Annotated in this window: 48 protein-coding genes and 2 pseudogenes (1 of these 50 only partly in view); 26 read left to right on the top strand and 24 right to left on the bottom strand. The window is 73.2% G+C overall.

The window, feature by feature from the left end; genetic code table 11:
* Positions 1-1842, bottom strand: the 5' portion of a protein-coding gene (locus AB0L89_RS39035) for a nitrate- and nitrite sensing domain-containing protein (RefSeq protein ID WP_365152354.1). The gene continues 1182 nt to the left of window position 1, outside the view; 1842 of the gene's 3024 nt are visible here — the first part of the coding sequence; the start codon lies at positions 1840-1842; the stop codon falls past the left edge of the window.
* A 441-nt stretch (positions 1843-2283) separates the two neighbouring features.
* Between AB0L89_RS39035 and AB0L89_RS39030 the strand changes: the two genes are divergently transcribed.
* From AB0L89_RS39030 to AB0L89_RS39020, 3 genes are all read left to right on the top strand, one after another.
* Positions 2284-2835, top strand: a complete 552-nt coding sequence (locus AB0L89_RS39030; RefSeq protein WP_365152352.1) for a hypothetical protein — start codon at positions 2284-2286, stop codon at positions 2833-2835.
* A gap of 197 nt (positions 2836-3032) precedes the next feature.
* Complete coding sequence (locus AB0L89_RS39025; protein WP_365152350.1) at positions 3033-4025, top strand: hypothetical protein; 993 nt, start codon at positions 3033-3035, stop codon at positions 4023-4025.
* Between the two features lie 276 nt (positions 4026-4301).
* Complete coding sequence (locus AB0L89_RS39020; protein WP_365152348.1) at positions 4302-4652, top strand: SsgA family sporulation/cell division regulator; 351 nt, start codon at positions 4302-4304, stop codon at positions 4650-4652.
* On the opposite strand, the gene AB0L89_RS39015 is transcribed toward AB0L89_RS39020, so the two are convergent.
* The 4 genes from AB0L89_RS39015 to AB0L89_RS39000 form a co-directional block, all read right to left on the bottom strand.
* The gene (locus AB0L89_RS39015; RefSeq protein ID WP_365152346.1) at positions 4649-5041 is read right to left on the bottom strand and encodes a DUF2267 domain-containing protein; all 393 of its coding nucleotides are present in this window, start codon (positions 5039-5041) and stop codon (positions 4649-4651) included. The genes AB0L89_RS39020 and AB0L89_RS39015 overlap by 4 nt on opposite strands.
* A gap of 179 nt (positions 5042-5220) precedes the next feature.
* Positions 5221-5652 carry a DUF6003 family protein gene (locus tag AB0L89_RS39010; RefSeq protein WP_365152344.1) on the bottom strand — a complete coding sequence of 144 codons (432 nt, stop codon included), beginning with the start codon at positions 5650-5652 and terminating at the stop codon, positions 5221-5223.
* 93 nt (positions 5653-5745) lie between these two features.
* The gene (locus AB0L89_RS39005) at positions 5746-6981 is read right to left on the bottom strand and encodes an FAD-dependent oxidoreductase (RefSeq protein ID WP_365152386.1); all 1236 of its coding nucleotides are present in this window, start codon (positions 6979-6981) and stop codon (positions 5746-5748) included.
* Positions 6982-7001: 20 nt separating this feature from the next.
* Positions 7002-7325: a bifunctional 3-phenylpropionate/cinnamic acid dioxygenase ferredoxin subunit gene (locus tag AB0L89_RS39000; protein WP_365152342.1), complete on the bottom strand. Its 324-nt coding sequence runs from the start codon at positions 7323-7325 to the stop codon at positions 7002-7004.
* Positions 7326-7515: 190 nt separating this feature from the next.
* Here AB0L89_RS39000 and AB0L89_RS38995 point away from each other — a divergent pair, with 190 nt between their 5' ends.
* The 5 genes from AB0L89_RS38995 (at position 7516) to AB0L89_RS38975 (ending at position 14482) form a co-directional block, all read left to right on the top strand.
* Entirely contained in the window at positions 7516-8346 is an 831-nt protein-coding gene (locus AB0L89_RS38995; protein WP_365152340.1) for an IclR family transcriptional regulator, read from the top strand.
* A gap of 272 nt (positions 8347-8618) precedes the next feature.
* On the top strand, positions 8619-9704 hold the full coding sequence (locus AB0L89_RS38990) for an S-(hydroxymethyl)mycothiol dehydrogenase (RefSeq protein WP_365152338.1): 1086 nt from the start codon (positions 8619-8621) through the stop codon (positions 9702-9704).
* Positions 9701-12175, top strand: a complete 2475-nt coding sequence (locus AB0L89_RS38985; RefSeq protein ID WP_365152336.1) for an FAD-dependent oxidoreductase — start codon at positions 9701-9703, stop codon at positions 12173-12175. Before AB0L89_RS38990 ends, AB0L89_RS38985 begins: the two co-directional genes overlap by 4 nt.
* 19 nt (positions 12176-12194) lie before the next feature.
* The gene (gene solA / locus AB0L89_RS38980) at positions 12195-13349 is read left to right on the top strand and encodes an N-methyl-L-tryptophan oxidase (protein WP_365152334.1); all 1155 of its coding nucleotides are present in this window, start codon (positions 12195-12197) and stop codon (positions 13347-13349) included.
* Complete coding sequence (locus AB0L89_RS38975; RefSeq protein ID WP_365152332.1) at positions 13346-14482, top strand: aromatic ring-hydroxylating dioxygenase subunit alpha; 1137 nt, start codon at positions 13346-13348, stop codon at positions 14480-14482. The genes solA and AB0L89_RS38975 overlap by 4 nt, the downstream gene beginning before the upstream one ends.
* Positions 14483-14505: 23 nt before the next feature.
* Here AB0L89_RS38975 and AB0L89_RS38970 read toward each other — a convergent pair whose 3' ends face one another.
* From AB0L89_RS38970 to AB0L89_RS38955, 4 genes are all read right to left on the bottom strand, one after another.
* Positions 14506-19161, bottom strand: coding sequence for a hypothetical protein (locus AB0L89_RS38970; protein WP_365152330.1), 4656 nt, complete (start codon positions 19159-19161; stop codon positions 14506-14508).
* 66 nt (positions 19162-19227) lie between these two features.
* Entirely contained in the window at positions 19228-20121 is an 894-nt protein-coding gene (locus tag AB0L89_RS38965) for a hypothetical protein (RefSeq protein WP_365152329.1), read from the bottom strand.
* A 46-nt stretch (positions 20122-20167) separates the two neighbouring features.
* On the bottom strand, positions 20168-21694 hold the full coding sequence (locus tag AB0L89_RS38960; protein ID WP_365152328.1) for a hypothetical protein: 1527 nt from the start codon (positions 21692-21694) through the stop codon (positions 20168-20170).
* Between the two features lie 59 nt (positions 21695-21753).
* Positions 21754-22458, bottom strand: a complete 705-nt coding sequence (locus tag AB0L89_RS38955) for a GntR family transcriptional regulator (protein ID WP_365152326.1) — start codon at positions 22456-22458, stop codon at positions 21754-21756.
* A 160-nt stretch (positions 22459-22618) separates the two neighbouring features.
* Here AB0L89_RS38955 and AB0L89_RS38950 point away from each other — a divergent pair, with 160 nt between their 5' ends.
* The 5 genes and pseudogenes from AB0L89_RS38950 to AB0L89_RS38930 all read left to right on the top strand — a co-directional run bounded on the left by AB0L89_RS38950 (position 22619) and on the right by AB0L89_RS38930 (position 26995).
* On the top strand, positions 22619-23920 hold the full coding sequence (locus AB0L89_RS38950) for an MFS transporter (RefSeq protein ID WP_365152324.1): 1302 nt from the start codon (positions 22619-22621) through the stop codon (positions 23918-23920).
* Between the two features lie 11 nt (positions 23921-23931).
* Positions 23932-24690, top strand: a pseudogene (locus tag AB0L89_RS38945) (putative hydro-lyase); the annotation flags it as partial.
* Positions 24691-24741: 51 nt separating this feature from the next.
* A complete protein-coding gene (locus tag AB0L89_RS38940) occupies positions 24742-25506 on the top strand; it encodes a 5-oxoprolinase subunit PxpA (protein WP_365152322.1) in 765 nt (254 codons plus the stop codon).
* Positions 25503-26129, top strand: a complete 627-nt coding sequence (locus AB0L89_RS38935) for an allophanate hydrolase subunit 1 (RefSeq protein ID WP_365152320.1) — start codon at positions 25503-25505, stop codon at positions 26127-26129. Before AB0L89_RS38940 ends, AB0L89_RS38935 begins: the two co-directional genes overlap by 4 nt.
* Positions 26126-26995, top strand: coding sequence for a biotin-dependent carboxyltransferase family protein (locus AB0L89_RS38930; RefSeq protein WP_365152318.1), 870 nt, complete (start codon positions 26126-26128; stop codon positions 26993-26995). The genes AB0L89_RS38935 and AB0L89_RS38930 overlap by 4 nt, the downstream gene beginning before the upstream one ends.
* Positions 26996-27083: 88 nt before the next feature.
* Here the strand turns inward: AB0L89_RS38930 and AB0L89_RS38925 are convergent, their stop codons facing one another.
* The 5 genes and pseudogenes from AB0L89_RS38925 to AB0L89_RS38905 form a co-directional block, all read right to left on the bottom strand.
* On the bottom strand, positions 27084-27953 hold the full coding sequence (locus AB0L89_RS38925) for an SGNH/GDSL hydrolase family protein (RefSeq protein ID WP_365152316.1): 870 nt from the start codon (positions 27951-27953) through the stop codon (positions 27084-27086).
* Positions 27954-27991: 38 nt separating this feature from the next.
* A pseudogene (locus AB0L89_RS38920) lies at positions 27992-29100 on the bottom strand (glycosyltransferase); the annotation flags it as partial.
* A gap of 146 nt (positions 29101-29246) precedes the next feature.
* Positions 29247-30371 carry a glycosyltransferase family 1 protein gene (locus tag AB0L89_RS38915; RefSeq protein WP_365152384.1) on the bottom strand — a complete coding sequence of 375 codons (1125 nt, stop codon included), beginning with the start codon at positions 30369-30371 and terminating at the stop codon, positions 29247-29249.
* Between the two features lie 187 nt (positions 30372-30558).
* A complete protein-coding gene (locus AB0L89_RS38910; protein WP_365152314.1) occupies positions 30559-31977 on the bottom strand; it encodes a HEAT repeat domain-containing protein in 1419 nt (472 codons plus the stop codon).
* Between the two features lie 301 nt (positions 31978-32278).
* Complete coding sequence (locus AB0L89_RS38905) at positions 32279-32671, bottom strand: ankyrin repeat domain-containing protein (RefSeq protein WP_365152312.1); 393 nt, start codon at positions 32669-32671, stop codon at positions 32279-32281.
* 274 nt (positions 32672-32945) lie between these two features.
* Here AB0L89_RS38905 and AB0L89_RS38900 point away from each other — a divergent pair, with 274 nt between their 5' ends.
* Both AB0L89_RS38900 and AB0L89_RS38895 read left to right on the top strand, forming a co-directional pair.
* Positions 32946-33140 (top strand): hypothetical protein, encoded by a 195-nt coding sequence (locus tag AB0L89_RS38900; RefSeq protein WP_018534760.1) that lies wholly within the window; start codon positions 32946-32948, stop codon positions 33138-33140.
* A 37-nt stretch (positions 33141-33177) separates the two neighbouring features.
* The gene (locus tag AB0L89_RS38895; RefSeq protein ID WP_365152310.1) at positions 33178-34749 is read left to right on the top strand and encodes a hypothetical protein; all 1572 of its coding nucleotides are present in this window, start codon (positions 33178-33180) and stop codon (positions 34747-34749) included.
* 40 nt (positions 34750-34789) lie between these two features.
* Here the strand turns inward: AB0L89_RS38895 and AB0L89_RS38890 are convergent, their stop codons facing one another.
* Positions 34790-36289 (bottom strand): PLP-dependent aminotransferase family protein, encoded by a 1500-nt coding sequence (locus AB0L89_RS38890; RefSeq protein ID WP_365152308.1) that lies wholly within the window; start codon positions 36287-36289, stop codon positions 34790-34792.
* On the opposite strand from AB0L89_RS38890, the gene AB0L89_RS38885 reads away from it, so the two are divergent.
* The 4 genes from AB0L89_RS38885 to AB0L89_RS38870 all read left to right on the top strand — a co-directional run bounded on the left by AB0L89_RS38885 (position 36288) and on the right by AB0L89_RS38870 (position 39858).
* Positions 36288-37064: a hypothetical protein gene (locus tag AB0L89_RS38885; RefSeq protein WP_365152306.1), complete on the top strand. Its 777-nt coding sequence runs from the start codon at positions 36288-36290 to the stop codon at positions 37062-37064. The genes AB0L89_RS38890 and AB0L89_RS38885 overlap by 2 nt on opposite strands.
* Positions 37061-37828: a glycerophosphodiester phosphodiesterase gene (locus tag AB0L89_RS38880; protein WP_365152304.1), complete on the top strand. Its 768-nt coding sequence runs from the start codon at positions 37061-37063 to the stop codon at positions 37826-37828. Before AB0L89_RS38885 ends, AB0L89_RS38880 begins: the two co-directional genes overlap by 4 nt.
* A gap of 46 nt (positions 37829-37874) precedes the next feature.
* Positions 37875-39227: an MFS transporter gene (locus AB0L89_RS38875; RefSeq protein WP_365152302.1), complete on the top strand. Its 1353-nt coding sequence runs from the start codon at positions 37875-37877 to the stop codon at positions 39225-39227.
* Between the two features lie 256 nt (positions 39228-39483).
* Positions 39484-39858 (top strand): RNA polymerase-binding protein RbpA, encoded by a 375-nt coding sequence (locus AB0L89_RS38870; protein WP_030360404.1) that lies wholly within the window; start codon positions 39484-39486, stop codon positions 39856-39858.
* 217 nt (positions 39859-40075) lie between these two features.
* Here the strand turns inward: AB0L89_RS38870 and fxsA are convergent, their stop codons facing one another.
* From fxsA to AB0L89_RS38850, 4 genes are all read right to left on the bottom strand, one after another.
* Positions 40076-40651, bottom strand: coding sequence for an FxsA family membrane protein (gene fxsA / locus AB0L89_RS38865; RefSeq protein ID WP_365152299.1), 576 nt, complete (start codon positions 40649-40651; stop codon positions 40076-40078).
* Positions 40652-40746: 95 nt separating this feature from the next.
* Positions 40747-41538: a polyprenol monophosphomannose synthase gene (locus AB0L89_RS38860; protein ID WP_055697904.1), complete on the bottom strand. Its 792-nt coding sequence runs from the start codon at positions 41536-41538 to the stop codon at positions 40747-40749.
* 534 nt (positions 41539-42072) lie between these two features.
* On the bottom strand, positions 42073-43737 hold the full coding sequence (locus AB0L89_RS38855) for an amidohydrolase (protein ID WP_365152297.1): 1665 nt from the start codon (positions 43735-43737) through the stop codon (positions 42073-42075).
* 88 nt (positions 43738-43825) lie between these two features.
* Positions 43826-44266 (bottom strand): Lrp/AsnC family transcriptional regulator, encoded by a 441-nt coding sequence (locus AB0L89_RS38850; protein ID WP_030789227.1) that lies wholly within the window; start codon positions 44264-44266, stop codon positions 43826-43828.
* Positions 44267-44728: 462 nt separating this feature from the next.
* Between AB0L89_RS38850 and AB0L89_RS38845 the strand changes: the two genes are divergently transcribed.
* Positions 44729-45157: a hypothetical protein gene (locus AB0L89_RS38845; protein WP_365152295.1), complete on the top strand. Its 429-nt coding sequence runs from the start codon at positions 44729-44731 to the stop codon at positions 45155-45157.
* 1 nt (position 45158) lies between these two features.
* On the opposite strand, the gene AB0L89_RS38840 is transcribed toward AB0L89_RS38845, so the two are convergent.
* The gene (locus AB0L89_RS38840) at positions 45159-46259 is read right to left on the bottom strand and encodes a phosphotransferase family protein (protein ID WP_365152293.1); all 1101 of its coding nucleotides are present in this window, start codon (positions 46257-46259) and stop codon (positions 45159-45161) included.
* A 29-nt stretch (positions 46260-46288) separates the two neighbouring features.
* Positions 46289-47416 (bottom strand): hypothetical protein, encoded by a 1128-nt coding sequence (locus AB0L89_RS38835; RefSeq protein WP_365152291.1) that lies wholly within the window; start codon positions 47414-47416, stop codon positions 46289-46291.
* 383 nt (positions 47417-47799) lie between these two features.
* On the opposite strand from AB0L89_RS38835, the gene AB0L89_RS38830 reads away from it, so the two are divergent.
* Positions 47800-48261 (top strand): hypothetical protein, encoded by a 462-nt coding sequence (locus AB0L89_RS38830; protein ID WP_365152388.1) that lies wholly within the window; start codon positions 47800-47802, stop codon positions 48259-48261.
* Here the strand turns inward: AB0L89_RS38830 and AB0L89_RS38825 are convergent.
* Positions 48224-49390, bottom strand: coding sequence for an acyl-CoA dehydrogenase family protein (locus tag AB0L89_RS38825; protein WP_365152289.1), 1167 nt, complete (start codon positions 49388-49390; stop codon positions 48224-48226). The genes AB0L89_RS38830 and AB0L89_RS38825 overlap by 38 nt on opposite strands.
* A gap of 347 nt (positions 49391-49737) precedes the next feature.
* Between AB0L89_RS38825 and AB0L89_RS38820 the strand changes: the two genes are divergently transcribed.
* Entirely contained in the window at positions 49738-50994 is a 1257-nt protein-coding gene (locus tag AB0L89_RS38820; RefSeq protein WP_365152287.1) for a glycoside hydrolase family 18 protein, read from the top strand.
* A gap of 54 nt (positions 50995-51048) precedes the next feature.
* Here the strand turns inward: AB0L89_RS38820 and AB0L89_RS38815 are convergent, their stop codons facing one another.
* On the bottom strand, positions 51049-51672 hold the full coding sequence (locus AB0L89_RS38815) for a TetR/AcrR family transcriptional regulator (RefSeq protein WP_365152285.1): 624 nt from the start codon (positions 51670-51672) through the stop codon (positions 51049-51051).
* Between the two features lie 142 nt (positions 51673-51814).
* On the opposite strand from AB0L89_RS38815, the gene AB0L89_RS38810 reads away from it, so the two are divergent.
* The 3 genes from AB0L89_RS38810 to AB0L89_RS38800 all read left to right on the top strand — a co-directional run bounded on the left by AB0L89_RS38810 (position 51815) and on the right by AB0L89_RS38800 (position 54341).
* The gene (locus AB0L89_RS38810) at positions 51815-52429 is read left to right on the top strand and encodes a DUF6230 family protein (protein WP_365152284.1); all 615 of its coding nucleotides are present in this window, start codon (positions 51815-51817) and stop codon (positions 52427-52429) included.
* A gap of 65 nt (positions 52430-52494) precedes the next feature.
* Positions 52495-53400, top strand: a complete 906-nt coding sequence (locus AB0L89_RS38805; protein WP_365152382.1) for a DUF6114 domain-containing protein — start codon at positions 52495-52497, stop codon at positions 53398-53400.
* Positions 53397-54341, top strand: coding sequence for a hypothetical protein (locus AB0L89_RS38800; RefSeq protein WP_365152282.1), 945 nt, complete (start codon positions 53397-53399; stop codon positions 54339-54341). Before AB0L89_RS38805 ends, AB0L89_RS38800 begins: the two co-directional genes overlap by 4 nt.
* Here the strand turns inward: AB0L89_RS38800 and AB0L89_RS38795 are convergent.
* Complete coding sequence (locus tag AB0L89_RS38795) at positions 54319-54471, bottom strand: SCO1431 family membrane protein (RefSeq protein WP_365152280.1); 153 nt, start codon at positions 54469-54471, stop codon at positions 54319-54321. The genes AB0L89_RS38800 and AB0L89_RS38795 overlap by 23 nt on opposite strands.
* 221 nt (positions 54472-54692) lie before the next feature.
* Between AB0L89_RS38795 and AB0L89_RS38790 the strand changes: the two genes are divergently transcribed.
* On the top strand, positions 54693-56171 hold the full coding sequence (locus AB0L89_RS38790) for a M1 family metallopeptidase (RefSeq protein ID WP_365152278.1): 1479 nt from the start codon (positions 54693-54695) through the stop codon (positions 56169-56171).
* The last annotated feature ends 157 nt before the right edge of the window (positions 56172-56328 follow it).

Genomic DNA, 56328 nt, shown 5'->3' with positions numbered 1-56328 from the left:
AGAGGGCTGCAGCGAGACGCGGACGCGCTGGCGCTGGGCGAGCCGGCTGACCACGAAGAGGCCGAGCCGGTCGGTGTCGGACAGCTCGAACTCGGGGGTCTCCGCGAGCCGCAGGTTGGCGTCCAGGAGCGCGTCGGCGGTCATGCCGAGGCCCCGGTCGTGGATCTCCAGGGTGAAGCCGTTCGCGACGTGCTCGCCGAGGACCTGCACCGCGGTGTGCGGGGGCGAGAACACCGTGGCGTTCTCCAGGAGTTCGGCCATGAGGTGCGTGAGGTCGGCGACGGCGGGCCCGGTGACCGCGATGCGGGGCAGGCGGCGCACCTCGATGCGTTCGTAGTCCTCGACCTCGGCGACGGCGGCGCGGACGACGTCCATGAGCTGGACGGGCTTGCGCCACTGCCGCGACGGGGCGGCGCCGGAGAGGATCACCAGACCCTCGGCGTGGCGGCGCATGCGGGTGGTGAGGTGGTCGAGGCGGAAGAGGTCGGCGAGCTCGTCGGTGTCCTCGGTCCTGCGCTCCATGGTGTCCAGGAGGGTGAGCTGCTTGTGCAGCAGGACCTGGCTGCGGCGGGCGAGGTTCACGAAGACCTCGGAGACCCCGTGGCGCAGGTCGGCCTGTTTGACGGTGGCCTCGACGGCGGCGCGCTGGAGGGTGTTGAGGGCCTGCCCGACCTGCCCGATCTCGTCCTTGCCGTACGTCAGCCGGGGCGCCTCGGTCTCCACGTCGACCTGCTCACCGGCCGCAAGGCGACGCAGCACGCCCGGCAGGCGGACGCCGGAGGCCTCGTGGGCCTCCAGTCGCAGGCGGCGCAGGTCGCGGATGAGGCTGCGGCCGATGCGCACGGACATGAAGAGCGAGAGCAGCACGGCGACCAGACCGAGCACACCGGCGACGATCACGCGCAGGATCACGTCGAAGGCCTCGGGCTCGACGCGCTCGCGGAAGCGGTCGCTCGCCTCGACGTCGCGCTCGGACAGCTCCTTGAGTACGCGGCCCGAGGTGTTGTCCCAGTGCGTGGACGTCACCGCGCGCGGGGTGCCGGGCTCGGACTCGATGACCTCCTTCTCCGCCTTGCGGAGCTGGGCGGTCTCGGCGCCGTTCCAGTAGCGCTCGTAGCGGCCGCGGTCGTCCTCGGGCAGCTGCGCGAGGTTGACCTCGTACAAGAGTGTGCGCTGGGCGCGGAGTTCGGCGATCTGCCGGATCTCGGGGCCCGTCACGCGCCGCGCGACGAGGGCCGAGCCGAGCAGCGCGTCCTCGCGGGAGAGCAGCTCACGCGCGCGGGTGACGCCCACGATCGCGCGGCCCTGCTGGTCGAAGCTCACGTCGTCGAGGCCCGCGAAGCCGTTGAGGGTGTTGAGCAGGCTGAAGCAGGGGTCGACCAGCTTGGTGTACATCTTCAGGGCGCCGGCGCGGCTGATCGTGCCCTCTTCGACGCTGCGGCGCAGCGACTCGATGCCGTCGAAGGCTTCCAGGAGCGTGGTGAGCCGGCTGCGCGAGCTGCCGTCGATGCTGTCGCGGACGCTCGAGTCCTGCGCGTTCGTCCGGACGTCGGCGATCACCTCGTCCGTCGCGTCGCGGCTGCGGCGCAGCCCGGCGAGCGCGTCGGAGGCGCGCGGATCGGCGAGGTACACGACGGTCTGGCGGCGTTCCTGCTGGATCACCCGGATCGTGTCCTCGATCGGGTAACCGACCTTGTCGACGACCTTGGCGGTGTCGAGCAGTCGGGCCGCCTCACGGCCGGTGATGACCGTGGCGAATCCCCAGATCGCGGTCAGGGAGAGCAGCGGCACGAGCAGCAGTGCCACGATCTTCCGGCGGATGGACTTCCCGCGAAAGCGCATGGCCTCCCCTAGATCGGCCCCCTGCGGCCGTTGCACGGGCCAGGGGCACACATGTGCGTCAACAAACGGCGCGAGCCTACTACCGACTTACGAGCAACTCGAAGGCACTTCCGGGCACTTTTCAGCCGTGACGCGAAAGGGACATCCCTAGTTGTCCCTCCATTACGGGAGATTGCGTCCCAGCATGTGGGGCATGCCGCCCGCCCTCATTCTCCTTTGGGCGCACGCCAGTTGGCCGGATTTCTTCGCTGTGCGGAAGCGGAACGGGAATCTTTCCGATCTCTCGATCGTCGAACAGGAAGAGAGCGGCAGGTCGAGGACCGGCCACGGGGTGCGCCCCGGGGCGGGCGGAATATAGCGCAGCAAAACGGGCAGTCACTGGTGAGTTGATCCGGAGGGTGCTCCATGAACGGCCGCAAGGCATCCGGGGGGAGTGACGACATGATGGGCACGGCAGAGCGCCATGGAGCGTCCGAAAGCGGAGTATCAAGCTCCGTCGACGCGGGACGGGCGACCGGGAGCGCGAGCAGCGCGATCGAGGAGGTCGCCGAGGCGTGGGGCGCGGTGCGCACGGTGCCGCGGGAGCGTGAACACACCGCTCAGCGGCGGCCGTTGTGGGTCGAGGAGCCCGCCCGCCGCAGGCGTCTGCCCGATCCGGTGCGGACGGCGGCCGTCCGGGCCGTGATCATCGTGGCGCTCACCCTCGTCCAGGCGATGGTCGCCTTCCTGGCCGCCCTGGCCGGGTCCTGGCTCTCCTTCCCCATGGTCCTGAGCAGCGTGGCCAGCACGGTCGTGGCCACCTGGGGCGTCCTCGACGTCTGGGTGACGCGCCAGGTGTGGAACCAGCGGTACGGAGTCGTCTCGGTGCCGAGCAGCACGGCGCGACGGCTGCGGCGCGAGCGGCGCAGGGCCCGCCGTCAGGCACGGGCGGCGGCGCGCGGCAAGGAGCGGATACGGAACCGGGGCGGGGCAGGGCAGTTGTCGCACTCGTGAGCCGGTGGTGGAGCACGTCGCCCGGCACCTGATCCGCCCCCTCCGCTCCCCTCTCACTCCCTCCGCGGCCTGCCCTTCACTGCCGACAGAGTCATAGATGTCGCTTATGGGCGCATTAGCCGGACACCTCTACTTCGGTGATCCACTCGACCCCAAGCTGAGTCTCGGATCACCACAGCGCGTAGAGGGATGACGTAGTGAAGTCGAAACACCTGGCCGCGCTCGCCACTGCCGCCGCGCCGGCTCCCACGGTTCTCGGGGCCGCGCCCGCGGCGGCGGGCGAAGTCCTCGACACGGCCGTGACCACCGAGGGCGCGGCGCCTGCCGAGGCCGAGGAAGAGGCGGAGGGCGAGAAGGAGATAGAGACGCAGGAAGGCCGCGAGGCCACGGCCCCGGGCCTCACGCTGGAGGGCGTCCCGGATGCACTCGTGGCGGGTGACGACTGGGCGGAATTCTCCGTCGTTGTGGACAGCTGTCAGGGCGAGGAGCGGGACTGGACGCTCGACCTGGCCCTCAACACGGACGGCCTCCTCCTGTACGGGGACGATCTACAGGTCCAGGTGTACGTCGACGGCGGGTGGCGTGACGCCGTCGTCCTCAGCCCTCCCGACCTCGGGAACGTGGACCTCTGCCTCTTGGAGACGTTCTCGATGCCGGAGGGGCAACTCACCCTCCCTGTCCGCATACGCGCCGGGGCGGACGCCCCGCTCGTCGACTTCTTCATGGGCCCGCGGCTGTTCGACGAGGAGGTCCAGTCGGATCCCTCCTACTGGGTGTGGTCGAAAATCATCGCCCCTGAAGGGAGCGGTGAGGAACCTGGGAGCGGCGGGGAGCCCGGGGGCGAGAACGGGAGCGGGGAGGAGCCTGGGGGCGGGAGCGCGGGCGGGGAGCCCGGGGGTGGGAGCGGTGAGACGCCCGGTACCGGCGTCGTCACGCCCACCACTCCCCCCGCCCCCGCACCTCCCGCGCCCGGGAGCGGTGTCGTCGCGCCGGCCGCCGAGCTCCCCAGCGGGGGCGACCGGGCCGACGGGGCCGGCGAAGACAGCGGACGCGCCGACGCCCGCGCCTCGCCGGCCGCGACCGGCAGCGACGCCGCGGCGCGCTGGGCGCTCGGCACCGGCGGCGTATCCATCGTCCTGGGCACGGCGTTGGCCGTCGCCGCGGGCCGACGGCGCCGTCCCTACCCCTGAGCCGCGACGGCGTCCGCTCCTCTACGGGAACCTCGGCGAACCGGCCTCACGGAGTCTGGGCGTGGTGGTCTGCGCGCGGCGGGCGGGCGACCGTCTGCTCACGCGGCCCGTGTTCCTCCCCGCCGAGGCCATGGCCGATCCCTTGCGCCGCCTCCCCGCGGAGGCGTGGGCGGCGCACTGACCCCGGCCGGAAGAACCGTCGGCGGGACGCCCGCCCCTCGCCGCGCCCGACCACCGGCGGGACATCCGTTCCTCGTCGCGAAAGGGAGAGCCGTCATGCCCGCCCCACCCACGCAGGCCATCTTCACCGGCCATCGCACGGTTCATGGACAGGATCCGGTGCCGGTCCTGGTGACCGCCTCCTGCTCTCCCGAGCGCCCCTGGTTCATCCGCCTGTGCTGCGTCGACGAGCAGGCGCACGAGATCGCGACGTGGAGCTTCTCCCTCGGCGCGCTGTTCGACGGCCTGACCGCCCCCGTCACCAGCCAGGGCGTGACCGTCCAGCCCATGGCGTTCGCCCTGTTGTTCTCCCTGAGCGGCGGCACCCGTCGCTCTCTGGTCCAGCTCGACCGGGCGGAGGTCGGCGCGTTCCTCGTCCGGCTCTTCCTCTCCGAGAGCCTGCTCTAGTGCGGGTCCGTGCGCCCGAACAACCCCGCGTGTCCGGGCGGAAGCTGCGTGATGATGCGCCGGAGCAGGGCGTCGTCCACGGCGTCCGACAGCGCGCCGAGGACGGCGACCACCGCTCGCCTGGCCTCTGTCGGATCACCCGACTCCCGTTCCGCCACCGCGTCGATGAACGCGTCCGGAGTCAACGGTTCGCTGGCAGGGACCGCTTCGGCAAGGAGCGGGGCGCACTGCTGGGGCAGCAGCGCGGCGAGGTCCATGCGGTCGTCACCCACCAGGTGTCCGCCCAGGACTTCCAGCACGGCGCGCAGAGCCGTCGCCGCCTCGCCCTGCGCCTCGTACCCCCCGCGCTGCGCGACCGTGCCGAGGAAACCTTCCAAAGAGCTGTTCATGGACGCAGTATGGGCCCGGGCAGGTGGCGAGCCGCGCTTCTGCGAGGGTGATTCGCCGCCCGGCGGCAGGGGGTCCCGGTGCCGGTTCCGGTGCCTCGCCGTCAAGTCCGCGGAAGCCGTCGCGTCTCTGGGCAAGCTGCCGATTCTCCGCGGAAACTGTCACGTCTCCGCGGAAGCCGTCACATCTCCGGGGACTCGGTCAGGGCGATGTCCTTCGGATCCAGGCCGGTCAGCTGCGCGATGCGCGGCGCGGGGATGCCGGCGGTCAGGGCGCGGTGCACCAGAGCCTGCCAGTCCCGGGTGGTCTCCCGGAACGTCAGGAGTTCGCTCTCCATGTCGGTGACGGACTGCGGCGAACAGGCCTGCTGCACGCGCAGCGTCTCCTCCTCGCTCAGCGGCACGGGCAGCTGCTCGGCGTCCTCCGGGACGAAGGACTCCGCGCCGGCGGGCAGGATCCTCACCCGCTCCGACTCGGCGGGAACACCGTGCGCCTGGAGCCAGCCGTGCACCGCCGGTGTCCCGGCACACTCCAGTTCCCCTACTGCGGCAAGGGCGGCGCCCAAGCGGGGGTGACGTTCCGGAAGTACGAAAAGCAGGGCATCGTCAGCCATGGTCACGGCTCTCTCGAAGAGGACGGCATAGGACCCGAGGATCGCCCGATGTTAGCGCCCAGGAACCCCCTTGCCGGTCATCCTGCTCAACGATCAAGCGGCGAAACCGCCCCCTTCGGCCTCCGCCGCCCACGCGGCGGCGAGGCTCCTGCGTACCTTCATGAAGGGGCGGGCCCGGTCGATCGAGAGGGCAGCCGTGGTGCGGCCCGCACGTTCGTAGACCGCCAGGAGACCGCCCTCGTCGAGCGCGCCGGGCGAGCCCTCCACCATCCGTACGGTGTCGGCCTCGGCGCGCCGTCCGGCGAACTGCACGCGCGAGCCGTACTGGTCGGACCAGAAGTACGGCAGGGGACGCGACGTCTCGACCGTGCGTCCGGCGAGCAGGTTCCGCACCCCGACGCGGGGTTGCTCCGTCGCGCTCGTCCAGTGTTCGGCGCGGACCCCGCCGACGCGGGCCACATCGCCCACCGCGACGACCTGGGGCAGCGCGGTCACGCAGCCGTCGTCGCAGAGGACCCCGTCGGCCACCGCGAGCGGCGAGCCCGTGAGCCAGCCGGTGTTGGGGGTCGCGCCGATGCCGACGACGACCACGTCGGCGGGCAGCAGCCGGCCGTCGGCCAGCTCCACGCCGGTGACAGCGGCCTCCGGGCCCCGCGAGGAGCCCCGCAGGGCCGCCACCCCCACTCCCGTGAACAGTCGCGTGCCGCCCCGCGCGTGCAGTCCCGCGCACACCGAGGCCATCTCCGCGCCGAGTTGGGCGGCGAGCGGGAGCGGGGCCGCCTCGACGACCGTGACGTCGTGGCCGAGCGCCGCGCACGAGGACGCGGTCTCCGCACCGATGAAGCCGCCGCCGATCACCACCACGCGACGCGGCCCGCGGATCAGGTCGGCCCGCAGCGCGCGGGCGTCGTCCAGGGTCCGCAGGACGTGGACGCCCGCGAACGACGGACCGGGCAGGCGCCGCGCGGACGCCCCGGTGGCGATCACCACGCCGTCGGCCGCCAGGGCGCGGCCGTCGTCGAGGACGACGGCGCGACCGCGCGCGTCGAGCGCGCACGCGTGCGTGCCGAGGATCCAGTCGGCGGCGATCTCGCTGATCTCTTCCGGGTCGGTCAGGGCGAGTCGCCGCTCGCCCTGACCGCCGTCGTCAGCAGCGTCGTCGTCAGCAGCGCCGTCCGTGAGGAAGTCCTTGGACAGCGGCGGCCGGTCGTACGGCTCGTGCGGCTCCGCGCCGACGACGACGAGGCGGCCGTCGAAGCCCTGGGCGCGCAGCTCCCGGGCCGCGTACAGACCGGCGAGCGAGGCGCCGACCACGACGACGGTCCGCATGCGCCCCACGGTGACGGCACTCATGCGGCGGATCCCTCCTCGGCGCCGGCCAGCCGTACGTGGATCATGCCGTCCCGTACGTACACCTGATGGGTGCGCACGGCCCTGCGCGCGGGCAGGCACATGGGCCGCCCCGTGCGCAGATCGAATGAGGCGGCGTGCAGCGGGCATTCGACCAGACAGCCCTCCAGCCATCCCTCGGACAGGGACGCGTCCTGGTGGCTGCACGTGTCGTCGATGGCGAAGAGCTCGCCGTCGGCGTTGAACACCGCGACGGGCGGCGTGGTGTCGAGGCGGACGGACTCGCCCGCGGGGAGGTCTTCGAGGCGGCATACGGGAATCATGGGCCCCCCTCTTCGTGTCGTTCGGCCCGGTCCTGGGCCCTTCTGGGACCAAGACCCTTCGGTAACATGATGTTTCGCATGGCGCACGAGGGAGCGCTATGCGCAACAGAATCCGGTCGGGGTGCCCACCGCGTCAAGGGCTTCCCGCAGACGCGGCTTCAACGGGCCGCCAGGTGGTGAGAGTTCAGATATGACGGGCACGCGGAAACAGGCTGATCAGGACAGGGCGACGCGCGGAGAGTCGCGCGAGCGGAACGCGAAGGGATCAGCCGCGTCCGTCCAGTCCGTGGACCGCGCGGTGAGCGTGCTGGAGATCCTCGCGCGGCTCGGGGAGGCCGGAGTCACCGAGATCGCCGATGAGTTGGGGGTGCACAAGTCGACGGCGTTCCGGCTCGTCGGCGTGCTGGAGAACCGCGGCCTGGTGGGGCAGGCGAAGGACCGCGGCAAGTACTTCCTGGGTGCGGGCGTACTCCGCCTCGCGGGGGCGGCGGCAGTGCGCATGGACATCTCCCAGGAGGGCGGCCCCGTCTGCCGCGAGCTCGCGGACGAGCTGGGCGAGACGGTCAACATCGCGGTCCTGGACGACGATGCCGCGGTCAACATCATGCAGGCGCGCGGCCCGGCCTCGGTGACGGCCCAGAACTGGCTCGGCCGGCGCACCCCCCTGCACGCCACGTCCAGCGGCAAGGTGCTCCTCGCGCACCTGCCGACGACGCTGCGCGAGGGGCTGATGGCCCGCACGCTGCCGCGCCTGACCGAGCACACGGTGACGGGCACGGCGGCGCTGCGCGGCGAGCTGGAGTCCGTGATCGAGCAGGGATTCGCCGTCGCCGTCGAGGAGTTGGAGGTGGGCCTCGCGGCCGTCGCCGCGCCGGTGCGCGCGCACGACGGCAAGGTGATCGGCGCGCTCAGCGCGTCCGGGCCCGTCTACCGCCTGACCGAGGACCGGCTGACCGAGCTCGCCAAGCGCACCGTTGCGGCCGCCGTCGAGCTCTCCCGGCGGATGGGGTACGGCTTCTGACGGACGGCCCGGGGCGGCGGCCACGAGGGCGGAACCGGGAACTCCTGGTCCCGCCCTCGTGCGTGTCCGCCGTGTTTCGCGGCTCCCCGCGGATTTGCCAAGGCTTAACTCCGCCCTCTTGACGGCCTCTTGATGGCGTTCCCACTATGTCTCTCATAGCGCAACCGATCGTGCACAGCGCAACAACACCTTCCTGCCGTACGCGACAGGGGCCATCCCCGCCGTACCCACCCACGCCGTCCCGACGTGCGCAACAGCAGAGGAGTCTGGCCGTGCCCCACGAGGTCCGTGCCGTCGTCGCCGTGAAGAAAGGCGCACCCGTAGAGGTGCAGACGATCGTCGTGCCAGATCCCGGCCCGGGTGAGGTACTCGTCTCCGTGCAGGCCTGCGGGGTCTGTCACACCGATCTGCACTACCGGGAGGGCGCGATCAACGACGACTTCCCGTTCCTGCTCGGCCACGAGGCGGCCGGCACCGTCGAGGCGGTCGGCGCGGACGTCGCCGATCTCGCGCCCGGCGACTGTGTGGTGATCGCCTGGCGCGCGCCCTGCGGGGCCTGCCGCTCCTGTCTGCGCGGCCGCCCCTGGTACTGCTTCGACTCGCGCAACGCCGCACAGCCCATGACGCTCCTGGACGGCACACCGCTCTCCCCCGCCCTCGGCATCGGCGCCTTCGCCGAGAAGACCCTGGTGGCCGCGGGGCAGGCCGTGAAGGTCGACCCGGCGGCCCGCCCCGAGGCCGTGGCGCTCATCGGCTGCGGCGTGATGGCGGGGTACGGGGCCGCCGTGAACACCGGCGGAGTCGGACGCGGCGACACCGTCGCGGTCATCGGCTGCGGAGGCGTCGGCAACGCGGCGATCGCCGGGGCGTCGCTGGCCGGGGCACGCCGTGTCATCGCCGTCGACATCGACGACGCGAAGCTGGACGGCGCGACCCGGTTCGGCGCCACGCACACCGTCAACTCCCGTGGCACGGATCCGGTCGCCGCGGTCCGCGAACTGACCTCGGGCCACGGCGTCGACGTGGCGATCGACGCGGTCGGCACCCCGTCGACGTACCGGCAGGCCTTCTTCATGCGCGACCACGCGGGCGTGCTCGTGCAGGTCGGGGTGCCCGATCCGGAGATGACCGTCGACCTGCCGCTGATCGAGCTGTTCTCGCGCGGCGGCGCCCTCAAGTCGTCCTGGTACGGCGACTGCCTGCCCACCCGGGACTTCCCGATCCTGGTCGACCAGTACCTCAGCCGCCGGCTCGACCTGGGCGCCTTCGTCTCGGAGACCATCTCCCTGGAGCAGGTGGAGGAGGCCTTCGCCCGGATGCACCGGGGCGAGGTGCTGCGTTCGGTGGTGGTCCTGTGAGCGGCCCCCGGACCCAAGAACCCCGCGTCGTCGTCATCGGCGCCGGTGTCGTCGGCTGCTCCCTCGCCGACGAGCTGACCGCCCGCGGCTGGACCGACGTCACCGTCCTCGACCAGGGGCCGCTGCCCGCGCCGGGCGGCTCCACCTCGCACGCGCCGGGGCTGGTCTTCCGGACGAGCCCGTCCAGGACGCTGACCGCGTTCGCCGCGTACACCGTGGAGAAGTTCGGCGCGCTGGAGGCGGACGGGCTGCCCTGCTTCCACGCCGTCGGCGGCCTGGAACTCGCCACCACGCCCGAGCGCTGGGCCGATCTGCACCGCAAGGCCGGTCTCGCCGCGTCCTGGGGCATCCGGGCCGAACTCGTCGGCCCCGCACGGTGCGAGGAGCTGTGGCCGCTCGTCGACGCGACCAAGGTGTACGGCGGGCTGCACACGCCCGACGACGGCCTGGCCCGCGCCGTGCCCGCCTGTCGCGCCCAACTGGAGCGGGCACGCGCGCGTGGCGCACGATTTCTCGACCGGCACACCGTGACGGGCATCGAGCGGGACGGCGGCCGGGTCACCGCCGTCGTCACCGACCGCGGCACGTTCCCCGCCGACCACGTGGTCTCCGCGGCCGGGTTCTGGGGACCGGTGATCGGCAGGATGGCCGGTGTCGACGTGCCGCTGCTGCCGCTCGCCCATCAGTACGCGAAGACGGCGCCCCTGCCCGAGCTCTCCGGCGTCGACGGTCCGCGGACGGAGGCCTCGCGTCCGATCCTCCGCTTCCAGGACCGTGACCTGTACTTCCGCGAGCACCACGACCGCATCGGCATCGGCTCGTACGCCCATCGGCCGCTGCCCGTCGACCCGTTCACGGTCCCGGCCTACGACGACGCCGAGGACATGCCGTCCTCGTACCCGTTCACCGAGGAGGACTTCGCGCCCAGCTGGGAGGACTGCCGGTGGCTGCTCCCCGCCCTGAAGGAGACGGAGATCGAGGAGGGCTTCAACGGCGTCTTCTCCTTCACGCCCGACGGCATGCCGGTGCTCGGCGAGTCCCGTGGGCTGCGCGGGTTCTGGCTGGCGGAGGCCGTGTGGGTCACGCACTCCGCGGGCGTAGCCAAAGCGGTCGCCGAGTGGATGGTCGACGGGCGTCCCTCCCTCGACCTGCACGAGTGCGACCTGACGCGCTTCGAGGACGCGCAGCGCTCCCCCGCGTACGTCGCCGAGCGCGGCGCGCAGCAGTTCGTCGAGGTGTACGACGTGATCCACCCGCTCCAGCCGATGGAGCGCCCGCGTCCCCTACGGGTCAGCCCCTTCCACACCCGTCAGCAGGAGCTGGGCGCGGTCTTCCTGGAGGGCGGCGGCTGGGAACGCCCGCACTGGTACGAGGCCAACGCCCCGCTGGCCGACGAACTCCGGGCCGAGGGCGGGCCGGCCGAGGTCATGGGGCTCGCCGAGCGCGACCCCTGGGCCGCGCGCCACTGGTCCCCGATCGCGGCGGCCGAGGCCCGCGCCACCCGCGAGAAGGTCGCCCTCTACGACATGACGCCGCTGCGCCGCCTGGAGGTCACCGGCCCTGGCGCCCTCGCCTTCCTTCAACGGATGACCACCAACAACCTCGCCAAGAAGCCCGGTTCGGTCACCTACACGCTCCTGCTCGACACGGCGGGCGGCATCCGCTCCGACCTGACCGTGGCACGTCTCGCGCCCGACCGCTTCCAGGTCGGCGCCAACTCGCCCGCCGACCTGGACTGGCTGCTCCGGCACGCGCCCGACGACGTCCACCTCAGGGACATCACCTCAGGGACCTGCTGCGTCGGCGTCTGGGGCCCGCTGGCCCGCGCGCTCGTCCAGCCGCTCACCCGCGACGACTTCTCCCACGACAGGTTCGGCTACTTCAAGGCCAAGGAGACCTACCTCGGGCATGTCCCGGTGACCGCGCTGCGCCTGAGCTACGTCGGCGAGCTGGGCTGGGAGCTGTACACCACCGCCGACCTGGGACTGCGTCTGTGGGACACGCTGTGGGAGGCGGGCCGCGAGCACGGCGTGATCGCGGCCGGACGCTCCGCCTTCAACAGCCTGCGCCTGGAGAAGGGCTACCGCGCCTGGGGCCACGACATGACCACCGAGCACACCCCCGAGGAGGCGGGCGTCGGCTTCGCCGTCCGCATGAACAAGGGTGATTTCGTGGGGCGTTCGGCGCTCGAAGCGACCGGTGGGCCGACGCGGAAGCTCACGCCGCTCCTCCTCGACGACCCCGCCGCCGTCGTCCTCGGCAAGGAACCGGTGTACGTCGACGGCGGCCCGGCCGGGTACGTCACCAGCGCCGCGTACGGGTACACCCTGGGCCGCTGTGTCGCCTACGCCTGGCTGCCGCCCCTGGAGAGCGGCACCGGAGTGCACGTCGAGTACTTCGGCGAGAAGGTTCCCGCCACCGTCGCCGAAGAGCCCCTGTTCGACCCGGAGATGACCCGCATCCGCCGCTAGCCGCCAGGAGACTCCCCTCATGTCCCCCACCTACGACGTGATCGTGATCGGCCTCGGCGGCATGGGCAGCGCCGCCGCCCACCACCTGTCCGCGCGCGGCGCCCGCGTCCTCGGCCTGGAGAAGTTCGGCCCGGTCCACCACCACGGCTCCAGCCACGGCGGTTCCCGCATCACCCGCCAGTCCTACTTCGAGGACCCCGCGTACGTACCGCTGCTGCTGCGCGCCTACGAACTCTACGAACGCCTCGAACGCGACACCGGCCGCGAGATCGCCACCCTGTGCGGCGGCGTGATGCTGGGCCGCCCCGACAGCCGCACCGTCGCCGGCTCCCGGCTCTCGGCCGAGCGCTGGGACCTGCCCCACGAGATCCTCGACGCGAAGGAGATCCGCCGCCGCTTCCCGACCCTCACCCCGCGCGACGACGAGGTGGCGCTGTACGAGGCGCGGGCGGGCCTCGTCCGCCCCGAGAACACCGTCGCCGCACACCTGCAGATCGCCACGCGGCAGGGCGCCGACCTGCACTTCCAGGAGCCGATGACGCGGTGGGAGCCGTACCGGGACGGCGTGCGCGTGCACACCGCCGAGGACACCTACACGGCCGGGCAGCTGGTGATCTGTCCGGGCGCGTGGGCGCCGGGGCTGCTCACCGACCTCGGGGTGCCGTTCACCATCGAACGCCAGGTCATGTACTGGTTCCAGCCCACCGGTGGGGTGCGCCCCTTCCGCCCGGACACCCACCCGATCTACATCTGGGAGGACGCGGAGGGCGTCCAGGTCTACGGCTTCCCCGCCATCGACGGGCCCGCCCTCGGCGCGAAGGTCGCCTTCTTCCGCAAGGGCACGCCCTGCACCCCCGAGACGATCGAGCGGACGGTCCACGACCACGAGGTCGCGGCCATGGCCGACCAGGTGGGCCGGCTGATCCCGACCCTGCCCGGCTCCTTCCTCAAGGCAGCCACCTGCATGTACTCCAACTCCCCCGACGAACACTTCGTCATCGCGCGCCACCCGGCGCACCCCGGGTCGGTCACCGTCGCGGCCGGCTTCTCCGGCCACGGCTTCAAGTTCGTGCCCGTGGTCGGCGAGATCGTCGCCGACCTGGCGCTGGACGGCAGCACCGGGCACCCCATCGAGCTCTTCGACCCCAGCCGGCTCACGGCCGCGCCCGCATGAGGAGTACGACAACCGTGACGACGAGCCCCTTGCCCCCGAGTCTCATCGCGACCCTCCCCGGCCACTACTACACCTCCCCGGAGATCTTCCGGCAGGAGCAGGAACGCGTCTTCGAAGCGCTCTGGTTCTGCGCGGTGCGCGCCGCCGACCTCGCTGCACCCGGCGCCTTCCGCACCGTCCAGGTCGGCCGCGAGAACGTCCTGATCAGCCGCACCCGCACCGGGGAGCTGCGGGCCTTCCTCAACGTCTGCCGTCACCGCGGCGCCCGCCTGTGCACCGAGGAGTCCGGCCAGGTGCGGCGCGCCCTCCAATGCCCGTACCACGCCTGGACGTACGACCTCGAAGGACGTCTGGTCGCCGCGCCCGCTCTGACGAAGATGCCGGACGTGGACCGTGCCGCGTACGGCCTGGTCACGGTGGCCCTGCGGGAGTGGCTCGGCTACGCCTGGGTGTGTCTGGCCGACGATCCGCCCTCGTTCGAGGAGACCGTCGTCGGCGCCGCCGTCGAGCGGCTCGGCGACGCGGCGTCCATCGAGCACTACGGCACCGAGCACCTCGCGCTCGGCAAACGCGTCAGGTACGACGTGCGCGCCAACTGGAAACTGATCGTCGAGAACTTCATGGAGTGCTACCACTGCGCGACGATCCACCCCGAACTGACCGACGTCCTGCCGGAGTTCGCGGACGGCTTCGCCGCGCAGTACTACGTGGGGCACGGCGCCGCGTTCGGCGAGGACGTCGGCGGCTTCACCGTGGACGGCGGCACGGGCTTCGGGCGGCTGCCCGAGGTGTCGCAGGAGCAGGACCGCCGCTACTACGCGATCACCGTGAAGCCGACCGTGTTCGTCAACCTCGTCCCCGACCACGTGATCCTGCACCGGATGTTCCCGATGGCAGAGGACCGCACCGTCGTCGAGTGCGACTGGCTGTACGCACCCGACGTCGTCGCCTCCGGGGCCGACCTGAGCAGGTCGGTCGAGCTCTTCCACCGGGTCAACGCCCAGGACTTCGCGGCCTGCGAGCGCACCCAGCCCGCGATGGCGTCACGCGCCTATCGGGCGGGCGGGGTGCTGGTGCCGACCGAGCACCACATCGGTCTGTTCCACGAGTGGCTCACCAAGCTGCTCGCCTAGCGGTGCCCCCCGGGGAGCGCCGCCTAGGCGGTCGCGCCCGAGGCCTGGGCCGTCACGCCCGTGGCCGTCGGCGAAGGCCGCTTGTACATCCGCGTCGCGGTGATCTCGCCGTGCACCGTCTCGCCGTCCGGGTCCTGCTGCGGCAGGCCCGGACGCAGGTGCTCCTCGACGCTGATGTACTTCAGGCCCGCGCGCAGGTCCGCGTCGTTCCGCAGGCGGATGACCAGCGGGAACTCCGCGAGCGCGGTCGTGTCGAACAGGCCGGTCGTGTAGAGCAGCTGCACGCCGAGCGCGTCCGAGACGGCCCGCTGGAGCTCCAGGAGGTACGTCGCGTTGGCGCGGCCGATGGGGTTGTCCAGGAAGAGCGTGCCCGCGTGGCGGTGCTTGTCGCGGCCTCGGTCGTTGCTCCGGAGGGCGGCCATCGTGCAGTACAGGGCGATGGCGGCGGTGAGCAGCTGGCCGCCGGAGAACACGTCGCCCATCTGCCCGACCGGCACGCGCTCGGCGCGCAGCACCGCGTCCGGCTTGAGGATCTCCACGGCGATGCCGCGCGGCTCCAGGGCGGCCTGGACGCCGCGCAGCAGCAGGGACATGCCGTCGCGCCGCATGTCCGAGTTCTTCTTCACCGCGGCGCGCGTGGCCTCGTCGATGACCTCGCCGAGCCGCTCGACGAGGGTGGCCTGGTCGGGCTCCTCGAAGCGGACGCGCAGGAACTCCTGGCCCGACCACTCGCCGAGGCCCTCGGGCAGCCGGGACAGGCGCTGGGCGGAGCGCAGGGTCGCGAGGGCGGACTCGACGAGGCCGCGGAGGCGGTCGACGATGCTGTCGCGGTTGCGCTCCAGCTGCTCCAGCTCGTCGGTGAGGACGCGCAGTCGGGGCGCGAAGGCGTCGGCCCACTTCTTGGCGTGCTCGGGCAGCGCGGAGGCGGGCAGCTCGCGGATCTGCTGGCGCGCGGGGGTGCGCACCTGCTCGTACCGGGTCGCGTTCGCGTGGCGTACGAGGACGTCGCTGGCCTCGCGGACCGCGGACTCGGCGGCCGAGAGGTCGGCGGCGCAGCCGCGCAGGGAGCGGCGGGCCTCGGCGGCGGACTGGCGGGCCTCTTCGAGGGAGCCGGGGTAGGCCTCGGGGGCCTCCTCGCCCTCCTCTTCCTGGTGCTCGCGGAGCAGGTCGCGCAGCAGGGCGGCGGTCTCGTCGAAGCCGCCGGCCGCGTCCTCGGTGGCGCGGTGGGTGTGCAGGAGGGCGGCGTGGGCCTCCTTGGCACGGGTCAACGCCTCGGTGCGCGCGGCCAGTTCGCCCGTCGCGGTGCGCAGCAGCGCCTGGGCCTGCTCGGCGTCGGCGGGGACGAGGTCCTCGGGCAGCTCGGTGTGGGCCCCGCCGTCCTCGGGGGCGTGCCGCTCGGCCTCGCCGCGCAGCCGGCCGAGCTGCTCGCTCGCGGTGGAGGCGCGCGCCTCGATGAGCTGGACCTGGGCCTCGGCGCGCGCGGCGGCGGCCTGCCGGGACGGTCCGTCGGAGCCGTCGGGGCCTTCGAGGAGCAGGGCCGCGCGGGTGCGGACCTTGTTGCTGAGCCGGTCGAGCTCGGCGAGGGCGGCGGACTCGTCGCTCTCGGCGCGGGCCTGCTCGGCGCGCAGGTCGGCGCCGACACCGACCTTCTCGTAGAGCTGGGAGGCCGCGCGGTAGGCCTCGCGCAGGGCGGGCAGCGAGGTCTTGGGGGCCTCGGTGTCCTCCGGTACGTCCTCGGGGGCGCCGGCGATCTCGGCACGCTCGGCGCGCAGCGCGCGGGCGGTGCGGCGGGCGTCGTCGGCGGCCCGCTGGGCGGCGCGGCGGTCCTCGTCGGCGGCGCGCGCCCGGTCCAGGCAGGTCTGGGCGCGGGCCTCGGACTCCACGGCGTCGTCGGCCAGTTCGCGCAGCTTGGCCTGCCAGCCGGCCCGCTCGCGGAGCCGGAAGGCGAGGCCCGCGAGGGCGTCGGCGGCGCGCCGGGCGCGCTGGGCGGCCTCCTGGCGCTCGTCGCGTACGCGGGCCGCCTCGCCCGCCGCCTCGTCGGCCTCGGCGCGCGCGGTGCGGGCCTCGGCCAGCTCGGCCTCGGCCTCCTCGGCGAAGGCGCGCGCCTCCTCGGCGGCGGTGGCGAGCTCGGCGAGGCGGCCGCTCGGGCAGCCCGCGCGCCAGGAGCCGAGGCGGGCGGCGAGCTCGCGGTCCTTGCCGAGCCGGACGGCGAGCGCCCGGATCTCCTCGTCCCGCTGGGCGGCCCGCGTGCGCAGCGCCTGCCGCTCCTCGTCGGCGGCGTGCTCGTCGTGCATGGCCGGGTTCGGCGGTACGAGGAAGACGCCGCTGTCCGTGCTCTGCTCACCCGGGGTGGGGGCGAGGAGGGCGGCGGCGGTGCCCACGGCGACGGCCGAGCGGGGCAGCAGGGCGGCGTCGGCGAGTGCGTCGCGCGCGCGGGCGTGCGTGTCGGGGTCGGTGATGACGACGCCGTCGACGAGTTCGGGCCGGGCGGCCAGCACGCGCGCGTGGTCGGCGGGGTCGACGGCCTGGGCGAGGTAGCGCCAGCCGGGCAGCGCGGGGATGCCGTGCTCGCCGAGGAACTCGACGGTGGCGAGGACGTCGGGTCCCGGCGGCAGGAGTCCGCCGTCGCCGAGGGCGCCGAGGATGCGGGAGTCGTCGGCCGCGGCGGTGCGCAGGTCGAAGAGCTGGCGCTCGGCCGAGGCGACACTGTCTTCGAGGAGGGTGCGCAGGTCGTCCGCGGAGCGGTCGAGCTCGGCCACGGACAGGGCGCCGTCGGCCGGGGCCGGTTCGCCGGAGGCGCCCGCTCCCTGGCGGGGCAGGGGCACGCCGCCGCCGGTGGGCAGGCTCAGCAGCTCGGCGAGGCGCTCGTTCTGTGCGAGGGACTCGGCGGCGCGGCGCTCGGCGTCGTGGGCGGCCTCGGCAGCGGTCGCGGCGTCCGAGGCGCGGGCCGCGGTCAGTTCGGCGCGGGCCTCGGCGGCGGCGGTCTCCTTGGCGTGGTCGGCGGCCCGGCGGGCGGCCTCGCGGGCGGTGTCCCAGGCGGCGACGGTGGTCTTCTCGGCGTCGCTCGCGGCGAGGGCGGCGCGGGCCGGGTCGGCGTCGGGGGCGGTGTCGTCGAGCCAGCCGGCGCGGACGGCCTCGGCGGTCTCCTGCTCGACCTCGGCGAGGCGCTGCTTGAGGTGGCCGAGCTCGCTGCGGGCGCGCTGGGCCTCGGTGGCGGCGGCGGTGGCGTCGCGGTGGGCGGCCTCGCCGGTCTCCTGGAGGGCGGCGGAACGCTCCTCCTCCTCGTTCGCGAGGTTCTCCGCGCCCTCCGCCGCGGTGTGCAGGGCGCGGACGAGGTCGGAGGCGGCCTTCGCGCGGGCGGCGAGCGCCGGGGCGGCGTCGCGCTCGGCCTCGCGGATCGCGACGGCCACGCGCGCGGAGCGGTCGGCGGCCGCGCGGTGGCGCAGCACGGCTTCGGCGGCCTGCCAGGCGGAGTGCAGGGTGCGGGCGTCGGCGAGCTCGCGGCGCTGGGCGGCGGCGGCCTTCTCCGCGACGGTGAGTGCCAGGGAGGCGTGGCGGTAGGCCAGTTCAGCGGAGATCAGCGCGCTCGTGCCGCGGGCCTGCTCGGCGCCGGTGACGGTGTGGGCGGCGGCGGTGACCTGCTCGGCGAGGTCGGCGGCGCGGCCGCGCTCCTCGACGGCGCGCGCGGAGAGCCTGCGCGCCAGGGTCCTGGTGCGGCGCTCGGCGCCCGCGTGCACGTCACGCGCGCGTGCCCGGGTGTCGGCGGCGTCGACGATGCGGCCGAGCAGGTCGACGGAGCCGGCGGTGAAGTCCCGCTCGGCCATCAGCTCGGCGCGCCGCCCCAGCTTGTTGCCGAAGCCGTGCACGAGGTCGGCGAGGCCGTCCGTGTCGCGCGTGTCGGTGACGGCGCGCAGCAGCAGGTCGGTGAAGTCGGAGTCCTTCTTGACCGCGAAGAGACCGGCGGCCTCGCCCTCGTCGGCGTTCATCTCCCGCTGGTAGCGGAAGAGTTCGGGGTCGAGGCCCAGGTCGCCGAGGTGTTCGTTCCAGCGGTCGTGGATCTCTTCCCAGTGCACTTCGAGGTGGGGGTACGCCTTGACCGCCTCGGTCATGGCGTCGCGGAAGCCCTTCATGGTGCGCCGCCGGCCCTGGGCCCCGGAGGCGCCCTCGACGGGCGGGCGCACGGCGGTGGACTCGGCGACGGGCAGCGAGTCCAGGCTCAGGCCGGGTCCGGGCCGGAAGGAGTACCAGGCCTCGGCGAACTTCCGCGGGTCGTTGGAGACCTGGCGTCCGCGCCATTCGCTGACCTTGCCGACGACGACGCACTCGCCGGTGAGGGTGTGCTGCCACTCCAGGGCGACGTGCCCGCAGTCGTCGGCGAGCAGGAACTTGCGCAGCACGCCGGAGCTGGCGCCGCCGAGCGTGTTGCGGTGGCCGGGCAGCATCACCGAGAAGATCAGCTTGAGCAGGACGGACTTGCCGCCGCCGTTCTCCAGGAAGAGCACGCCGGCGGGGGCGGGGCGGCGCGGCGGGCCGACCGGCTCGTCCTCGAAGAACTCCGCCTGGGTGGGGGCGGGGTCGGGCACCTCGGCGCCCACGCCGCGCAGGTCGAGCACGGTGTCGGCGTAGCGGGCACCGGCTGGACCGATGGAGTAGAGGCGGACCCGGGACAGCTCGTACATGGCGGCGGACTCTCGTCGTAAGTCGTGCGGAACGGCAGGAAGGTGAGGGGGGCGGGCGGTGGCCCGTCAGGAGTGGAACGGCAGCCCGGCGTCGGCGGCCAGCTCCAGGTCGTCGGCGTCCTGGGGCGGCAGCAGGGTCGCCGATCCGTCGGTGACCGGCACGATTCCGAGGTCCAGGAGCTCGGCCATGGCGGCGCTGCCCGCCATGTCGCGGACCTGGAGCTGATAGCGGGCGGTGGTGCGGTACGTGCCTCCGGAGTCGTCCCCCGTGCGCTGCAGGAACCCGGAGTCGGTGAGGAAGGCGACCGCCTTGCCGATGATGCCGGTGGTGGATCCGGCGAGGCGGCGGGCGTCCTTGGTGGCGCCGGTCGAGCTGCGCCGCGCCCAGATCCGCCAGGCGGCCTCCAGGCCGGGGGCGTCGGTGGCCGGGTCGGTGTTCTCGCCCTGTTCCCCGGCGCGCTCCTCCAGGCGGTGGCAGGCCTGGCGCACGAACGCGTCGACCCCGTTGACCGTGACGCGGCCGATGTATCCGTCGTCGGCTAGGTCCTCGGGGCGCGGGAAGGCCATGGCGGCGACGGCGAGGTGTGCGAGGCCGTGCAGGAAGCGGTCGGTGGAGTCGGTCGCGGCACGGCGGGCGTAGTCGCCCATGCGGACGGCGAAGACGGAGTCCTCGGCGGCGGTGACGGCCATCCCCGCGCGCGGGGACACCTCCAGGACGACGAGGCCGAGCCCGGCGGCGACGGCGTCGGCGAACCGCGCGAAGGGCGGGTCCTCGCGGTAGCGGCGGAGCAGTTCGGCGTACTCCTGGTCGCGGGCGGGCTGGAGCTTGGGCTGCAGGCCGAAGGCGACGAGCCGCGCGGCGTCGGCGGCGTCCGCGGGGGTGACGGGGGCGGTGGCGGCGGGCGCCGCCGTGGAGTCCGGCTCGCCCCACGCGGCGTGCTCTGCGGGGTGCTCGGTCACGGCGTGTGCTCCTTGGTGAGGTGGTGCGTCAAGGGGTGGGACATGGTCACGCGGCCTCCGTGCGGTCGGCGGCCATGCCGACGGCGTCCAGGAGGGCCGTGCCGACGATGAGGTCGGCGCCGCCGAACTCCTCGTCGTCCAGCTCGGTGCCGTCGTCCACGGCGAAGAGCAGCTTCTCCTCGCCCTGGCGGTAGGCGGTGCCGACCGGCGGGCTGGCCGCGTGGACGGCCAACAGGGCGACCAGGTACGGCAGTTCGGCGTCGCGCAGGCGGGCCTCCGCGAGCAGTCCGGAGAGCCGGCGCGGCGCGTCGGAGGGCAGGTCGAGCAGCTCCATGGCACTGGCGAGCTGCTCCTCGCTGAAGCGGCTGTCGTCCGGGGTGGCGATGAGGTCGGGCTCGGGCATCTCGGCGCCGAGGTGCTCGCGCTCCACGGGCGGCGTGAGCAGTATGTCGACGAGGTCGCCCACGCGCACGGACACGGGCGTGCGCAGGCCGGTGCCGCGCGCGAAGTAGGCGTCCGTCACGCGGGTCGCCTGCTCGGCGGGGAGCGGCAGGAGCGGGGCGACGAGCTGGCCGTACAGATCGAGGCCCGCGCGCGCGGTGGGCGTCGCGAAGGCCTGCCGGTCCTGCTCGGCGCGGAACAGCGGGCCCGCTTCCAGGAGGCGGGACTGGAGCTGGGTGTGGCGGCGGATGCAGTCCTTGACGATGTCGACCAGCTCGGCGGCACGGCGCTTGTGCTCGGGGTCCTCGGACTCGTCGCGGGCCTTGCGGATGTTGGTCAGGATCGCGTTCTCGTGGCGGTAGCGGTCGGCGACGTGGTCGAGCGCCTCGGCGATCATGTCGGGGACGGCCTGGAGCCAGTCGACCGCCCGGACGTTGCGCCGGGTCGCGTCGAGGGCCTTGCGCAGGGTCTCCGAGTACTGCACGGTGCGGTAGCGCGCCTGCTCGGCGGCGAGCTGGGCGTCGGCGAGGCGGCCCCGGCGGATCAGGACCTCCAGCTTCACCTCGGCGGCGATCTGGGCGCTGGTGACGTCCGTGTCGAGGGCGCCCACCAGGACGTTGACCGCCTCGTCGGTGGTGCGCAGATAGACACCGCCGCCGTAGCCGGGGACCTCTTCGAGGAGCTTGAAGTCGTAGTCCCTGCGGACATAGGTCCCATCGGGGGCGAACGTGCCGTACACCGCGCGGAAGCCGCGGTCGACACTGCCGACGTTGATCAGGTTCTCCAGGACCCAGCGGGCGACGCGCTCGTGCTCGGCGGCCGGGCGGCCCGGGGCCTGGGCCGCGACGCGCGGGAGCAGCCTGGCGACGATCTGCTCGTGGTCGGCGCCGGTGTCGAAGTCCATGTTCAGCGTGACGAGGTCGATGGCGGACAGGGCCACCTCCGCCATCGCGTACACCGAGTACTCGCCCGCGAGATTGGCCTTGCGGGCGTCCAGGTCATGCAGCGGAGCCGTGCAGGCGAGGGCGCGCAGGCGGCGCGCCAGGCCCTCGTCGGCGGCCGGGCCCGGAGCGGGGCGCGGCCCCGCGCTGAGCTGGGGCGGAGCGGTGTCCGTAACGGCAGGCGAAGTCACGGTGCACAGACTAGGTCCTCGGTCTGACAACGGTCGAAACGGCGCAGACCCGGCAGGGTTCAGCCGCCGGTCCGCTCACCCTCCGCGCCGCGCCGACCGTACGCGTCGAGCACCCTGCGGAGCGAATCGTCGAGGTACTCGGCGAGCAGCGCCTCGGCGTCGTCGCGGCGGCCCTCCCGGAGCGCGTCGAGGAGCCGCTTGTTGCGTGCGAGGTAGGGCTCGTGGAGCCGCCGGGGGTCGTCCACCACGTGGAAGGCCAGGCGCAGTTCGGCGAAGACGCTGCGCATCAGCTCGTCGGTGCGGGCGCTCCCGGCGAGCGCGACGAGCTCGCGGTGGAAGTGGATGTTGGCGGTGGACACGCCCTTCCAGTCGCCGGTGCGCGCGGCCCGCCGGCCCTCCGTCACGGCGTCGGCGAGCCCGTCCACCGCGTACGGCGGTTCGCCGAGCCCGCGCACGACCGCGCATTCGACGAGGGACCGGGTGCGGTAGATGTCCGCCACGTCCTCGTCGGTCAGCACGCGCACGAAGACGCCCCGGTTGAGCTGGTGCTCCAGCAGGCGCTCGTGGGTGAGTAGCCGGAAGGCCTCGCGCAGGGTGTTGCGCGAGACGCCGAGCGCCCCGCCGATGCTGTCCTCGGACAGCCGCGTGCCGGGCGGGAAGAACCCCTCGGCGATGCGGCTCCTGAGGATGTCCGCGACGCGCTCGGCCGTGCTGGTGCGCCCGAGGAGCGCGCGGTCGTCCGCCAGTCCGCTCACTGCAGCCATCCCCTCCGCCATGCCCGGATTCAATCGCAGATGGCAGAACGAAACAACAGGGGTATTGAGGGATCGTTCAACGATCCTCTACCTTGTCGGGCACGGCTCACCGCTCCACCCTCCCCACAGCCGCTCCCAGCACCCTCCGTCCCTCATCTGCGAGGTGCCCATGAGCACGACCCCACCCCCCTCGTCGGCTCCGGCCGACATACGCCCCGACCAGGGCGGACTGCCCGACGACAGCGGCGCGTTCGGCTGGCTGCGCGCGCTCGGACCGCGCGGCCGGCGCGCCTTCGCCGGTGCCTTCGGGGGCTATGCCCTCGACTCCTACGACTACTTCACGCTGCCGCTGAGCATGGTGGCGCTCGCGGCGTACTTCGGCCTCGACAGCGGCCAGACCGGCCTCTTCACCACCGTCACCCTGGTCGTCTCCGCGGTGGGCGGGGCCGTCGCGGGCGTCGTCGCCGACCGGATCGGCCGCGTGAAGGCGCTCATGATCACGGTCGTCACGTACGCGGTGTTCACCGTCGCCTGCGGATTCGCGCCCAACTACGAGACGCTGCTGGTCTTCCGCGCCCTCCAGGGCCTCGGTTTCGGCGGCGAGTGGGCGGTCGGCGCGATCCTGGTCGCCGAGTACGCCACCGCCAAGAACCGCGGCCGCACGCTCGGCGCGATCCAGAGCGCCTGGGCCGTGGGCTGGGGTCTCGCGGTGATCGTCTACACCCTGGTGTTCCAGTTCCTGGACGACGACGTCGCCTGGCGCGTGATGTTCTGGACCGGCGCGCTGCCCGCGCTGCTCGTGGTCTATGTGCGGCGCAACGTGCACGACGCCCCGGAGGCCGCCGAGGAGCGGCACAAGAGCGCCGACAAGGGGTCGTTCACGGCCATCTTCAAGCCGGGCCTGCTGCGCGTCACGCTGTTCGCGGTGCTCCTGTCCACCGGTGTGCAGGGCGGCTACTACACGCTGGCCACCTGGGTGCCGACCTACCTCAAGAGCGAGCGCGGCCTCACCGTCGTCGGCACGGGCGGCTATCTCACCTTCCTGATCACCGGCGCCTTCATCGGCTATCTGACCGGCGGCTACCTCACCGACAAGCTCGGCCGCAAACGGAACATCACGCTGTTCGCGTTCCTCTCGGCGGCCTGCATCCTGGCGTACACGAACATCCCGGACGGGGCCAACGGCCTTCTCCTTGTGCTCGGTTTCCCGCTCGGCTTCTGCATGTCGGCGATCTTCAGCGGCTTCGGTTCGTTCCTCAGCGAGCTCTACCCGGCCGCCGTGCGCGGCACGGGTCAGGGCTTCACGTACAACACGGGCCGCGCGGTGGGCGCCGTCTTCCCGACCATGGTCGGCTTCCTCGCCGACAGCTGGGGCGTCGGCGGGGCGCTGGTCTTCGGAGCGGTCGGCTACGGCCTCGCCGTCCTCGCGCTGCTCGGCCTCCCGGAGACACGGGGGAGGGAACTGCTGTGAGCCACGGGGCCAAGGAGGCCCGCGCACGGTTTCGCGCGGGCGAGACGACCCCGACGGCGGGGCAGGCGAGGGGCTTCACCCAGGCCAACCTCATCTCCGTGCCCGCCGACTGGGCCTACGACATGCTGCTGTTCTGCCAGCGCAACCCCAAGCCCTGCCCGGTGCTCGACGTCACCGACGCGGGCTCCTGGGCCACCCCGCTGGCCCCCGGCGCCGATCTGCGCACGGATCTGCCGCTGTACCGCGTGTGGGAGCACGGCGAGCTGACGGAGGAGCCCACGGACGTCGTCGGCCACTGGCGCGAGGACCTGGTGACGTTCCTGATCGGCTGCAGCTTCACCTTCGAGTGGGCGCTCGCCGGCTCCGGAGTGCCGCTGCGCCACATCGAGCAGGGCCGCAACGTCCCCATGTACGTGACCGCGCGCCCCTGCCGCCCCGCGGGCCGGCTGCACGGCCCGATGGTCGTGTCTATGCGCCCGGTGCCGCCCCGGCACCTGGCCGACGCCATCAGGGAGAGCTCCCTGATGCCCGCCGTGCACGGCAGCCCGGTGCACTGCGGCGACCCCGCCGGGCTCGGCATCGAGGACCTGGACCGGCCCGACTTCGGCGACGCCGTGGACCTGGCACCGGACGACATCCCGGTGTTCTGGGCGTGCGGGGTGACACCGCAGGCCGCGGTGATGGCCTCCAAGCCGCCCTTCGCGATCACGCACGCGCCGGGCCGGATGTTCGTCACCGACGCCAGGGACGAGCAGTACCGCGTGGCCTGACCCGGCACCGGGCACCCCGGGTGCCGAGAACGACAGAGGAGACCCACCCAGATGAGCACGGCCCCCATCGATCTGAACGCCGACCTGGGCGAGGGCTTCGGCCGCTGGCGCCTGACCGACGACGAGGAACTGCTGTCCGTCGTCACCAGCGCCAATGTGGCCTGCGGGTTCCACGCCGGGGACGCGGCCACCATGCGCCGGGTGTGCGACCGCGCGGCCGAGCGCGGGGTGCGGATCGGCGCGCAGGTCTCCTACCGCGACCTGGCGGGCTTCGGGCGGCGCGCCATGGACGTGCCCGCCGCGGAGCTGGCCGCCGAAGTGGCATACCAGATCGGCGCCCTGGAGGTGTTCGCGCGCGCGGCGGGTACGCGCGTGTCGTACGTGAAGCCGCACGGCGCGCTCTACAACCGCGTCGTCCACGACGAGGAGCAGGCCCGCGCGGTCGTCGACGGCGTGCTCCTCGCGGACGCCTCCCTGCCCCTGCTGGGGCTGCCGGGGTCGCGGCTGCTCGCGGTGGCGGAGAAGGCCGGACTCCCGGTCGTCACCGAGGCGTTCGCGGACCGCGCCTACACCGAAGAGGGCACTTTGGTGCCGCGCGGCAGCGAAGGGGCGGTCATCACGGAGGCGGACGCCGTCGTCGAACGGTCCGTCGGCATGGCCCGGTTCGGCCTCGTCACCTCCCGCGGCGGCCACGAAATCGCTGTCCGCGCGCGGTCGCTCTGCCTGCACGGCGACACTCCGGGCGCGGTGGACCTGGCCCGCCGGGTGCGCGCCGAGTTGGAGTCGGTGGGCGTGCGCGTGGCGGCCTTCGCATGAGGGCCCTGCCGGTCGGCGACCGCGCCCTGCTCGTCGAACTCGCCGACGGCGCCGAGGCCCAGGCGCTCCACGCCGAGCTGCTGCGCCGCCGCGCGACGGGCGCCCTGCGGGTGCGGGAGATCGTTCCCGCGGCCCGCACGGTGCTCCTCGACGGCCTCGACGAGCCCGCCCGCGTCGGTGCGGAGCTGCCCGCCTGGGACATCCCGCCGCTGCCCGCGCGCACCGAGGCGGTCCTGGAGATCCCCGTGCGCTACGACGGCCCCGACCTCGTGGACGTCGCGGCGCACTGGGACGTGCCCGTGCCCGAGGTGGCGCGGATCCACGCGGCGGCCGAATTCCGCGTCGCCTTCTGCGGGTTCGCGCCCGGCTTCGGCTATCTGACCGGGCTGCCCCGGCGCTACGAGGTGCCGCGCAGGGCCACGCCCCGCACCGCCGTCCCCGCGGGCAGCGTCGCCCTGGCCGGTCCGTACACCGGCGTCTATCCCCGTACCTCGCCCGGCGGCTGGCAGCTGATCGGCTCCACGGACGCGGTGCTGTGGGACCACGCGCGCGTGCCCGCCGCGCTGCTCTCCCCCGGCACCCGCGTACGCTTCGTCCCCGACCGCGCACCGGAGGCGCGATGACCGACCGTGCCCTCGCCGTCGTGCGCGCCGGGGCGCTGACCACCGTGCAGGACCGGGGCCGCCCCGGCCACGCCCACCTCGGGGTGCCCCGCTCCGGGGCCCTGGACCTGCCCGCGGCCCGCCTGGCCAACCGCCTGGTCGGCAACCCGCCCGACGCCGCCGTCCTGGAGACCACCGTCGACGGCTGCGCCGTGCGCCCGCGCAGACCCGTGACAGTCGCGGTCACGGGCGCGCCCTGCCCGGTGACCGTCGACGGCCGTCCCGCCCCCTGGGGCGCACCGGTGCGGGTGCCCGCGGGGGCGCTGCTCGACGTGAGAACCGTTGTCTCCGGAGTACGTTGCTACATCGCGTTCGACGGGGGCGTGGCCGTCGACCCGGTGCTCGGGAGCCGCTCCACCGACCTCCTGTCCGGTCTCGGCCCGCCCCCGTTCGCGGACGGCGCCGTGCTGCCGCTGGGCGCCCCCGACGGCACGTACACGCGCGTGGACACCGCCCCGCAGCCCGCGCCACCCCGCGAACTGGTCCTGCGGGTGACGCTCGGGCCGCGCGCCGGCTGGTTCACGGAGGCGGCCCTGAACACGCTGACCACGCGCGCGTACCGGGTGTCCCCGGCGAGCAACCGCATCGGGCTGCGCACCGAGGGCCCCGCCCTGGAGCGCTCCCTGCACGGCGAACTGCCCAGCGAGGGGATGGTCCTGGGGGCCGTCCAGGTGCCCCCGGACGGCCGCCCCGTCGTCTTCCTGGCCGACCACCCCACCACCGGGGGCTACCCGGTGGTGGCGGTCGTCCGGGAGGCGGACCTCGCCTCTGCGGCACAGGCTCCGCCGGGGACGCCGGTGCGCTTCGTCGGCGCCGGGCGACGCTGACCCGGGCAGGACCGGTGCCACAACACGGCCTCGGGTCGCAGGCCCGGTCGGATCTCAGACCCGGTCGGGTCGTAGGCCCGGTCGGACCTCAGGCCGGGAGCGACGCCAGCGCCGACGCCACCGCCAGCGTGGCTCCCCGGTCCAGGCGCACGCTGGTGCCCCGCAGCTGATGCCGCACCTCCTCCGCCGCGAGGGCGAGGAGCTGGGGCAGCAGATCGGTGCAGCGGCGCGCGACCCAGCCGGTGCCCGCGGTGGCGAGCCACCACAGGCTCGCCGACCGGGTGGGCGGCGGCAGTGCGGGCTCACGGGCGGGCGCCCGGCCGGCGGCGAGCCCGCGCGCCGCGAGCAGTCCGTGGCACCGGGCCGCGAAGAGACGGTGGCCGCGCTCGCCCGGGTGCAGCCGGTCCGCACTCCACAGGGCCCGGTCGGCGGCCAGGTCGCCCTCGGCGGCGTGCAGATGAACGGCCTCGTACCGCTCGGAGAGGGCGTGGACGACGGCGTTGACCGCGCGCTGCCTGCGGGCCAGCGGCCGGGCGAGGGCGCCGGGCAGGCCGAGCATCGCGCCGGGGTCGGGCAGGCAGGCGGTCAGGAGCACGGCGCCCTGGTCGGCGCAGGCCGCGTAGACCTCGTCGAGGCGGGCGGCCACGGAGTGGATGTCGAAGGTGCGGCGCAGGGTGTCGTTGACCCCGACGACGACGGACACGAGGTCGGGCCGCAGGGCGAGCGCCGCGGGCAGTTGCCGCCGCAGCACGTCGGCGGTCTGGGCGCCGCTGACGGCGAGGTTGTGGAACTCCACGGAGGCCTCGTCGCCCCCGAGCCCTTCGGCCAGCAGGGCGGCCCAGCCGCGCCACGCCCCGTCGACGGGATCCCCCACGCCCTCGGTGAGTGAATCCCCGAGCGCCACGAAGCGCAGCCGCCGCCGGACCTCGGTCCGCACCGGCACAGCCGTCCCGTTCATGCCCACTCCTCCGTACGGTTGCGCGCGGACAGGACCGGCGCGGCGTCGTGCGCCGCGAGGAAGGCGGCGACCGACGCGTCCCAGCCGAAGCGTTCGGCACGCGCGCGTGCCGCCGCGCGCCGGGCCCGTTCCGGGCGCGCCAGGACGTCCCGCACCGCGTGCGCGAAGGCCTCACCGGTGTCCCGTGCCGCCGCTCCGGCGCCCGCGACGGTCTCCGGCAGCGCCGACGAGGCGCTGGCCACCACAGGGGTGCCGCACGCCAGCGCCTCCAGGGCGGCGAGCCCGAACGTCTCGCAGGGCCCCGGGGCCAGACAGATGTCCGCCGCGGCCTGCAGCGCGCCCAGTTCGGCGCCGTCCGCGACATGGCCGAGGAAGGTCACCGGCAACCGCCGCTCCCGCGCCCGCTGCGCGAGCCGGCCCCGCAGCGGCCCGTCGCCCGCGACGACGAGGACGGCCCGCACCCCGCCCCGCCGCAGCTCCGCCAGCGCGTCGAGGGCCGTGCCGGGGCGTTTCTCCACGGACAGCCGGGAGCACAGCAGGAGCAGCACCTCGTCCCCGCGCGCGTGGCGGGCCCGCACGCGCGGATCGCGCAGCCCCGGGTGGCGGTGGGCGAGGTCGACGCCGAGCGGTGCGCGGACGACGTTGCGCGCCCCGATCCGCAGGAACTCGCGCTCGGCCCATCGCGTGGTGCACACCACGCGCGCGTAGGCGTGCGCGGTACGGGAGTTGAGGGCGTCGGCGGTGCGCCGGGCCGCCCCGGGCGCAAGGCCCCAGCTCCTGAGGACCCCGTCCGCCGTCTCATGGGAGACCATCACGGCCGGGATCCGGGCCCGCCGGGCCCACGCGCCCGTCCAGCGCAGCGTGGTGCGGTCGCTGACCTCCAGGCGGTCGGGGGCAGCCGCTCCAGGAGCCGGGCGACCCTGCGGCGGTCCGCGAGGACGCGGTAGCCGCCGGTGCCGGGCAGCACGGGCCCCGGCACGGTCAGGATCCGCCCCTGCTCGTCGTCCTGGACGGCGGCCCGCTCGCCGGGCACGATCAGCACCGCCTCATGACCGGCCGCGCGGTAGCCGCGCCCCAACTCCCGCAGCGCGGTCCGCAGTCCACCGGACGCGGGCGTGACGAAGTTGGCGATCCGCACGATCCGCAGCGGGCCCGCGCGCCCCGCCGGGACCCCACCGCTCCCCGCCGCGGTGCCCGGCCCACCGCCGCCCGGCGCCCCCGCGCGGGGCGTACCGCACCCCAGGGGCGTACCGGATGCCTCCGGCGGCCTCACCCGCGTCTCCACGGTCCCGGTCACGCCGCCACCCCCGTCCGCGCCGCGAGCACCTCTTCGTAGTGGCCGATGAGCTGGTCGCCGACCGCTTCCCAGGTCCGGCCGGCGACCGCGGCCCGTCCGGCCGCTCCGTAGGCGGCCCGCAGGCCGGGGTCGCCCGCGATCAGCCGGACGGCGTCGCGCACCGCGGCCGCGTCGTCCGGCGGCACCAGGAGGCCGGTCCTGCCGTGCGCGACGAGGTCCAGCGGACCGCCTGCCGCGGGCGCGATCACCGGCACACCGCTGGCCATGGCCTCCTGCACGGTCTGGCAGAAGGTCTCGTGGGGGCCCGTGTGCACGAAGAGGTCCAACGAGGCGAAGATCCGGGCCAGTTCGCCGCCGGTGCGCCGCCCCAGGAACCGCGCGCCCGGCAGCGCGGCCCGCGCCGCGCCCTCACTGGGCCCGTCGCCCACGACGACCACGCGCACGCCCGCGAGACCGCACACTCCGGAGAGCAGCTCGATCCGTTTCTCCGGCGCGAGGCGCCCTACGTAGCCGACGATCACCTCGCCGTCCGGGGCGAGTTCGCGGCGCAGGGCGGTGTCCCGCAGTCCGGGCCGGAAGCGGACGGAGTCCACCCCGCGCGGCCACAGCCGCACCCGCGGCACCCCGTGCGCCACGAGATCCCGCACGGCGGCGGAGGACGGGGCGAGGGTCAGGCCGGCGGCCGCGTGGACGCCGCGGATGCGCCGCCAGGCGGTCGACTCGCCCCTGCCCAAATACGTACGGGCGTAGCCGCCCAGGTCGGTCTGGTAGACGGCGACGGTGGGTATCCGCAGCCGCGCGGCGGCCGCCATGCCGCGCGCGCCGAGCACGAACGGGCTGGCCAGATGGACGAGTTGGGCCCGGTGCGCGGCGAGCGCCGCGGCCACTCTGCGGCTGGGCAGCGCGACCCTGACCTGCGGGTAGCCGGGCAGCGGGAGGGAGGGGACACGGATCACGGGGCAGGGGGCCGCCGCGTCGGCGGCCGCGCCCTCGGCGGTGGCCGGGGCGACGACGAGGGCGTGGTGACCGCGCGCGGCGAGCTGCCGCACGGTCTGGGCGGCGCAGTGCGCCACGCCGTTGACGTCGGGCGGAAAGGACTCGGTGACGATGACGACACGCATACCGGTGGTGACTCGCATACCGGTGTTGTCGTCGCGCGGGGCATGGCCGCGTCAACGTGGATCTTTCCTGGCGAGGAACGTCCCATGAGCGTTCCCCTCCGCGCCCGTCCGGGGGCGGGCGCGGCACGAGGGGTGCGGTGGGCCGGGTCGGGCGCGGCCCACGGGAGGCGGCGGCCCGGGGCGGGGGCTACACCGCGGGCGCGTCGGGTCCGATCCTGCTGCGCACCGCGGTCTGTACCTCGTCCTCCTCGGCGGGGTCCGCGGCGAGCCTCCTGAGCCGGTTCACGACGCGGGCGTCACCGGTCTCGGCGTGCCGTGCGGCGACTTCGCGGGTGGACTCCTCGCAGTCCCACAGGCACTCGACGGCGAAGCCGGCGGCGAAGGAGGGGTCGGTGGCGGCCAGCGCGCGGGCGGCGCGGCCGCGGAGATGGGACGAGGTGGTCTCGCGGTAGACGTGCCGCAGCACGGGGGCGGCGCAGGCGATGCCGAGGCGGCCGGTGCCGTCGACGAGGGTCCACAGCGTCGGCGCGTCGGGGCCCTCGCCTCGGACGGCCTCGCGCAGCGCGGCGAGGACGAGCTTGCTGTCCTGGGCGCCGCCCCGGCAGGCGAGCATGCGGCCCGCGGCGGCGCCGAGGGCGTCGGGCCGGTAGGCCCAGCGCCGGGCGCGCTCGACGGCGGCGACGCTGCGCATCCGCTCGAAGGCACCGGTCGCGGCGTCCACCACGACCGGGGAGGGGCTCTCGGCGGCGAACTCGATGAGGTCGAGGACGTCGGGGTCGTGGGCGTCGGCCAGGTACCGCAGGGCGGTGCCGCGGGCGCCGTCGGAGCCGCTGCGGGCGGCCTCGACGATCTCGGGCCGGTCCTCGGGTCCCGCGACGGCGGTCAGGCAGCGGGCGGCCGGCACGTGCAGCACGGCGCCGCGCTCCAGGCCTTCCTGCGCCCAGTCGAAGACGGCCCGGACGCTCCAGCCCGGACGCGGTCCCGAGGGCCGCATCTGGCGCTGCCAGCGGTCGAAGGAGCCCTGTTCCCGCGCGGATCGCACGCGGGCGCCGATATCGGCCCGGGGGTCCTCCTCCCACAGGCTCCAGGGCCTCGGTTCGTAGGCGTCGCGGACGGCGGCGGCCAGCTCGGCCTCGCCCTCGGCGTCGGGCGCGAACCGGGCGAGCACGGGGGCTCCGAGGGCGCGCAGGTGCGCGTCGTCGTCCCGCAGCGCGAGCTCGTCCAGGGCCCAGGCCCAGTTGGTGCCGGAGGCCGCGTACCTCCGCAGGAGTTCGAGGGCGTCCTGCCTGCCGTAGGAGGCGAGGTGCCCGAGGACGGCGAGGGCGAGTCCGGTGCGCGAGTCGTCCGTGTTCAGGACGTCCTCGGCATCGAACAGATGCCGCTCGATCTCGCCGAGTCCGCCGTGCAGGTCGAGGTAGAGCCGCGCGTAGTAGAGCGAGCGGTTCTCCACCTGCCAGTCGTGGCGGGGATCGTTCAGCACACAGTGGTCGAGGGCGGCGAGCGCCTCTGACCGTGGTGCGGTGAGTGCGTGCAGCGTGCCGTCGCCGCGGCCCCGCTGCAGCAGGCCGAGCAGCGTACCGCTGGGCGCTATGACCGGATCGAACATGGGAAACAGCCTCACATCAAGCGTCGACGCAACCGGGAATCACGCAATTACCTGGCCGTGCGCCAACACGTCGGGCCGCCCGCCGTCTCTTGCTTGTCGAAGACCATTTTCCTCTGCCTCTCGTCGGTGGCCCAAGGGTCCCGGACGGGAGGTCCGGGGGCGGGCCGATCACGGTCCACGCGGTGCGGCAACATCTGCCCCGCCGTCGCGTCCGTGAATCACGTCGTCATGATGACCCGGCGGTCATGTCCGCCGCGACCACATTTCCAGCGCCCCCGTCGTTGCTGGTCAGGTACCCCGCTCAGGCGGTCCCGAACAGCTGAAGCAGCTCCACCTTTCCGAACATACGTGCGGTGTCGATGGCCGACGGCATGCCCGCGGCCGGATCCGCGCCGCCCTCCAGGAGGGCCCGGACCACCGCGTCCTCACCCTTGAAGACGGCCCCGGCGAGCGGCGTCTGCCCCCGGTCGTTGGCACTGTTGGTGTCGGCGCCGCGGGCCACGAGGGCCTTCACCGCCTCGGCGTGCCCGTGGTAGGCCGCGAGCATCACCAGCGAGTCGCCGCTGTCGTTCGTGAGGTTCGCCGGAACGCCCGCGTCCACGTACGCGACCAGCGCCGCGGTGTCGCCCTGGCGCGCCAGATCGAAGATCTTGGTCGCCAACTCCACGACCTCGGGGTCGAGGGCCTCGCTCATGAGGCGTCCGCCTTTCTGGGTGTGCCGCCTTTGCAGCCGTACGAGTGAATCGACAGGGTACTGCCCCCGCGGGTACATGACCCGGCCCGGCCGCGGCAAAGATCACGAAGGGTACGGGAGACCCCCCGGACCCCCTCCCTGATGGCCCAGCAGACCGCCCCCATTCGGGGGAAATCTCGCGAAATTAACCCATTTGCACCTTTTACCGTATGGATACATGCTGTGAGCCTGGAAGAACTCATGGTGACTGTCCCCATCAACCAGGAGAACCCTCATGATCCTGTCCATCTCAGGCGTCGTGCTGCTCGGAATCATCGTCTTCCTCTTCTTCCGCAAGGACGGCCTCAAGGCCTCGCACGCGCTGGTCTGCGCGCTCTTCGGCTTCTACCTCGCGGGCACCGCCATCGCCCCGAGCATCAAGGCCGGCGGCGCGAGCCTGGCGAGCCTCCTCGGCGGGATCAAGTTCTGACGCCCCTGCCTTTCGTACGCACTTTCAGGAGACCCACGTGGCAAGGCGCCCACTCCCCCGCATTCTGAGCAACGGCACCGCCCCCATCGCCCGGAGCCGGGAGCTGGCACGGTCGGCAGCCGACAGCGCCACCGACGTTCTCCACCCGCTGATCACGATCACTCGTGGACTGCGCCGGCTGGCAGCCGCCGGGCGGCGCAAGTGGGCCGACACCCCCAAGGACAAGCGCGGCCCGCTCCTGTTCCTCGCGGCCTCCGTGGTGCTGGTCGTGGCACTCGTCCCCTACGGGCCGCTGCTCGCGATCATCACCGTGATGGCGGCCGCCGCGTGGACCGGCCGCGAGCGCACCGAACCGGCGCCGACCGGCCCGGACGAGGCACAGGTCCAGCGGCTGCAGTCCCTCTACGAAGCGCTCGTCCCGTACTTCTCGGTCCCCGAGGACCCCGCACCGCTCTTCGCGCACGGCGGCGAATGGGACAAGGCCTTCCCCTCCTACGACTTCGACGACACCGGCCGCATCTGCCGTCTCGTGGTGCGTTATCCCGCGTACTTCACGGACGGCGAGGCCGAGTCCCGCGCGCGGATCGAGCAGTTGCTGCACGCCAAGGCGGGCCGCGGCCGCGAGTACCACTTCGCCTGGGACGAGGAGGGCAACCAGCTCACCGTCACGGTGCTGGCCCCGCTGCCCACCGACATCGCCGCCCAGCGATTCGTCACCGCCCCCGGGGAGACCGTCCTCGGCTTCACCGACGAGACCGGTGTGCAGCGCACCCTCCCCCTGGCCGACGGCGAGGAACAGCGCGACGTGCCCCCCGTCGTGTGGCGCACCGGGATCCGCTCCACCGAGCCGCACCTGCTCGTCGCGGGCCAGCCGGGCAGCGGCACCACCACACTGCTGCGCTCCATCGCCCTCCAGGCCCTGCAGTACGGCGACATCCTCGTCGTCGAGGGCAGCGGCACCGGTGACTACGCCTGCCTGACGGGCCGCGACGGCGTCCTGGCCATCGAGTGCGGGCTCGCCGGGGCCCTCGCCAGCCTCGAATGGGCGGCGCACGAGACCGAGCGCAGGCTCATCTCCGCCAACCGCGCCCGACAGGCGGGCCACCCGCCGCCGGAGGACACCAAGCGGCCGCTGTGGATCCTGCTCGACCGCCCGAGCGCGCTCGGGCACCTCGCCGCCGCCGACGGGCGCAAGGACCCCCAGTCGCTGCTGCAGGTCCCCCTGCGGCACGGCAGGGCGGCCAATGTGACGGTCGTGGTGGCCGATCAGCTCGACAGCCTGGACGCGCTGATCGACCCCGTGCACCAGCACACCCGCGCGCGTGTGGTGCTCGGACCGGCGACGCCCGCCCAACTGGAGGAGGTCCTCGGGGTGCCGCCGCACACGACACCCACCGCGGACGTGCCGCCCGGCCGCGGCTACGCCCGGCTCGGCACGGGCCAGGTGCACCGCCTCCAGGTGCCCGCGACCCCCGACCCCTACGACGACGCGACCAGCGAGGCGCACCGCCGAGCCGTCATGGAGCTGCTGCCGGAGCGGAGCACTCCGGCAGACGCCGCGGCCACCGAGGAGGCCACGGAGGCGGAGCCGGTCCCGGCCGAGAGCTGAACCGGCCGAGAGCTGGACCAGAGGTCTACGGAGACGGGCGTCAGGCGACGAAGGTGTGCGGGCTCTCCGCACCCCCGCCGGCGCCCGTCGCCACGAGCCGGGCCGCCGCGGCCAGCCGTACCGCCGCCTCCTCCGCCACCGCGCCCCCCACGGTGAACGGCAGCCGCACATACCCCTCGAAGGCGCCGTCCACTCCGAAGCGCGGCCCTGACGGAACCCGCACTCCCACGCGCTCGCCCACCTCGGCGAGCCGCGACCCCGAGACGCCCCCGGTCCGCACCCACAGGGTGAGCCCGCCGCTCGGCACCTCGAACTCCCACTCGGGCAGCTCGCGGCGCACGGCGGCGACGAGCGCGTCACGGTTCTCCCTGGCCTGCGCCCTGCGCACGTCGACGGCGGCCTGCCAGCCCCCGGTGTTCAGGAGCCAGTTCACGGCGAGCTGTTCCAGGACCGGGGTGCCGAGGTCGGCGTACGCGCGCGCCGCGACGAGGCTGCGGATCACGTCGGGGGCGGCCCGCACCCAGCCGATGCGCATGCCCGCCCAGAAGGCCTTGCTGGCCGAGCCGACGGTGATGACGGTGGAGCCCGCGGGGTCGAAGCCGCAGACGGGGCGCGGCATGGCGAGGTCCGGGTCGAGCCCGAGCTCGCTCATCGTCTCGTCGACGACGAGGACGGTCCCGGCCGAGCGGGCCGCCTCGACCAGCTGCCTGCGCTGGTCCTCGCTCGCGAGCGCGCCGGTGGGGTTGTGGAAGTCCGCCACGACATAGGCGAGCCGGGGCGCCGCGTCCCGCAGGACCTGGCGCCAGCGGTCCATGTCCCAGCCCTGGAGCCCCTCGGCCATCGCGACGGGGACGAGCCGGGCGCCGGCCTCGCGCATCAGCTGGAGGATGTTGGCGTACGAGGGGGACTCGACGGCGATGCGCTCGCCGCGGCCCGCGAAGAGATGACAGATCGCGTCGATGGCGCCCATCGCGCCGGTCGTCACCATGATCTGCTCGGGCATCGTGGGGATCCCGCGCGCGGTGTAGCGCTCGGCGAGCATCTCGCGCAGCGCGGGCAGTCCTGCCGGGTAGTCGCCGTGCGTGTGGGCGTAGGGCGGCAGCGCTTCGAGGGCGCCCTGGACGGCCCGGGTGAGCCAGGGCTCGGGCGCGGGCAGCGCCGCGCAGCCCAGGTCGATCATGGAGCCGAGCGCCTCGGGCGGCAGCGGTTCGAGGCCGCGCGCGGGCAGGGGGTTGCCGGCCGGGACGGCGGTCCAGCTGCCCGCTCCCCTGCGGGACTCCAGGAACCCCTCCGTACGCAGCGCCTCATAGGCGGCGGCCACCGTGGTGCGGCTGACGGCGAGGGCGAGGGCGAGCTCCCGCTCCGCGGGCAGCCGCGCGGCGACGGGCACGCGGCCCTCCAGCACGAGCAGCCGGATGCCGTCGGCGAGCGCGCGGTAGGCGGGCGGACGGCGGCTGCCCGAGCCCGCCGGACGGTCCTGCTGGGAGGCGAGGAGGCGGGCGAGCTGCGTCGAGCCCATCGCCGAAGTCCACTGAGCCATGATTACCAGTCCACCTTCCCCGAATTGGCCATGGTTGGCTCCTCTGTACAAGCCACAGAGTGTCACGGGTCAGGCCACTACCACCACCAGCAGGGGGAACCTCTTGTCCGGCACGACACCTGAGGCGACGAAGCGGCATCTGCCCCGGAGAATCACGCAGCTGTACGTGGGCCTCGCGCTGTACGGCGTGAGCTCGGCGCTCCTCGTGGTGTCGGGGCTCGGCCTGGAGCCGTGGAACGTACTGCACCAGGGCCTCGCGGAGCTGACGGGGCTCTCGATCGGCGTCGTGTCGATCGTCATCGGGGCCGCCGTCCTGCTGCTGTGGATCCCGCTCAGGCAGCGGCCCGGCCTCGGCACGGTCTCCAACGTCTTCGTCGTCGGCCTGGCCATGGACGGCGCGCTCGCGCTGCTCCCCGACGCGCACGGCCTGGCCCTGCGCGTCCCCCTCCTGGTGGCCGGGATCGTCCTGAACGGCGCGGCGACCGGCCTCTACATCGCGGCCGCCTTCGGTCCTGGCCCCCGGGACGGCCTGATGACGGGCCTGCACCAGAGGACCGGACGCTCCATCCGTCTGATGCGGACGCTGATCGAGGTGGCGGTGGTCGTCACCGGCTTCGCGCTCGGCGGCACCGTGGGCGTCGGCACCGTCCTGTACGCCCTGTCCATCGGCCCGCTCGCCCAGTTCTTCCTGCGCCGCTTCGCCATCCCCACGACCGCCGCGGGAGGGGTCGTCGCCTCCGGCGGTCCATCGGAGCAGGCGATACTGCAGCGGTGACCACCCGCGTACGCCACCCCTATCTCGACCAGCCGGGTCCGCTCGCCCTCGCCCACCGGGGCGGGGCCGCCGACGGCCTGGAGAACACCGCCGCGGCCTTCCGGCGCGCCGTCGACCTGGGCTACCGCTACATCGAGACCGATGTGCACGCCACGGCCGACGGCCGTCTCGTCGCCTTCCACGACGCCACGCTGGACCGGGTGACCGACCGCGGCGGGCGCATCGTCGACCTCCCCTGGAGCGAGGTGCGGCGGGCGCGCGTGGCGGGCAGCGAACCGGTGCCCCTCTTCGACGAGCTCCTGGAGGCGTTCCCCGAGGTCCGCTGGAACGTGGACGTGAAGGCCGAGCCGGCGCTGCGCCCGCTGCTCGACCTGCTCCGCCGCGCGGACGCCTGGGACCGCGTCTGCGTCGGCTCGTTCTCCGAGGCGCGCGTGGCCAGGGCCCAGCGCCTTGCGGGCCCCCGCCTGGCCACCTCCCTGGGCACACGGGGCGTGGCGGCGCTGCGCCTGCTGTCCTACGGCGTGCCCACCGCCCCGCGCCGCTCGGCCGTCTGCGCCCAGGTGCCCGAGACGCACGGCGGGATCCGGGTGGTCGACCGGCGCTTCGTGCGGGCCGCCCACGCGCGCGGGATGCAGGTCCACGTGTGGACGGTGAACGACGCCGACCGCATGAGGGCCCTTCTCGACCTGGGCGTGGATGGCATAGTTTCCGATCACATCGAGACGCTGCGCGAGGTGCTCAAGGACCGGGGGACCTGGGTCTGACCGCCCCGCGGGCGGCATCGCACCACGGGGAACAGCGAGGTCACGGGTGGGCACCGACACCGTGCGAACAGCGGACGACGAGGTCGCCGAGCGGCGCCGGGAACAACGGGGCTGGTACTTCTACGACTGGGCCTGCTCGGTCTACTCGACGAGCGTCCTGACCGTGTTCCTGGGGCCCTACCTCACGGAGATCGCGAAGACCGCCGCGGACGCGGACGGATACGTGCACCCGCTGGGCATCCCGGTCAGCGCGGGCTCCTTCTTCGCGTACGCGGTGTCCGCGTCCGTGATCCTTTCGGTCTTCGTGATGCCGCTGGCGGGCGCGGCCGCCGACCGCACGGGCCGCAAGAAGCCGCTGCTCGCCGTGTCCGCCTATCTGGGGGCGACCGCGACGGCCGGGATGTTCTTCCTGGACGGCGACCGCTATCTCCTCGGCGGCTTCCTGCTGATCGTCGCCAACTCCTCGCTCGCCGTCTCCACGGTGCTCTACAACTCCTATCTGCCGCAGATCGCGCCTCCGGAGGAGCGCGACGCGGTCTCCTCGCGCGGCTGGGCCTTCGGCTACGCGGCGGGCGCCCTGGTCCTCGTGGCGAACCTCGTCCTGTTCCTCGCCCACGACGGCTTCGGCGTCTCCGAGGCGACGGCGGTCCGCATCTGTCTGGCCTCGGCGGGCCTGTGGTGGGGTGCCTTCACCCTCGTACCCCTGAAGCGGCTGCGGGACCGCCGGAGGCCGGTGGCCGAGGCCGGGGCGTCGGCGCGGGGCGGGTGGCGGCAGCTGGCGGCCACGGTGCGGGACATGCGCCGGCATCCGCACACGCTGGCGTTCCTGCTCGCGTACCTCGTCTACAACGACGGGGTGCAGACGGTGATCTCGCAGGCGTCCGTGTACGGCTCGGAGGAGCTCGGACTCGACCAGTCCACGCTGATCGTGGCGGTGCTGCTGGTGCAGGTGCTCGCGGTCGCCGGGGCGCTCGCCATGGGGCGGCTCGCCCGGACGTACGGCGCCAAGCGCACCATCCTGGGCTCGCTGGTGGCGTGGACGGTGACGATCGGGGCGGGGTACTTCCTACCCGCGGGGGTGCCCGTGTGGTTCTTCGTGCTCGCCGCGGGGATCGGCCTGGTCCTCGGCGGCAGCCAGGCGCTGTCCCGCTCGCTCTTCTCGCATCTGGTGCCGCGCGGCAAGGAGGCGGAGTACTTCTCCGCGTACGAGATGAGCGACCGCGGCATGTCCTGGCTGGGACCGATGATCTTCGGCCTCACGTATCAGCTCACCGGCAGCTACCGGGACGCGATTCTCTCGCTCGTGGCGTTCTTTCTGATCGGGTTCGCCCTGCTTGCCCGGGTTCCGGTGCGGCAAGCGGTGCGGGACGCGGGAAATCCCGTACCCGATCGGATTTAGCAACTGAAGCCAAAGGCCGGTAGTGTACGCCTTTGGCCTGCCAGGCGGACCGTTACTGCGAGCTGAAGATTCAGAAACGCTGGGTGACATCTGCTGCCAGATGTGACAAACCGGGCGCTGGTGGGTACAACAAGGGGCGGCATACGACGGCGACGCATGACCCTGAACGGGAATCTTTACCGCCGACCGGACGTTGACCGGATGACGACGACAGCGACACCTGTCCTGTGGGCGACAAGCCCGGGAGGCACGATTCATGAGTGAGCGAGCTCTTCGCGGCACGCGTCTCGTGGTGACAAGCTACGAGACCGACCGCGGCATCGACCTGGCCCCGCGCCAGGCCGTGGAGTACGCATGCCAGAACGGACATCGTTTCGAGATGCCGTTCTCGGTCGAGGCGGAAATTCCGCCGGAGTGGGAGTGCAAGGTCTGCGGGGCCCAGGCACTCCTCGTGGACGGGGACGGCCCCGAAGAGAAGAAGGGCAAGCCGGCGCGTACGCACTGGGACATGCTCATGGAGCGCCGTACTCGAGAAGAACTCGAGGAGGTCCTGGAGGAGCGCCTGGCGGTCCTCCGGTCCGGCGCGATGAACATCGCGGTGCATCCGCGGGACAGCCGCAAGTCCGCCTGACGGCGAACAGCGCGGGGTACCGCACAACGCATCACGCATAAAGGGCCGGGGCCACTGCTGAGCAGTGGCCCCGGCCCTTGCGCGTTCTTTCGCCGTACAGACCCTTCGCGTCCCCCGCCGGAAGCGCCGGAAGCGCAACCTCCGGTGCCGGACCCGACGGGATCGGGCCCGGCACGCGGTGAATCAGTGCGCCCGTGGCATCAGTGGGCCCTCGGCATCAGCGCGGCAGCTGCGGATCGTCCGGGCGCGGGCTCCGCGTCCCCGGCTCGTCGTCCCTGATGACCTCGCCCTGGACGACCTTGCCGTCGGGGCGGTGCATACGGGCCTGCTGGAAGGCGTCCCCGAGCCCGCCGGGGGTCGCCTCGCGCACCTTGCGCTCGAAGGTCCGCTCCGCGAACTTCCCGAGCGCCTTCTGGACCGGCGGGATCAGGAGGATCAGCCCGAGGGCGTCCGAGATCAGTCCGGGCAGGATGATCAGCAGGCCGCCCAGCATCGTCAGGGCGCTGCCGCCGCCCGAGTCCGGGGTGGGCGTGATCCCGCCCTGCTGCTGTTGCACCGCCTCGCTGAGCCTGCGGAAGGCCTTGCGCCCCGCCCGCTTGATCACCGCGGAACCGAGCACGAGGCCGCCCACCAGGAGCAGGAAGACCACGAACCCGCTCGTGGCGCCCGCCACGACGGTGAGCAGCCAGATTTCCAGGACCAGCCACGCGGCGATGCCGAGCGGCAGGAACCTCAGGGGCCCGGAGCGCCGGGGCCGGGCGGGTCGGATGGGAGGCGGTGCGCCAGTCGTCATGCTCCCAGTGTGCCTGGGCCCGCCTCAGTCCGGGATAAGGGGATGATCAAGAACGCCGGACCTCGACGATCAAGAAGGCCGTCCCCCGGCCGCGCTCACGGCTGCTTGCGGCCGATGACCTTGCCGACGCGCTCCCCGACGCCCCACGCGGTGACCCGCCACAGCGCCTCGACCACGATGTTCTGGCTCATCTTGCTGTCGCCGAGCTCCCGCTCGACGAAGGTGATCGGCACCTCGACGACGTGGTAGCCCGCCTTGACCGCGCGCCGCGCGAGGTCGACCTGGAAGCAGTACCCCTGCGACTCGACCTCGCCGAGTCCGAGGCCTTCGAGGGTCTCGCGGCGGAAGGCGCGGTAGCCGCCCGTCACGTCGCGGATCGGCACGTCCAGCAGGAGGCGCGAGTACGTGCTGCCGCCGCGGGAGATGAACTCGCGGTGCTTGGGCCAGTTGACGACCCGTCCGCCCGGCACCCAGCGCGAGCCGAGCACGAGGTCGGCGCCCTTGAGCGCGGTGAGCAGCCGGGGCAGCTCCTCGGGCTGGTGGGAGCCGTCGGCGTCCATCTCGACGAGCACGCCGTAGTCGTTCTCCAGGCCCCAGCGGAAGCCCGCGAGGTAGGCGGCGCCCAGCCCCTCCTTGCCCTTGCGGTGCAGCACGTGGACCTGGTCGTCGTCGGCCGCGAGCTCGTCGGCGATCTTGCCGGTGCCGTCGGGGCTGTTGTCGTCGGCGACCAGGACGTGCGCGTCCGGCACGGCGGCCCGCACCCGGCCGACGATGGACTGGATGTTCTCCGCCTCGTTGTAGGTCGGAATGATCACCAAGGCCGTGCCGAGCGAGCCGAACCGCCTCCCCTGGTCCCCCGCTTCGGAGACCCCGCCGCCGTCGTTCACTACTGCCCCTTCGTTCGTACGCAGAGGACCACCATAATGGCCGCGGCCTGCGCCGCTGCGGCGGCACGGAGGTCAGGGGCGAAGTGCCCGTCATGTACGGGAGAAGTACCGCACGCGACGGGAGGAAGTACTGCGGATCGGGGCCCGGCGCCCTTCGGGCCGACCTGGGACCCGCTGGCTGCGGATCGACCGAAAGCCGTTGTCTACTGAGCGTCCGGGCCCGACCCGGGTCACACCTGCCGGCCGGCTGATACGTTCCCTCGCCTCCGCGTCGCGGGCGCTGGACCTGGCTCCCAGTGGTGGTGCGCCGGTGCGGCACACCACCCATGACCCAGCGGCGTTCGACGACCACGTGGAGGTTCGCCGGTCGGACGTCCTGTGGTGGACCCGGCCGAACCTACCGGCCCACGGCGGCAATCTGTCAATACCCCCCTGAACTGGGGCGATCGCCGAGACCACCAGGTCAGTGCCGAGGATTCCCAGGTCGTGCGACGCGGCGGCGGACCATGATCCGTGCCGCGCACCGCCGGGACATCACTCGTCCGGCCCCACGAAGACCGGCCGGCCGGCCACCACGGTGCTCAGGCAGACGGGCAGTTCGGCGCCGGGCGACAGGTCCGGGAGGCCGGGGGTGCCCGAGCGCGGGTCGGTCGACCAGCGGGCCACCCGGTCGTCCGGGGCCTGGACCACCAGATCGGCGGTGCGCCACACGGCGTAGTCCGCGGGCGCGCCCGGCACCAGGACGCCCGCGTCGTCGCGGCCCACGGCCCGCCAGCCGCCCCGGGTGTGCGCGGTGAACGCGGCGCGCACCGAGACGCGGTGCTCGGGGGTGCGGTGGAAGGCGGCGGCGCGGACCGTGCCCCAGGGGTCGAGCGGTGTGACGGGGCTGTCGGAGCCGAACGCGAGGGGCACACCGGCGCGCAGGAGGGCCGCGTAAGGATTGAGGGTGCGGGCCCGCTCGGCGCCGAGGCGCTGGGCGTACATGCCCTCCTCGCCGCCCCACAGCGCGTCGAAGGCGGGCTGCACGGACGCCGTGAGGCCGAGCTCGGCGAAGGCGGCGATCGTCTCGGGGGTGAGCATCTCGGCGTGCTCGACGCGGTGCCTGGCGGCGCGGACACGGGCCGAGCCGACCTTCTCGGCGGCCGCGCGGACGCCCTCGACCACGGAGGTCACCGCGGCGTCCCCGATGGCGTGGAAACCCGCCTGCAGGCCCGCCTCGGTGCACGCCACGACGTGGGCGGTGACGGCGGCGGTGTCCAGGTAGGCCCGGCCGGTGTGGGCGGCGTCGGCGTACGGCTCGTGGAGGCAGGCGGTGTGCGAGCCGAGGGCGCCGTCCACGAAGAGATCACCGGCGGCGCCGGCCGCGCCGAGCTCCCGGGCCCGCGCGACGTCCGCCTCGGCCCAGTAGCCGACGACGCGCGGCCCTGCCTCCTCGGCGGCGAGCCGCAGCAGCCCCGTGAAGTCGTCCTCGTCGGAGATGTCGGGGCCCGCGCACTCGTGCACGGAGCCGATGCCGAGCGAGGCGGCGCGCCCGAGGGCGGCGCGCTGGGCCTCCGTGCGCTGGAGCGGGGTGATCGCGGCGAGGGCGGCGGCGCGCACGCCGTGGTGGGCGTCGGCGGTCAGCGGGGCGTCCGGCTGGAAGCCGGTGCGCCCGGTGATGCCGGGGACCAGGTCGAGCAGCGCGGTGGTGACGACGGCGGAGTGGACGTCGATGCGGGAGAGGTAGAGCGGCCGGCCGCCGGTCGCCTCGTCGAGCTCCGCGCGCGTGGGCGGGCGGCCGCCGGGCCAGCGGGCGGCGTCCCAGCCGTGGCCGAGCAGGACGGTGTCGTGCGGGCGCGCGGCGGCGTGTTCGCGGACGAGAACGAGCGCGTCCGCGAGGGAGCGGGCCCCGGTCAGGTCGAGTCCCGTCAGCGCGAGCCCGGTGGCCGTGGTGTGCACGTGGGCGTCCGTGAACGCCGGGGTGACCAGGGCTCCTTCGAGGTGGACGACCTCGTCGACGCCGTCGACGAAGGCGTCCGCCGCCCCCTCGGAACCGACCCACGCGATCTGACCGCGTTCGACGACCATCGCGGTCGCGAACGGATCGGCGGGGCTGTGGACGTCGCCGCCGCGCAGCAGCACGGTGCGGTGGTTCTGCGGATCCCGGGGGTCGCGGTCCTGGGGGTCCGGGGAGTCCTGGGGGGCGGTGCTCTGGCTCATGGGACCAGTCTCGCCCCTGCGCGGGGGCGGCCGGACCCGGGGGTGGCCGGCCGGACCGGAAACGGGCGGTCGGTACGGAGGCGGGCCGTCAGACCTGCGGCGGGCGCGCCTCGTACGGAGTGGAGAGCACGACCGTCGTGCGCGTGGAGACGCCGGCGAGGGCGCGCAGGCGGCTGAGGAGGTGCTCCAGCTCCAGCGGGGTGGCGACGCGCACCTTGAGGATGTAGTTCTCGTCACCGGCGACGCTGTGGCACGCCTCGATCTCCGGGACGCCCGCGAGGCGTTCGGCGATGTCGTCGGGGGCGCTCGGGTCGAAGGGTTTCACCGAGATGAACGCCGTGAGCGGCAGCCCGACGGCCTCGGGGTCGACGACCGCGGCATAGCCGCGGATGACGCCGCGCTGCTCCAGCCGGCGCACCCGCTGGTGCACGGCCGACGTGGACAGGCCCGTGGCCTTGCCCAGGTCGGTGTAGCTCATCCGCCCGTCCTTGACGAGCAGCTGCACGATCTGTCGGTCCAGCTCCTCCATGCGCCGAACCTACAGGGCTCTTGATCCCCCCGGATACCTGAGCGCCCGAAGGTCCCGCGCACCGGTGACCTTCGGCGCGCTCCCGCGGGCGGCCGGGGGCGGAGCATGGAGGGGCGGGCGCGGACCACCGACGGGGCGCGCGCCGAGAGGAAGTGACGGTCGATGAGGCGGATGACGGCGCTTGCCATCGGGGCCCTGTTCACGGGGTGCGTGGGGTTCATCGTGTTCTGCGCCGAGCAGTACGCGACGGTCGCCGGAGGCCTGTGACCGGGCGGCTCCCCCCGGCGCGCGGCACCTTCCGCACCCCCGTTGGCCAGGCAACTCCCCTTGGCATGTGACGAACGACACACGCTTATGGCCGTGTCCAGCGGGCAGCCGCGATTACCTCCCCCGCGTGGCGGGAAGTGCTTGCTGTGGTCGAGGCCGCAGCGCCTTGTCGGCCCACCCGAGGGGGAGATTCCCATGCAGAATTTGAAGCGCCCCGGCAGGTCTGCCCGCGTCAAGCAGCAGCCGATCGCCGAGCCCGAGCCGGAGGGCGTCGAACCGGCCGACGACCTTCTGGACGCCTACGACACCTTCGAGATGTACCGGGTGAGTTGCCCCGACTGCGGGCAGCCCATCGCGCTCCTCGCCGACGAGGACGTCCTGCCCGAGCACGCGCTGTGCCCGACCCCGTGGAATCCGTTCGGCCTGACGGTCTGCGCCGGCACCGGTCGCGCCGCGGCCGAGGCCAGGCCCGCCGACGACTCGATGGAGGCCCAGGAGCAGGACACCGCCCTGCTCCTGACGCTCCCTCAGGGGCTCGACTGGCGGACCCAGCCCTTCTCGCACGTGGGCGGTCCCGGCTCGCGGCCCATCCGCGTGCCGACACAGCACCGGCCCGCCGCCTGACTCACCAGTAGCTGCCCTGCACCATGGCGGTCAGACTGCCGTGGTGCAGGATCAGCCTGTCCGCGGCCTCGGCGGTCGCGGGCGCCTCGGCCTCGCCGAAGTGGACCTGGCGGTAGGCGACGCGCAGCATGACGACGGCGTGCCTGAGCGCCGCGTAGAGCGTGTAGAACTCCATGGCCCGCGGGGTGTGCCCGGTGAGCCGCGCGTACGCCTCCTCGATGTGGTCGCGGCGCAGGAACTCCGGCAGCCCCGGCTGGCCGAAGCTCACCGTCAGGTCCTGGAAGAAGCGGTGGAGATAGACCATCCAGCCGAGGTCGACCTCGCGCGGGGCGAGCGCCGCCATCTCCCAGTCGAGGACGGCGGCGGGCTCGAAGCCGTCGTAGACGATGTTCCCGATGCGCGCGTCGCCCCAGTTGAGGACGGCCTCGCCCTCGGTGCGCGGCCACAGCTCCTCCAGGCGGTCGAACGCGCCCTCGATGAGGGGTGAGCGGGGCAGTCCGCTCACCACCCAGTCGTAGTAGGCGCGTTGGGCCGTCACGTGGCGGCGCAGCGGGCCGCCCTCGCCGGGCAGGGCGAGGAAGTGCGCCGCGTCGGCCGGCACGTGGTCGTGCAGGCGGGCGAGGATCCGCACGGAGGCGGCCTCCAGGTGGGCGCGTTCGGCGTCGCTCGCCTCGTACAGCCAGTTTCCCTCGTACGTGTAGGGCATGACGTCCGGCGGGACGCGGCCCGCGACGCGCTCCATGACGAAGAAGGACGCGCCGAGCGGGCCCGGGTCCTCCTCCAGCCACAGCACGCGCGGCACCGGCAGGTCGGTGCGCTCGGCGACGAGCCGCATCGTGCGGTACTGCCGCGGCATGTCGTAGACGGGGAAGATCGTGTACGCGGCGGGGTCGGCCGCGAGCCGCAACGCGCAGTCCCTGAGCGGCGGTTCGGGGTGCTCGACGGCGAAGAGCAGGGTCTCGCTGGACATGCCGTTCGACTCGGGGACGGTCACGTCGACCGCCTTGGCGCCGGGCAGCCGGGTGTCGAGCCAGGCGGTGAGGCGGCGGGCCAGCTCTTCGGGTTCGCGGGTGGTGGTGCGGGGGCGGGGTGCCGTTGCCATGTCCGTGCTCCTTCCTCCGGCCCGGGTGCTCAGGGCGCCGTGGAGTCGAATCCGGTGAACCCGCTCGGGTCGTGGCGGCCGAAGCTGCCGTGCTCGAAGATCCCGTAGCCCGTCCGCCCGTTCAGGGTGAAGCGCGCGGCGTGGTCGATGACGCCGTACGCGGCCAGCGGGTGGGCGGCCGGGTCCGCCAGGTCGTAGGTGCGGCGGTCGGTCCAGTCGCGGCCGCGCCAGGTGCCGTGCTGCCAGTCGTCGGCGGGCGGGTATCCGGCGCCCACGGCCAGCGGCAGCGAGGCGAGCACCTCGACGCCGAGCTCCAGGGGCTTGCGGCCATCGGGGTCGGTGAGGTGGACGACGGCGCGCTCGGGGTGACGGGTGCCGGAGCGGTAGGCGATGTCGGCCTGGGGCCAGCCGAGTTGGCGGTCGGGCAGGCCGGGGCGCACCAGGGTGGCGTCGTTGAGGGTGCGGTAGCCGTCGGCGTCCTCCTGGACGACGACCATCAGGAAGCGGTCCTCGAAGCGCACCGGGCACCAGATCCAGTGGAAGCCCTCGGTGGCGAACTCCTCCTCCAGACGCCCGCGTTCCTCGCCGGGGATGGGTCGCACGCCCCAGCTGCGGTCGCGGGTCGCGGTCCACTCCCCCGCCGCCACGGAGATCTCCCGGCCGCCCGCGCGGATCACCCCGCTCGGGCGGCCCGCCTGCACGAAGCGGCGGCCTTCGAGGCTGAGCCGGTCGCCGCGCCGCTGGAGGTGGTGCGGCTCCCACAGGGCGGGGAAGTCGGCGGCCCAGGTGAGGTCGTAGGAGAGGGAGCCGGACTCGCCCGGGTCGGCGGCGCACTCCAGGCGGATGCGGTGCAGCGGCTCGTCGACGGTGATGCGCAGCGGTCCGACGGAGAGGTTCATCCGGTCCTCGCCGAGGGCGTCGCTGGCGCGTACGGCATGGAGCGTGTCGCCGATGCGCAGGGTGGCGTACGCGTCGATGACGCCGGTGTTCGGATAGACGCCGAGGCCGAGGATGAGCAGCGCGCGGCCCTGGTGGTCGAAGAGGTGGAAGATGCACCGGTCGTAGGCGTTGCGGTCGCCGGTGGCGACGTGCTTCATGGAGAGCGGCACCTGGTGCACGGGGTATTCGTCGAGCGGGACCGGACGGTCGTCTGCCACAGCAAACCTCCCTGGATGCACGGCAGTTCAGGGGTGGCGGGAGGCGCGGGGCCCTCCGGCGCGGAGTTGACGGTACGTCAGTTCTGCAGACGGAGCCAGACACGTGTCAGCCCGCGTTCCCCGGGACCGCGGGGGCGGGTTCCGGGTGCGTACGACGATCCTCGCGGGCCCGTTTCCCGTGTGCCGCGGGCGCACTCCTGGTGCGTACGACATCTCGTAGGGCATCCCGTACGACGTCCCCTACGACATGCCGTACGTCCGCCCCGGCGCGGGCCCGCCCCGCCGCCCTCGCCCACGACCGTCGCGCCGCACGGACGCGCCGTGAACTGACGCTCGAATCAACCCGAGGGTGACTTCGGCACGGCGACGGGCGTTGCCCTGACATGACCCCCACGGACATGGGCACGGACATGGGCCCGAGCCACCTCCCCACCGGCCACCGGCGGCGCACCCTGGTGACGGTGCCCGCCTCCGCAGAATCGGTTCCCCAGCGGCCCCAGCAGCCTCCGCCGCACCACCAGCCGCACGCGTCCCACCAGCCGCACCCCCAGGCACACCAGGGGCATCAGGCATACCAAGGGCACCAGCAGCTCCACCAGGCGGCGCACCAGCAGTTCCACCCGCCGCGCCCGCAGCCCCTCCCGCAGCCTCTCCCCCAGCCGCCGCACGTCCAGCCGGCGCATCTCCAGGACCCGCCGATCTACCGCGCCCTGATCGGCCACTGGGCCGACCGCGGCCGCACCCTGCCCGGCTGCCACGACCCGGAGTGGGCCCGGCTCGTGGCGCCGCCGGTGCACCGGGGCCAGTTCAGCGCGAGTCGGGACCCGCTAGGTGACGTGCGATGACCATCCGCTGGATCTGATTGGTGCCCTCGACGATCTGCAGCACCTTGGCCTCGCGCATGAGGCGCTCGACGGGGAAGTCCAGGGTGTAGCCGTATCCGCCGAGCACCTGCACGGCGTCCGTCGTCACCTTCATCGCGGCGTCCGTGCACAGCAGCTTGGCCATGGCCGCCTGCTTGGAGAAGGGCCGGCCCGCGTCACGGAGCCTGGCCGCCGCCAGATAGAGCGCCCGGCCCGCCTCGATCTGCGTCGCCATGTCCGCGAGCATGAAGCGGAGCCCCTGGAAGTCCGCGATCGGCCGGCCGAACTGGCGCCGCTCGGTGGCGTACGAGACCGCCTCGTCCAGCGCCGCCTGGGCCACGCCGATCGCGCAGGCCGCGATCCCGAGCCGCCCCGAGTCGAGCGCGGAGAGCGCGATGGCGAAGCCCTGGCCCTCGTCGCCGATACGGCGGGAATCGGCCACGCGCACGCCGTCGAAGTGGACCTGCGCGGTGGGCGAGCCCTTCATGCCCATCTTCTTCTCGGGCACCGCGGCGCTCAGCCCCTCGGCGTCGCCCGGCACCAGGAAGGCCGTGATGCCGCGCGCGCCCTCGCCGCCGGTGCGGGCCAGGACGGTGTAGAAGTCGGCGACGCCGCCGTGCGTGATCCAGGCCTTGGTGCCGGTGAGCACCCAGTCGTCGCCGTCGCGGACGGCCTTGGTGCGCAGCGAGGCGGCGTCGGAGCCGGAGGAGGGCTCGGAGAGGCAGTACGCGCCGAGGAGGCCGCCGCCGAGCATGGCGGACAGGTGCTCGGTCCGCTGCTCCTTGGTGCCGTACCCGGCCAGCGCGTGGCAGGACAGGGAGTGGACGCTGACGCCGAGGCCGACGGTCAGGCGCGCGGCGGCGAGCTCCTCCAGGACCTGGAGGTAGACCTCGTACGGCTGGTCGCCGCCGCCGAACTCGGAGTCGTAGGGCAGTCCGAGCAGACCGGACTCCGAGAGCAGGGAGAAGACCTCGCGCGGGAAGCGTCCGGCGTCCTCCTCCTCGGCGGCCTTCGGGGCGATCTCGCGCTGCGCGATGTCCCGGACGAGCGAGAGCAGATCCCTGGCCTCATCCGTGGGCAGCTGGCGGTCCACCGGGGTGTGGTCGGGCATGACGCTCTCCTCCCTGTCGGGCTACGACGGCTCCGCACTGGGTGGGGCGGGGCCGCCGGGAAACGATGCCGAGCCGGGGCCTGGTTCCGGGTCACGGAAGCGGCTGACCAGCGGCTGTGGCGCGTTGAGTATGCCCGATCGACGGCAGCCAGTCACTAGTTAACGACCGCTTACTCGAAAGATAGCCGAAGATCGTTCATCCCGGCGGGATTGGTACGAACCATTGACCGCACTGGTCTAGTCCTCCTACTGTTCCCCCGAACGTCTTAACGCGTTCATGCCAAGTCTCATGCGCAGGTCCACAGCACCACTTCCCCCCTCCCTGTTTCCCCCCACGAGGAGACACGATGTTCAGACCGCACACCCACCGCACCGGCTTCAAGGCGCTGCTCGCCACCACCTGTTGCGCCGTCCTCGGCGCGGGCCTGCTGGCCGGCGCCGGCAGCGCGGCGGCCGACCAGAACTCCGGCGCGGCGAAGACCGCGAAGGCCGAGGCGGCCGCCGGGAACAAGGTCGTCGGATACTTCACCGAATGGGGTGTCTACGACCGGAATTACCACGTCAAGAACATCGACACCTCCGGCTCGGCCGACAAGCTCACGCACATCAACTACGCCTTCGGCAACGTCCAGGGCGGCAAGTGCACGATGGGCGACGCCTACGCGGCGACCGACAAGGCCTACACCGCCGACCAGTCCGTCGACGGCGTCGCCGACACCTGGGACCAGGAGCTGCGGGGCAACTTCAACCAGCTGCGCAAGCTGAAGAAGAAGCACCCCGACCTCAAGGTCCTCTGGTCGTTCGGCGGCTGGACCTGGTCGGGCGGGTTCACCGAGGCGGCCAAGAACCCCGCGGCCTTCGCCCAGTCCTGCTACGACCTGGTCGAGAACTCCAAGTGGGCCGATGTCTTCGACGGCATCGACATCGACTGGGAGTACCCCAACGCCTGCGGTCTGACGTGCGACACGAGCGGGCGCGAGGCCTACAAGAGCCTGATGTCTGCGGTCCGTTCGAAGTTCGGCGCGAACAACCTCGTGACCGCGGCCATCCCGGCGGACGGCTCGGACGGCGGCAAGATCGACGCCGCCGACTACGCGGGCGCGGCCCAGTACGTCGACTGGTACAACCCCATGACGTACGACTTCTTCGGCGCCTGGGACGCGAAGGGCCCGACCGCCCCGCACTCGCCGCTGACCTCCTACAGCGGCATCCCGAAGGAGTCCTGGAACTCCGACGCCACGATCAAGAAGCTGAAGGGCCTCGGGATCCCGTCCGAGAAGCTGCTGCTCGGCATCGGCTTCTACGGGCGCGGCTGGACGGGCGTCACGCAGAAGGAGCCCGGCGGCACCGCGACCGGTCCGGCCGCGGGCAAGTACGAGCAGGGCATCGACGACTACAAGGAACTGAAGACCAAGTGCCCGGCCAACGGCACGGTCGGCGGGACCGCGTACGCGCACTGCGGGACCAACTGGTGGAGCTACGACACCCCGGCGACCATCGCGGGGAAGATGGACTACAAGAACCAGCAGGGCCTCGGCGGCACCTTCTTCTGGGAGCTCAGCGGGGACACGTCCAACGGTGAGCTGATCAAGGCCATCAACTGACCCTGGTCGCGCAGGACTCGGGGCGGGAGCCGGTCGGCGGCTCCCGCCCCGTTCTCATGGGCGCGCCGGCGCGGGGTAGGACGGCTCGAAGTCCTCGATGACGCGCAGCGTGTCCCCGAGGGTCCGCACCAGCAGGGCGCAGACACGCTCGCGCGGCAGGTCGTGGTGGCCGATCCAGTCGAGGGTGACGCCCTCGACGCTGCACAGCCAGCCGAGCAGCGCGGTGCGCGCCAGCCGCGGGATGTCCCTGCGGCCGTACGCCCCCTCGGCGATCGTCCCGATCAGCGCCTCGCGCACCCCGTCGCGTATGGCGTGCACCTCGGCGTCGAAGCCGACGCCGCCGCTGATGATCGTGCGGTACGCGGCCTGGTGGTGCTCGGCGTAGCGCAGATAGCCGTCGACGGTGCGCTGGACGCGGTCCACGGGCGGCAGGTCGTCGTGGCGTCCGGCCCGTGCGACCAGGTCGGCGACGGAGTCCTCGACGATCGCGAGGTAGTAGCCGCGCTTGGACTTGAAGTAGTAGTAGATCAGCCCTTTGGCGACGCCCGCCTGCTTGGCGATGTCGTCCATCGACAGGGCGTCGTAGGACGTGTCGGCGAACAACTTCCGGCCGATGGCGATGAGTTCGGCGCGACGTGCCGTGGAGCGGTCCGTACCGCGCTGTTGACTATTATTCAATTTCGGCCCTAGTCTCCAACTGCCTCGGGATGGTCCGCAGTATGGCAGAACGGTGCCCTGTGCCGGTCCCGCTCCCGTTGGAGCTTCACGCACTCCCCTTACGCACGCTTGACGACGCGGAACGACGTACGGGAGGAAGACAGTGGGCACAGCACGCACCGCGTTACGCGAGGGCAGAACCTCCTGGAAGAAGACGGCCGTGGTGGCCGTGCCGGCCGTCCTGGCCGTCGGCGTGATGGCCTCCGTGATGGCCGAGGGCGCGCTCGCCGCGTCCTTCGCCGTCTCGGGCACCAGCTTCCAGGTCTCGTCCGGCAAGCTGACGAGCCAGGGCCTGTCCTCGTACGTCCAGACGGACCGGGACATCGACGGCAAGGGGCACCCCGTGGCGCTCCTCGGGATCGGTGACGCGACCCTCTCCGACATCTGCCAGGCCGCCGAGGTCAAGACCCCGGTGGGCACCGTCGTGTTCAAGCTGACCGCGGGCGGCGAGGCGGGCAACGTCACCGCCAGCAACCTCGTCATCGACGGCGAGGACCTGGTGGGCGACGCCCGCTTCGGCACCGCACAGATCGGCCGGGACGCCTCGACCCTCGACGAAGTACCCGGGGTCAAGGGCGAGAAGGGCAAGTTCGGACTCCAGGCCGGTGACATCACGGTGTCCGGCGTGAAGTCGCACGCCTGGTCGGCGACCGGCGGCAACTTCCGGCTCAAGGGCATGAAGGTCGATGTCAGCATCGGCGGCAAGAAGTGCTTCTGACCGGCGGCGGCAGAGGCGGCGTCAAGGCCTTCCGCAGGGATGGCGGCGGCTGGCTCGACCGGCGCCTGCCCTGGCCCGAACAGCGCCGGACGGTCCGCAGATGGCGGCGCACCCGGCCGTTCTGGGGCGGGCTGCTGCTGATCCTCGGCGGGGCCGAACTGCTCCTGGTCCCGCTGTCCCCGCTGACCGTGCTCGTCAGCCTGGGGCTCGGCGGGCTCGCGGCGCTCGGCATCGGGATCGCGCTGGTCGTGGCCGGGCTCTTCCTGTGGCTGCTGCCGCACACGCACCACTATGTGAGCGTCAACGCCCTGATCCTGTCGGTGCTCTCGTTCGCGGCCACCAACCTCGGCGGGTTCCTCGTCGGCATGCTCCTGGGCATCGCGGGCAGCGCCATGGGGTTCGGCTGGACGCCGGTGCCCGAGGACGCCGAGGACGACCCGGCGCGGCCCCGGGTGCGCGACGGACAGGGCACCCGGACCCTCGGCGTGCTGCTGCCCGTGGCGATCGTCGCGGGCATCGCCCTGCAGGGCGGCCCGGCGCGGGCGGCACCCGCGGAGGCGATCACGGCGGCGCGCGTGCCGCCGACCGTCACCACGACGCTCTTCGCGCCGAAGGGTTTCCTGCTGGCGGGCGTGACCGAGATCCCGACCGCGGACGGCCCGCTGAAGGTCATGGTGCTGCGGATGAACGCCGCCTCGCTCACCGACTACCGGCTCAGGACGCGGGACGGCCGTGAGGAACTCGCCCTGGGCGCGGACACATTGGAGCTGGACGGCCGGGTCACGCTCTATCTCACCAAGTTCAAGGGGTGCCTTGAGGGCATCCTCTGCCTCACCTTCACGCCCGACAAGCTGCCGGTGCCGCCCGTCGTGCCGCCGTTCGTCTTCATGACGGACGTCAGCGCCGAACAGGCCCTGGTGACCTCGGACTCCATCGTGGCGGGCGGGCTCTCCCTGAAGGCCTCGGCATGATCCAGATCCAGGCCGCGCTCTTCTGGGCGTACGCGGTCGGCGCGACGTTCGCCCTCTCCGCCGGGCGGCAGCTCCAGGTGTGGGAGCGGATCAACGCGGGTGAGGGACCGCGCACCCGCAGCCGCGCCGCCAACCCCTACCTCGCGCTCACGGCGCTCTTCGCCGCCGTCCTGATGGTGCCGACGGGGCTCTTCCTGCTCTGGCAGAACCCCTCCTGGGCGACCATGCACGTCGCGAGCGGCCACGCGGGCGTGTGGGCGGGCTTCGTCCTGTTCTACGCGGGCGGGATCCCGGTCGCCGCGATCCTCGGGTTCCTGGTGGCGCAGTCCCTGGTCCTGGTGGGCGCGGGCTACTGGGCCTACCTGCAGTGCGTGGGCGGCTACTTCCTGCTGTTCGGGACGCTGATCCACGGCTGGGACGGCCGGGGGTACGAGCGCTTCCTCTCCCCCGGGGCCCGCGACTTCGCCGACTGGCCCAAGGACAGCGTCGTCAACCATCTCCTGGACTTCCTGACATCCGGGACATTCCTGGCGTTGCTGCTCTTCGGTGCCGCGGTGATCGGGACCATGCTGGCGACCGAGATCGGCTGGCTCCTGGAGGGCTGGTCGCTGCCGGGCGCCGACGAGGACCGCAAGGTGCCGCGGATCCTCGCCGTCGCCATCGCGGGGGCCGGCGTCCACGGCCTGCCGTTCGCGGGCGCGCTCCTGGCGAGCGCGCTGGTGCGCCTGCTCGGCGGCTGGCTCGGCCTGCCGCTCTTCGCGGTGGTGGCGGGCGTCGTGCTGCTGCACGGGCGCTCGCCGGTGCGGTGGCTGTACGGCCTGGTGGGCGTGCCGGGGCGGCACTGGCGGGCCGGCCTCGACGACGGAGACGACCAGGCCGACGAGAACGGCAAGGACGGCAAGGGCTACGGGAGCGGGGTCACAGCAGACCGATCTGCGTGACGAGCATCGCCAGGACGACGACGAGGGTCCAGCCCGCGAGGTGCTCCAGGACGTTCGGTCCGTCCTCCTCGGGGCCGCCGGTGCGGGCGGTCGCGCGGGTCTGGGGTGCGATGGCAGAGGTCGCGGTCATGGCATCTCGCTGATGTTCGTCCGGCGGGGCACGGCCCCGCGAGCGGTTGTGGTTTCCCCCCACAAACACCCCTCCACCTTGCCAGCCGGACGCGCGGTTGCGGGAGAGACCTTGGTCACCCACAACTGAGACGGACTGCTGTGCGTCTAAGACGGAACACGACTGTCGCCGATGGCGGGAGTCGCCGTACGTCCGCGCAGCATCCGACCGAAAGGTTCCCGATGAGCACGAACCGGACGCACCGCCGCAGAGCGCGGCTCGCCCTCGCGGCCGCGATCACCGCGGCGGCCGCCCTCACCGCACCGGTCTCGCAGGCCGCGCCGGCGGGCGCCGAGAAGCCGTCGCCGGGCGCACCCGGCCTCGGCGACCCGATGTTCCCGCTGGACGGGAACGGCGGGTACCGGGTGGACCGGTACTACCTGGACTTCGACTGGCAGGCGCCGAAGACGCCGTTCGAGGCCGCGACGACGATCAGGGCACACTCCACGCAGGCGCTGTCGCGCTTCAACCTGGACTTCGGCGGCAACACCCTGCACACCGTCACCGTGAACGGGTCCGAGGCCGGTACGTCACGCGCCGGCGACGAGCTGACGGTCACGCCCAAGTCGCCGATACCGAAGGACAGTTCCTTCACGGTCAAGGTGACGTACACGGCCGACCCGACGCAGACCCGGCACCGCGACGACGCGATCGAGGACTACGGCTGGATACCCACGCCCGACGGCACGGTGGTCTACCCCCAGCCGAACGGCGCCCGGCTGATCTTCCCGGCCAACGACCATCCGAGCCAGCGCGCGCCGATCACCTTCCGGATCAATACGCCGGGCGACCGCACGGCGGTGGCCAACGGCAAGCTGGTCTCGCGCGTCGCCCGGCCCGACGGGCGGGTGCAGTGGACGTACGACTCCGAGCAGCCGCTGTCCACGCAGCTGGTGCAGCTGGCGGTCGGCAAGTTCCAACTGGTCGACGGCGAGGGTCCGGGCGGACTGCCGCTGCGTGACGTCGTCCCCGACGCACTGGTCGAGCCGACCGCCGAGTACCGCAAGCTCACGCCGGACCATCTGAAGTGGCTGGAGGAGAAGCTCGGCCCCTACCCCTTCAACCGCTACGGGCTGCTCGTCGGCGACACCGACCTCGGCGTCGCCCTGGAGACGCAGACGCTCTCGCTGGTGCCGAAGGCCGACCTGCTGGGCACGAAGGTCGACGCCGAGCGGAACATGGTGCACGAGCTCACCCACCAGTGGTTCGGCGACAGCGTGGCCCTGAAGTCGTGGTCCGACCTGTGGCTGAGCGAAGGGCACGCCCGCTTCTACGAGCGGGAGTACTCCGAGCAGCACGGCGGCGACAGCTTCGAGGCGGCGATGAAGACCGCTTACCAGAACCACGACATCTGGCGCCGCGACTTCGGCGCGCCCGCCGAGCCCACCGAGCCGAACCTCTTCAAGCGGATGCGCTACGACGGCTCGGCGCTGGTCCTGTACGCGCTGCGCGAGCAGGTCGGCGACGCGACGTTCCAGAAGATCGAGCGGGCCTGGGTGAGCGGCTTCAAGGGCCGCACGGCCGACACGCAGCAGTTCATCGACCTGGCGTCGAAGGTCGCGGGCGAGGACCTGTCGGACTTCCTGCGCCCCTGGCTGTACGGGCCGAAGACGCCGCCGATGCCGGGCCATCCGGACTGGGTCGTGGATCCGGCGACCTGACGGGCACGCCGAAAGGACCTCAAGGGCACCTTTGACAAGACCTGACGGGCAGGTGGGCGAAACATTTCTGGGCACCGCTTCGTGAAGCCCGGCACCGGCGGTTGTGCGCGGTCGTATGTTCGGGTGGCTCCACAGGGACGTGGTCCGTCCAGATAGG

Origin of the sequence: Streptomyces sp. NPDC052114, from assembly GCF_040680155.1 — a bacterium.
Classification (GTDB): Bacteria; Actinomycetota; Actinomycetes; order Streptomycetales; family Streptomycetaceae; genus Streptomyces.
Note: the sequence above shows the minus strand (reverse complement) of the source record. Positions and strands in the feature narration are given on the sequence as shown.

What these genes read in the sequence shown, in the direction of transcription:
- AB0L89_RS39030 (WP_365152352.1), top strand. Translation starts at nt 2,284, where the DNA reads ATGATGGGCACGGCAGAGCGCCATGGAGCGTCCGAAAGCGGAGTATCA.
- AB0L89_RS39020 (WP_365152348.1), top strand. Translation starts at nt 4,302, where the DNA reads ATGCCCGCCCCACCCACGCAGGCCATCTTCACCGGCCATCGCACGGTT.
- AB0L89_RS39015 (WP_365152346.1), bottom strand. Translation starts at nt 5,041, where the DNA reads ATGAACAGCTCTTTGGAAGGTTTCCTCGGCACGGTCGCGCAGCGCGGG.
- AB0L89_RS39010 (WP_365152344.1), bottom strand. Translation starts at nt 5,652, where the DNA reads ATGGCTGACGATGCCCTGCTTTTCGTACTTCCGGAACGTCACCCCCGC.
- AB0L89_RS39005 (WP_365152386.1), bottom strand. Translation starts at nt 6,981, where the DNA reads ATGCGGACCGTCGTCGTGGTCGGCGCCTCGCTCGCCGGTCTGTACGCG.
- AB0L89_RS39000 (WP_365152342.1), bottom strand. Translation starts at nt 7,325, where the DNA reads ATGATTCCCGTATGCCGCCTCGAAGACCTCCCCGCGGGCGAGTCCGTC.
- AB0L89_RS38995 (WP_365152340.1), top strand. Translation starts at nt 7,516, where the DNA reads ATGACGGGCACGCGGAAACAGGCTGATCAGGACAGGGCGACGCGCGGA.
- solA (WP_365152334.1), top strand. Translation starts at nt 12,195, where the DNA reads ATGTCCCCCACCTACGACGTGATCGTGATCGGCCTCGGCGGCATGGGC.
- AB0L89_RS38975 (WP_365152332.1), top strand. Translation starts at nt 13,346, where the DNA reads ATGAGGAGTACGACAACCGTGACGACGAGCCCCTTGCCCCCGAGTCTC.
- AB0L89_RS38970 (WP_365152330.1), bottom strand. Translation starts at nt 19,161, where the DNA reads ATGTACGAGCTGTCCCGGGTCCGCCTCTACTCCATCGGTCCAGCCGGT.
- AB0L89_RS38955 (WP_365152326.1), bottom strand. Translation starts at nt 22,458, where the DNA reads ATGGCTGCAGTGAGCGGACTGGCGGACGACCGCGCGCTCCTCGGGCGC.
- AB0L89_RS38950 (WP_365152324.1), top strand. Translation starts at nt 22,619, where the DNA reads ATGAGCACGACCCCACCCCCCTCGTCGGCTCCGGCCGACATACGCCCC.
- AB0L89_RS38940 (WP_365152322.1), top strand. Translation starts at nt 24,742, where the DNA reads ATGAGCACGGCCCCCATCGATCTGAACGCCGACCTGGGCGAGGGCTTC.
- AB0L89_RS38935 (WP_365152320.1), top strand. Translation starts at nt 25,503, where the DNA reads ATGAGGGCCCTGCCGGTCGGCGACCGCGCCCTGCTCGTCGAACTCGCC.
- AB0L89_RS38930 (WP_365152318.1), top strand. Translation starts at nt 26,126, where the DNA reads ATGACCGACCGTGCCCTCGCCGTCGTGCGCGCCGGGGCGCTGACCACC.
- AB0L89_RS38925 (WP_365152316.1), bottom strand. Translation starts at nt 27,953, where the DNA reads ATGAACGGGACGGCTGTGCCGGTGCGGACCGAGGTCCGGCGGCGGCTG.
- AB0L89_RS38915 (WP_365152384.1), bottom strand. Translation starts at nt 30,371, where the DNA reads ATGCGTGTCGTCATCGTCACCGAGTCCTTTCCGCCCGACGTCAACGGC.
- AB0L89_RS38910 (WP_365152314.1), bottom strand. Translation starts at nt 31,977, where the DNA reads ATGTTCGATCCGGTCATAGCGCCCAGCGGTACGCTGCTCGGCCTGCTG.
- AB0L89_RS38905 (WP_365152312.1), bottom strand. Translation starts at nt 32,671, where the DNA reads ATGAGCGAGGCCCTCGACCCCGAGGTCGTGGAGTTGGCGACCAAGATC.
- AB0L89_RS38900 (WP_018534760.1), top strand. Translation starts at nt 32,946, where the DNA reads ATGATCCTGTCCATCTCAGGCGTCGTGCTGCTCGGAATCATCGTCTTC.
- AB0L89_RS38885 (WP_365152306.1), top strand. Translation starts at nt 36,288, where the DNA reads ATGATTACCAGTCCACCTTCCCCGAATTGGCCATGGTTGGCTCCTCTG.
- AB0L89_RS38890 (WP_365152308.1), bottom strand. Translation starts at nt 36,289, where the DNA reads ATGGCTCAGTGGACTTCGGCGATGGGCTCGACGCAGCTCGCCCGCCTC.
- AB0L89_RS38870 (WP_030360404.1), top strand. Translation starts at nt 39,484, where the DNA reads ATGAGTGAGCGAGCTCTTCGCGGCACGCGTCTCGTGGTGACAAGCTAC.
- fxsA (WP_365152299.1), bottom strand. Translation starts at nt 40,651, where the DNA reads ATGACGACTGGCGCACCGCCTCCCATCCGACCCGCCCGGCCCCGGCGC.
- AB0L89_RS38855 (WP_365152297.1), bottom strand. Translation starts at nt 43,737, where the DNA reads ATGAGCCAGAGCACCGCCCCCCAGGACTCCCCGGACCCCCAGGACCGC.
- AB0L89_RS38850 (WP_030789227.1), bottom strand. Translation starts at nt 44,266, where the DNA reads ATGGAGGAGCTGGACCGACAGATCGTGCAGCTGCTCGTCAAGGACGGG.
- AB0L89_RS38845 (WP_365152295.1), top strand. Translation starts at nt 44,729, where the DNA reads ATGCAGAATTTGAAGCGCCCCGGCAGGTCTGCCCGCGTCAAGCAGCAG.
- AB0L89_RS38840 (WP_365152293.1), bottom strand. Translation starts at nt 46,259, where the DNA reads ATGGCAACGGCACCCCGCCCCCGCACCACCACCCGCGAACCCGAAGAG.
- AB0L89_RS38830 (WP_365152388.1), top strand. Translation starts at nt 47,800, where the DNA reads ATGACCCCCACGGACATGGGCACGGACATGGGCCCGAGCCACCTCCCC.
- AB0L89_RS38825 (WP_365152289.1), bottom strand. Translation starts at nt 49,390, where the DNA reads ATGCCCGACCACACCCCGGTGGACCGCCAGCTGCCCACGGATGAGGCC.
- AB0L89_RS38820 (WP_365152287.1), top strand. Translation starts at nt 49,738, where the DNA reads ATGTTCAGACCGCACACCCACCGCACCGGCTTCAAGGCGCTGCTCGCC.
- AB0L89_RS38800 (WP_365152282.1), top strand. Translation starts at nt 53,397, where the DNA reads ATGATCCAGATCCAGGCCGCGCTCTTCTGGGCGTACGCGGTCGGCGCG.
- AB0L89_RS38795 (WP_365152280.1), bottom strand. Translation starts at nt 54,471, where the DNA reads ATGACCGCGACCTCTGCCATCGCACCCCAGACCCGCGCGACCGCCCGC.
- AB0L89_RS38790 (WP_365152278.1), top strand. Translation starts at nt 54,693, where the DNA reads ATGAGCACGAACCGGACGCACCGCCGCAGAGCGCGGCTCGCCCTCGCG.